The following is a 57,671-nucleotide window of genomic DNA, read 5'->3' as shown; positions in this document are numbered from 1 at the left end:
CATACCTGTAACAATAAACTCGATGCCCAACGCCATTAACAACAAGCCCATAATACGGGTAATCACGTTAATCCCGGTTTGTCCAAGCACCCGCACCATCAACGGTGCTGCGCGGAACAGCAGCCAACAGCAAAAGGCGAAAATGGCAATCGCGATACTAAAACCAATTAAGTTCTGCCAGCTGTGATAACGCGTACTCCAGACAATGGTTGAACTAATTGCACCGGGACCAGCCATTAACGGTAACGCTAGCGGTACCACGCCAATGCTTTCGCGAATAGCGCTCTCTGACTTCTCCTGCTTGTTCTGCTTATCCTCACCCAGTTTTCCGCTGATCATCGACATCGCGATAGTGACCACCAGAATACCGCCAGCAATACGGAATGAATCTATCGAAATGCCAAACAGATGCAGGATGCCATCGCCAAGAAACAGTGACGTCCAGAGGATGATGGCCACGGCCAGGTTGGCGGTAAGATTGGTTTTATTACGTTCAACCACCGCCTGATAGCTGGTCATGCTGATAAAGACCGGGATGATACCTACCGGATTTACCAGGGCAAACAAACCGACAAAAAACTTAATGTAGCCGGAAAGATCGAGTAGCACGGGATTCAAAGTAGGCTCCGGTAAAGTCTGAGTAGAAAAGCGCGCTTAATGTAGTGCATAAGCCGGGCGAAAAACCAGAGGTGGCGGCAGAAATTTATGCTATCCGTCTGGCTTTGAGCCAGTTTTTTCAACTGCTGTTAACCGTTGGTTATTGCGATGCAGCCGATGCGTGCAGAATATGTGGCACATCGCGCTAACTTTATTTGCGAAAGTTAGTGCTGAAAGGTGTCAGCTTAGATCCGGATTGATCTGCATCAAAATTTACCTACCTCATCAGGGGTAATCTTACCCCGTCGAAACAACTTCCTGACGCTTAAGTATCTTGACCAGGAAACCCTTTTAGTAAGCAACGGCAAAACAGACGCCAACCTGCCCAATATATAAGCATAGCGTGACTATACTTCTGGATTCAGGCTTGTTTACTAAAAGAGTTTAACTTCCTTCAGGAGAGCACTATGGCCGTTACTAATGTTGCCGAACTTAATGCACTGGTTGAACGTGTAAAAAAGGCACAGCGTGAGTACGCTAATTTTAGTCAGGAACAAGTTGATGCAATCTTCCGCGCTGCCGCCCTCGCCGCTGCAGACGCACGAATTCCACTGGCCAAGCTGGCCGTTGCCGAATCAGGTATGGGTATTGTTGAAGATAAAGTCATCAAGAACCACTTTGCTTCTGAATACATCTATAACGCTTATAAAGATGAAAAAACCTGCGGTATTCTCGCCACTGATGACACCTTCGGCACGATTACTATTGCTGAACCGATTGGCCTGATCTGCGGCATCGTTCCTACCACCAACCCAACTTCTACGGCGATTTTCAAAGCACTGATCAGCCTGAAAACCCGTAACGGCATTATCTTCTCTCCGCATCCACGTGCGAAAGATGCCACTAACAAAGCCGCTGACATTGTGCTGCAGGCAGCGATTGCGGCGGGTGCGCCAAAAGATATCATCGGCTGGATCGACACCCCATCCGTCGAACTTTCTAATCAGTTAATGCATCACCCTGATATCAACCTGATCCTTGCAACCGGCGGTCCGGGCATGGTCAAAGCCGCTTACAGTTCCGGTAAGCCCGCAATTGGTGTTGGTGCCGGTAACACGCCAGTCGTAATTGATGAAACAGCGGATATCAAACGCGCTGTCGCATCCATCCTGATGTCGAAGACCTTCGATAACGGTGTGATTTGTGCGTCTGAGCAATCCGTAATTGTGGTTGATTCGGCTTATGATGCGGTACGTGAGCGTTTTGCCAGCCACGGCGGCTATCTGCTGCAAGGTAAAGAGCTTAAAGCGATTCAGGATATCATTCTGAAGAATGGCGCGTTGAATGCGGCGATTGTCGGCCAGCCAGCGACGAAGATTGCCGAATTGGCGGGAATTAGCGTGCCGGCAACCACCAAGATTCTGATTGGTGAAGTGAAACTGGTTGATGAATCAGAGCCTTTCGCGCATGAAAAACTCTCGCCAACCTTAGCGATGTACCGGGCGAAGGATTACCACGACGCGGTCGATAAAGCTGAAAAACTGGTAACCATGGGCGGTATTGGCCACACCTCATGTCTGTATACCGATCAGGATAATCAGATCGAGCGTGTGCATTACTTCGGCGACAAAATGAAGACCGCGCGTATTCTGATTAACACGCCGGCGTCACAAGGTGGTATCGGTGACCTGTACAACTTCAAATTGGCTCCATCACTGACGTTGGGCTGTGGTTCATGGGGCGGTAACTCCATTTCTGAGAACGTGGGACCAAAACATCTCATCAACAAGAAAACCGTGGCCAAGCGAGCTGAGAATATGTTGTGGCATAAACTTCCGAAGTCTATTTACTTCCGTCGCGGCTCACTGCCGATTGCTCTGGAAGAAGTGGCAACTGATGGTGCCAAACGCGCCTTTATCGTTACCGACCGCTTCCTGTTCAATAATGGCTATGCCGATCAGGTGACTCGCGTACTGAAATCTCACGGTATTGAAACCGAAGTCTTCTTCGAAGTAGAAGCTGACCCAACGCTGAGCATCGTCCGTAAAGGTGCAGAGCAGATGAACAGCTTTAAACCTGATGTGATTATCGCACTCGGCGGTGGTTCACCGATGGATGCAGCAAAAATCATGTGGGTGATGTACGAACATCCTGAGACGCATTTCGAAGAACTGGCACTGCGCTTTATGGACATCCGTAAACGCATCTATAAGTTCCCGAAAATGGGTGTTAAAGCGCGTATGGTGGCCATCACTACCACTTCCGGTACGGGTTCTGAAGTAACGCCGTTTGCCGTGGTGACGGACGATGCGACCGGCCAGAAATATCCATTAGCGGATTATGCGCTGACGCCAGATATGGCCATAGTTGATGCCAACCTGGTGATGGATATGCCGCGTTCACTTTGCGCCTTCGGTGGCCTCGATGCGGTAACGCACTCACTCGAAGCCTATGTCTCCGTATTAGCGAATGAGTATTCTGATGGCCAGGCCTTGCAAGCACTGAAACTGCTGAAAGAGAACCTGCCAGCCAGTTATCGCGATGGCGCAAAAAATCCGGTAGCACGTGAACGCGTTCACAATGCGGCAACTATCGCGGGGATTGCGTTCGCAAACGCCTTCCTGGGTGTGTGTCACTCAATGGCGCATAAACTGGGCTCTGAGTTCCACATTCCACACGGTCTGGCAAACGCCCTGCTGATTTCAAACGTCATTCGCTATAACGCCAATGACAACCCGACTAAGCAAACGGCTTTCAGCCAGTACGACCGCCCACAAGCACGTCGTCGTTATGCTGAGATTGCTGACCATCTGGGACTCTCCGCCGCTGGCGACCGCACCGCGCAGAAAATTGAAAAACTGCTCGCCTGGCTTGAAGAGATGAAAACGCAGTTGGGCATCCCAACCTCAATCCGCGAAGCGGGCGTGCAGGAAGCTGATTTCCTCGCGAAAGTGGACAAACTGGCTGAGGATGCATTCGATGACCAATGTACCGGTGCGAACCCACGCTATCCGCTGATTGCTGAGTTAAAACAAATCATGCTGGATACCTTCTACGGTCGTGAATTCTCTGAGTCATTGAGTGAGAATGCTCAAGAAGTTAAAGCCGAAGTGAAAATTGACAAGAAAACGAAAAAAGCCTAAACCGCTTTAAACAAAAAACCCGCTACGGCGGGTTTTTTTATGGCTTGCTGATGAGTTAAACCTGCGGCGATTGTGAGCCATATATCGCCTGAAGTGAACCCTCATCGATTGCCTGCTTATAGTGTTTACGACAGACCGATATATAACGCTCATTGCCACCAATCACCACCTGCTCACCTTCGCTGAAAGGTTTACCCTTAGCATCAAGACGAAGCACCATGCTGGCTTTTCTGCCACAGTGGCAGATGGTTTTAAGCTCAACCAGCTTATCCGCCCATGCCAGTAAATATTGGCTGCCAACAAACAGCTCTCCACGGAAATCGGTGCGCAGGCCATAGCAAAGCACCGGAATATCCAGATTGTCGACAACATCAGATAATGCTTTGACCTGTTCGCGCGTAAGGAACTGGCTTTCATCGACTAACACGCAATGCACGGGTTGCTTCGCATGTTCTGCAGCTATTTCCTCATCGAGCTTTGTCTCATCGTTATATAAAAATGCAGGAGACGAAAGCCCGATACGTGAACTGACTTTGCCTGCACCAAAGCGGTTGTCGATCTCGGCGGTATAAACCAACGATCGCATACCACGTTCATGATAATTATAAGAAGACTGTAGCAAAGCCGTTGATTTACCCGCATTCATCGCAGAGTAATAAAAATAAAGTTGAGCCATTAGAAAATCTCATCGCAGCCTATATCTGTTGCGGCGCAGTTTACCATAAACCTGTATAGCTGTAGCGATGCATTATTTTTATCATCTGTTCAAAATAACATCACCATTAAGATGGATATCACAGTCACTATAGAAAGAAAGCACGTTTTGACAAAATAGCGATTACGTCGATATTTTATTCATTTAAATTAAAGCCGAAGCGTCAGGTTTAGCGTTCAGCCTGGTCAGCAAGTTAGAAAAGATTACCAAATAAGTAAATATATTCTGAAGAGCGTTATCAATCTGCCCTTCTTTTTTATTTTTACGTTTTGCTTTTAAATCTGGCTATTGCAGTTATTTTTTTGCACCATTATTATGAGTCGGCAGAACAACTCCCATTTATTATATTTTGAGATTAGGACAATGAGCGAAGCACTTAAAATTCTTAATAATATCCGTACATTGCGCGCACAAGCTCGGGAATGCTCTCTGGAAACATTGGAAGAGATGCTAGAAAAACTCGAAGTTGTGGTCAATGAGCGTCGTGAAGATGATACTCATGCACAAGCGGAAAATGCAGAACGCACACGCAAACTCGAACAATACCGCGAGATGCTAATTGCCGATGGTATTGACCCAAATGATCTGTTACAGGCATTATCTGAAACGAAAGTTCCGGGCAAAGCTAAGCGCGCTGCGCGTCCAGCTAAATATTCTTACGTTGATGAAAACGGTGAAAACCGCACCTGGACTGGCCAGGGCCGCACTCCTGCTGTGATTAAAAAAGCAATTGAAGAACAAGGTAAACAACTGGACGATTTCCTACTGTAATCATTCCAGCGCTCAGCATTGTAATTAGTTCATCGCTAATTCACTTTGACCAGGTAAGAAAAAGGAAGCCAATGGCTTCCTTTTTTCATGCTTAATTATTGTTGATAGAAGCGGCGATACCAATCAACAAAATGCTGCACACCTTGCTCTACGCTAGTTTGAGGACGGAAATTGATCGCGTCGTACAAAGGTTGCGTGTCAGCGCTGGTGCCCAGTACGTCGCCAGGTTGCATGGGCAGCATATTTTTCTTCGCTTCAATGCCCAATGCTTTTTCCAGCGACTCAATATACGTCATTAAGCTGGTCGGCTGGCTATTACCAATGTTGTAAACGCGATAAGGAGCCGAGCTGCTGGCGGGAGAACCTGCTTCCACCGTCCACTTTTCATCCGGTTGAGGAATCACATCCTGCAAGCGCACGATTGCTTCAGCAATATCATCGATATACGTAAAGTCACGCGTCATTTGTCCGTTGTTATAGACGTCAATTTGCTCACCCGCTAACATCGCGCGTGTAAATTTGAATAATGCCATATCCGGACGGCCCCATGGGCCATACACGGTGAAGAAACGTAATCCCGTAGTGGGCAATTGATAAAGGTGTGAATAGGTATGCGACATCAATTCGTTGGCTTTTTTTGTGGCCGCATAAAGTGAAACCGGATGGTCAACGGAATCGTCCGTTGAAAAAGGCATTTTGCGATTCAGGCCATAAACTGAACTGGATGAGGCATACAAAAGGTGGCCGATTTTATGATGACGGCAACCTTCAAGAATATTGAGGTGGCCGATTAGATTTGCTTCGGCATAAGCATGGGGATTTTCGATTGAATAACGCACGCCGGCTTGAGCGCCCAAATGAATAACGCGTTCAAACGCATGCTCAGCGAATAAAGAGGAAATGGCCTGGCGATCCGCCAGGTCCATTTTTACGAAAATAAAATCAGGATGTTGGGTGTTCTGGTCTAAACGAGCCTGTTTAAGGCTGACATCATAATAGTCATTCAGGTTATCGATACCGACAACCTGGTGACCAGCGGCCAGCAAACGCTGACTGACGTGAAATCCAATAAAACCTGCCGCGCCGGTGACCAGAAACTTCATACATCCCTCATTATTCTACGATTTTAATTGACGCTCCGCGGCCGATTGCATAGTACGTGAAACCGCGCTTGCTGATACGCTCAGGATCATACAGGTTACGACCATCAAAAATCACGGGTTCTTTTAACGCACTTTTAATAACGTCAAAGTCTGGCGCACGGAAGTTTTGCCACTCAGTACAGATCACTAAGCCATCCGCACCCTGCAGCGCGGCTTCCTTAGTACCCATCAACTTCAGATCGTTACGATGTCCGTAAATGCGTTGCGCTTCGTCCATCGCTTCTGGGTCGAACGCCTGAACCGTTGCCCCGGCTTCCCACAGCGTCTCCATCAGAACGCGGCTGGAGGCTTCACGCATATCGTCAGTGTTCGGTTTGAACGCCAGTCCCCACAGAGCAAAGGTTTTGCCGCGCAAATCGTCGCCAAAATGGCGTTTGATAAATGTAGGCAGCTTGTTCTTCTGCGAGTCGTTAACGTCTTCAACCGCCTGCAGTAGACGCGGAGTGTAACCAATTGACTCAGCAGTACGAATCAGCGCCTGCACGTCTTTCGGGAAACAAGAACCGCCATAGCCGCAGCCAGGATAGATGAAGTGATAACCAATACGTGAATCTGAACCAATACCCTGGCGAACTTTCTCAACGTCGGCTCCCAGACGTTCTGCCAGGTTTGAGATCTCGTTCATGAAGCTAATTTTGGTTGCCAGCATGCAGTTAGCCGCATATTTGGTCAGCTCTGCACTACGAATGTCCATCAAAATCATACGATCATGATTACGGTTGAACGGCTCGTACAGCTCGCGTAGCAGCTCAACCACTTCATCATTATCGGTACCGACAACGATACGTTCAGGACGCATGCAGTCATTGACTGCCGCACCTTCTTTGAGGAATTCCGGGTTTGATACCACGTCAAAAGCGATGTTTGCATCACGCTTTTGCAGGGTTTCCGTCATTACCGCTCGCACGCGATCTGCGGTACCCACTGGTACAGTAGATTTGTCGATAACAACTTTGTGATCGTTCATGTGCTGCGCAATCGTGCGAGCAACGGCAGTCACATACTTCAGATCGGCAGAACCGTCTTCATCCGGTGGCGTACCCACGGCGATAAATTGCATCACGCCATGATTAACGCCTTCTTCCGCATTCGTACTGAACTTCAGGCGACCCGACTCGTAATTAGACATAACAAGCGGCGTCAGGCCTGGTTCAAAGATCGGAATATTGCCTTTCTTTAAGTTCTCGACTTTCTTTTCGTCGACATCAATGCAGAGAACGTCATGTCCGACTTCGGCCAACACCGCAGCCTGAACCAGACCGACATAGCCGATACCAAATACAGTGACTTTCATTGAATTATCCTGTGTTTATTGAGTTACTTTTTGTTGCCTACCGCGCCTTCAAGCCACTGGGTGAAATCTTTACCCAGCACTGGATGGCGAACGCCGTACTCAACAAACGCTTGCATGTAACCCAGTTTGTTACCGCAGTCATGGCTGACACCGTTCAGGTGATAAGCTTCAACGGTCTCTTTTTCCATCAGCATCGCAATGGAGTCAGTCAGCTGAACTTCGCCACCTGCACCTGGAGGCGTTTTCGCCAGCAGCGGCCAGATTTCAGCAGACAACACGTAACGTCCTACAACGGCCAGGTTTGATGGGGCTTCTGAAGCTTTAGGCTTCTCAACCACGCCAACCATTGGCGCGCTCTGACCTGCAGAGAGTTCAGCACCCTGGCAATCAACTACACCGTAAGCGGTTACATCAGCAACCGGCTCGACCATGATCTGGCTGCGGCCGCTCTCTTCGTAACGAGCCAGCATCTCTGCCAGGTTGTCTTTGGTTGGATCAGATTCGTATTCGTCGATGATTACGTCTGGCAGGATTACGGCGAACGGCTCATCACCAATCAGCGGATGTGCGCACATTACTGCGTGGCCCAGGCCTTTCGCGATCCCCTGACGAACCTGCATGATGGTGACGTGTGGAGGGCAGATTGACTGGATTTCGTCCAGCAGCTGACGCTTAACACGTTTTTCCAGCATAGATTCCAGCTCAAAACTGGTATCAAAGTGGTTTTCGATGGCGTTTTTAGAAGAGTGCGTAACCAGCACAATCTCGTTAATGCCTGCTGCAATGCACTCATTTACGACATACTGGATCAACGGCTTATCGACCAACGGTAACATCTCTTTTGGAATAGCTTTGGTCGCAGGCAGCATACGCGTGCCGAGGCCTGCAACTGGGATTACCGCTTTTTTAACTTTAGTCTTATAGGCAGACATCAAAAATACCTCTCTTAATAGGCCGTTCAAGTTAATACTTGATATGTCGGTTTAAAAACGAAATGAGTATATCAGTTACTATCAGGTGGAATTATCCTGGAAGAAGTTAATCCAAGGAATTTAGGACTATTACCCAAGTGTAAAGCTTGCTCCTGGTCCTGTCTTTAACCCACGGAAAAATTAAATCTAACCGGTTATTCTTCGGCTGAAAGCATCAAACGTAACCTGCCTCCGGCGCCCCAAATATGACACTGCCAGGCGTCGGCACGTTGGCTGATTTGATTAAGATGAGTGCTGCCCATAGTACCAAGCGGCACACCATTACTGAGTTGGATTTGATGAGTATTGACATGCAACGTCGCGTTGAGCCCTGCTGAAACCAGGATTAGGTTTTTTAACTGGCGATGATAATAGCCCACCAGCAACGGGAACTGCCCGCTTAGATTCGCCTGCCTTAACAGCATGTTGACCTGACGCAGCAGCCCATTTAACTCAGGCAGTCGCTGCTTCTGGCCGGAGAGCTGCTCCTGCAGCAAACCATTAAATAGTGCGCGCAGTAACAGCGCGGCTAACACGCCATTATCGCCAGCGCGCGTTACATCAAGGCAATAGAATGCCAAATCGTTATCTGACAGCGCCGCGATATCCAGTACTAAGCCCGGCTGTTCCGCCATGGTGAGCTGACGGTAATTGATACGACAATTGGCAATGGTTTGCTGCACCGGCGGCTGGAGCTGTTTGAGTAATTTAGATGCCGCCAGCGGATCGCTGACCAGCGCATCCCAATCCTGAAACAGTTGTTCATCCTCCTCGACTTTGGAGGTAAACATGGATGGATAGAGACACTCAAACACCGCTTCACGGAAACGTTCCATATTTTTGAGCGGTTTTAGCAATACGTCCTGCACGCCCAAACGCAACACATGCGCGATGTCCGCCATATTTTGTGTGGCGGAGATAATCAGAATGGGCACATTGTTGCCGCGCGTGCGAAGACGTTCAACGAACGGGATACCGCCCATACGCGGCATTTCAAGGTCGCAAATAACCAGATCCACTGACTGCGCCGACAACAAGGTTAAGCCATCAACACCATCACCTGCCTCAAGCGTTGTTGCACCTAAGCTGGTTAATAAATTGTCTATCAATGAACGGAAAACGACCTCATCTTCGACAATGAGTATCTTTTTGCCGATTAGCGGTTTTTCCATTCTCTCCCCCTGCGTACCAGATAATTCAATAGTGGTTCATAAAATGCCGTTGCGCCTTTCAGAATTGGCTGAAGTCGCAACACCTGTGAATGAACAACCTGACTATCTGCCACGGACCAGCGGTAATAGTTCATCCATTTTTTTCTCAACGGCGGCCTTGCCAGCCGCAATGGCTTCTTCTGCACGATGGAAGTCCAGTGTGGAAATTTGTGGACAAAACGGCTGAATCAGCACATCCGGCGGATCGCCCGCCATGCGGTTACGTTTCAGGCGATTTTCCAGAACCTGGATTGATGTCGACATAATCTCCATCGCACCCGGCGTTTGATTAGCACGGCGATGCGTCAGGCCAATCAGGCGTTGACGCAGTTTCTTTCCCCAGCTCAGCGCTTCTACTGCCGCCGCTTCTTCACCGCTCTGCGGCGTAACTGACAATAAATCCTGTTGCATCAGATGTGCGTCATGCTGTAAATCCACGGCGATAACGATGTCAGCACCCAATGCGCGGGTTAATGAGATCGGCACGGGATTCACCACCGCGCCATCCACCAACCAGTATCCATTGTAAGCAATGGGTGGCAATAAGCCTGGCATACTACAGGACGCACGCACAGCTTGATGCAAATCGCCTTCGGTCAACCACACTTCTCGTCCGGTACTGAGATTGGTCGCGACGACGCCAAATGGCTTATCGCACTCATCGATGAGGTCGTTGGGAATCAGCTGGCGGATGTGGCTAAACACCCGGTCGCCGCGCAATAAACCACCGCGCTGCCACGACAGGTCCATTAATCGAATGACATCCCAATAACGGAATGCACTCACCCACTTCTCCATCACGCCCAGCCGTCCATTCACGTAAGCCGAACCGACCAACGCGCCAACAGAACATCCGGCCACCACATCGATTTCAATCCCTGCGCGTTCCAGCGCATTGATCACGCCGATGTGGGACCAACCTTTGGCAGCACCTGAACCCAGTGCCAGCCCAATCCTGACCTTTCTCATCTCACCTCATGATTGGCATGGTACGTAGCATCACGCCTGACAGTCGGCTACCATAGCGCACGCTTAAATTTACTTTAATCACTTCCAGGAGATGACGTGTCTGAAAAGTGCCCTTGCTGCAGCGGAAAGGAGTATAGCGTATGTTGCCAACCCTTTCTGAATGGCCAAGCGAACCCGTCCAGCGCGGAACAATTAATGCGCTCACGTTACACCGCTTACGTCGTGAAAGATGCCGCGTGGCTGGCGAAAACCTGGCACTCCAGTAAACGCGTGGCCGACCTTGAGACGTTATTATCCGAAAGTTTTGCCGGTACTGAATGGCTGGGCTTGAATGTAACTCGTTGTAATCATGGAAGCCACGAGAATGAAGCCTTCGTGACGTTTTTTGCGCGTTACCTCGAAAAAGGCCGCACTTCAGCCATCTATGAATGTTCGCGCTTTCTTCGCGAGGATCAACGCTGGTACTATGTCGACGGAACAACGCCTGAGTTGGGACGTAACGATCGCTGTCCTTGTGGCGCCGATAAAAAATACAAAAAATGTTGTGGGTAATCTGGACAGATACACAACGGCTTTACCATTCATCGCTTTGACAGGACTCTGATCGAGATGCAAGCGCAAACCATCCAACGAAAAGTTTTACGAACCATTTGCCCTGATGCGAAAGGTTTGATCGCCAAGATCACCAACATTTGCTACAAGCACGAACTCAACATTGTGCAGAACAATGAGTTTGTCGATCACCGCACCGGACGCTTTTTCATGCGCACCGAGCTGGAAGGCATTTTCAACGACAATACCTTGCTGGCCGATCTCGATAGCGCGCTACCCGTCGGTTCAGTGCGTGAACTGCAAAGTGCCGGTCGTCGCCGTGTCGTGATTCTGGTGACCAAAGAGGCGCATTGCCTGGGCGATCTGCTAATGAAAAGCGCTTTTGGCGGTCTGGATATGGAGATTGCTGCAGTCATCGGTAACCACGAAACGCTGCGTTCACTGGTTGAACGTTTCGATATTCCGTTTGTGATGGTGAGCCACGAAGGCCACACGCGTGAAGAGCACGACAACCGCATGGCGGATGAAATTGACCGTTATCAGCCTGATTACGTGGTGCTGGCAAAATATATGCGCGTGTTGACGCCCGCCTTTGTGCAACGTTATCCAAACCAGATCATCAATATTCACCACTCCTTCTTGCCGGCGTTCATTGGCGCGCGTCCGTATCATCAGGCTTATGAGCGCGGCGTGAAAATCATCGGCGCTACCGCGCACTACGTGAACGATAACCTCGATGAAGGTCCAATTATCATGCAGGACGTGATCAACGTCGATCATAGCTACACCGCAGAAGAGATGATGCGTGCAGGACGAGATGTTGAGAAGAATGTGCTGAGCCGCGCGCTGTATAAAGTGTTAGGCCAGCGCGTGTTCGTTTACGGCAACCGCACGATCATTCTTTAACCACTTCGGCGCTGAACTGCACAACTCTTCAGCGCCACGCATAAAAAGTGGGCAAACAGTTTTTATTTTCAGTGACGGCGCTTTACAGGCTGAGCGCATTTGTTATGATGCGCCCCGCTTAAGACGCAATGATTCAGGCCAGTGGTGGGATTCCCGAGCGGCCAAAGGGAGCAGACTGTAAATCTGCCGTCACAGACTTCGAAGGTTCGAATCCTTCTCCCACCACCATCTGAATCGTCTCTGCCTGAAGCCACAATATGTCATATCCCCGGTGGGATTCCCGAGCGGCCAAAGGGAGCAGACTGTAAATCTGCCGTCACAGACTTCGAAGGTTCGAATCCTTCTCCCACCACCATCAATACCATTCTCCTGTTTTTCCCACTTGTTTTAATCGTTGTAACCTCCTGTTTCACACCATGACTTTTGCCCAAAAACTCGTTACCATCGCGCCATACTTTTGCGGATAAAAATGGCAGCGAAATGAAATTTGTCTCTTTCAACATCAACGGCTTGCGTGCGCGTCCTCATCAATTAGCCGCGCTGGTTGAACAGCATCAACCCGATGTCATCGGCTTGCAGGAAACCAAAGTGCATGACGATATGTTTCCGCTCGAAGACGTCAGCAAACTGGGTTATCACGTGTTTTATCATGGACAGAAAGGTCATTACGGCGTCGCGCTGCTGACCAAAGCTGAGCCTGTCAACGTCTACCGTGGTTTCCCTGGCGATGAGGAAGATGCACAGCGTCGTTTGATCATGGCGGAAATCCCGAGTCCGATTGGTGATATCACGGTGATCAACGGTTATTTTCCGCAGGGTGAAAGCCGCGACCATCCCACCAAGTTCCCGGCGAAAGAGAAGTTTTATCGCGATCTGCAAAGCTATCTTGAGCAACAGCTAGCCGTGGATAAACCGGTATTGATCATGGGCGACATGAACATCAGCAGCACCGATTTTGACATCGGCATTGGTGAAGACAATCGTAAACGCTGGCTGCGTACCGGAAAATGCTCGTTCCTGCCTGAGGAGCGCGAGTGGATGGATCGCTTGCTAAAGTGGGGTTTAGTAGATACCTGGCGCGCTAAGTTCCCGGAAACCAACGATCGTTTCTCATGGTTTGACTACCGTTCGAAAGGCTTTGACGACAACCGTGGTCTGCGCATTGATCTGCTGCTGGCAAGCCAACCGCTTGCCTCGCGCTGCATTGAGAGTGGCATCGATTACGATATCCGCAGCATGGAAAAACCGTCGGATCACGCCCCGGTTTGGTCGACATTTAAGCTGTGATGAAGCAGCGTGGCGTCTGGCGCCACGCGCTTTTATTTGATGATTTTCCAGATAAGCGGATTAGTGCCTAATACCTTCTCATCCCTGCCGCACTGCAATAACACGCCTTCTGCTTTGACCACCGCACCTTCAGAATAACTGCGGTTCTCATAGGTACAGCACTGCATGCAATTGCTCTGACGATTGTTTTGCCCTTGTGTCCAAGCTTCTGGCGGCAGATCCACCACCACATCGGTATTGCCCATACGATTGTTTTCCGGCTGGCGGTTGGCCAGCGCCGAGGTGCTGCATAACAGCAATCCGCCCAGCAACATCATTGCATAACGCATCACTCTGTCTCCTTGGTTTTGCGACGAGCCGTTTTCGGTTTGGCTTTCTTTTTGGCCCCAGGCGCTGTCAATCCGCGAAAGGCCTGTAACGACGGTCGCTGGCGTGCTTCACCAATCAGCCCAATCAAGGTGCTGACCAGCGGCTGCATAAACTCATCATAGCGACAAGACTTCTCGCTAATCCGGGTAAGCGTCGATTCCCATTGCGCCGTCATATCGGGCCGGGCGGCCATTTCTGGCAGTGCATGGATCAACGCCCTGCCCGCATCCGTTGAATGAATATAACGGCCTTTTTTCACCAGGAAAGTGCGGCGAAACAGCAATTCGATAATGCCCGCACGCGTCGCTTCCGTACCTAAACCATCGGTTGCACGCAGCACTTTCTTTAATTCTTTATCCTGCACAAAGCGGGCGATGCCGGTCATCGCAGACAACAGCGTCGCATCGGTAAACGGACGCGGCGGTTGCGTCTGCTTCGCCAGCACTTCGCCGCGCTCGCACAGCAGCTCATCACCCTTAGCGACGACCGGCAGCGGCGTGCCATCGTTCTCCTCGTCACGCTCTTTGCTGCCGAGCAGCGCACGCCAGCCGGCTTCGGCCAGAAAACGCGCTTTGGCGATAAATTTTCCGCCGCCGATATCAAGATCAATAACGCATTTGCGGAACACCGCATCCGGGCAAAACTGCATTAAATACTGGCGGGCGATCAATCCGTAAATATTGGCCTCATTTTCGGTCAGACTAACCTTACTGGCGCGCGCAGTGGGAATGATGGCATGGTGCGCATCGACCTTTTTGTCGTCCCAGCAGCGGTTCTTCTGATCGGGATTGAAATCCGCTGGCGGTGACAGATTGGGCTGATGCGCCTGAATGGCGTTCAGCACCGCATGGCGTCCGGCAAAGTGCTCATCGGGCAGATAGCGGCTATCGGAACGCGGGTAGGTGATCAACTTATGGGTTTCATACAGCCGCTGACAGCAATCCAGTACGTTCTGCGCGCTGAGGCCAAAGCGCTTACCGGCTTCGATCTGCAGTCCAGAAAGCGAAAATGGCAGCGGTGCGGTATCGGATTCACGTTTGTCGTTATATCCGGTGACCAGCGCCGGCTTACCATTAATGCGCTCAAGCACGTGATCCGCCAGCGGACGATGCAGCAAACGCCCCTCTTCATCCTGCCACGGCTCGCAAGCATCGCTTGGCACCCATGTTGCGACAAAACGCTCGTCTTTTGGCGTGACGATGTGCGCTTTAACTTCGAAATAGTCCTTAGGGATAAAGTTTTCGATCTCTTCATCGCGGCGCACCACTAAACCCAGCACCGGCGTCTGCACGCGGCCAACCGACAGCACGCCGTCGTAACCGGCGTTACGGCCCAGCAAGGTAAAGGCGCGCGTCATGTTGATGCCGTACAGCCAGTCGGCGCGCGCACGCGCTAACGCAGACACACACAGCGGAATGAATTCGCGGTTCTCACGTAAGCGCCCAACCGCACGTTCAACCGCCGAAGGATTAAGATCGTTAATCAGGCAGCGCTGCACCGCTTTACGTTTCTCTGGTGCGAGCTGCAGGTAATCCAGCACTTCATCCACCAGCAGTTGACCTTCACGATCGGGGTCACCCGCATGCACCACCATGCTGGCTTGTTGCAGCAGGCCTTCAATCACTTTCAACTGCTTCGCTACGGATGGACGTGGCTGCAAGCGCCATTTTTCCGGAATAATCGGTAAATCAGCCAGATTCCAGCGCGCATAGCGGCTGTCATAAATGTCGGGCTGCGCCTGCTCCAGCAGGTGCCCAACACACCAGGTCACAACCTGGTCATTCCCGCAGGCAATATAGCCGTCTCCGCGTCGATGCGGTTTTGGCAACACGTCGGCAATCGCACGCGCTAAGCTGGGTTTTTCGGCAATAAACAAACGCATGGATGGCGTCGTTCCTTAACGTCAGGTAACTACGGTAATCAGTGGACGATCGGCTCTAGCGGCAAACAGTTCGCCAATCGACGTTGCTTGCACGCCTGCTGCAGAGGCGCAGCGCTGGAATGCCTCAATGGCGCTGGGTTGAACCGCCACCAGCAGACCACCGGAGGTTTGTGGATCGCACAGCAACGCGCGGGTGGCATCATCTAAGGGTGAAACCTGCTCGCCATAGCTGGCGAAGTTGCGGCTGGTGCCACCGGGCACCGCTCCCGCAGCGATATAGTCATCGACGCCCGCCAGGCGCGGTACCTGCGCTGCAATCACTTCGGCACGCAATCCTGAACCCTGGCAGATTTCACTTAAATGGCCGAGCAAGCCAAAACCGGTGACATCGGTCATCGCGCTGATGCCCGCCAGTTTGGCGAACTCCGCTCCGGCTTTATTCAGCTGGCACATCACATCGGCAGCCAGCGAACGGTGTTCAGGCCGCAGCAGGCCTTTTTTCTCCGCGGTAGTGAGAATGCCAATGCCTAATGGTTTGGTGAGGAAAAGCTGACAACCGGCCTGCGCCGCGCTGTTCTTTTTCACCCGCGCCACATCGACGATACCGGTTACGGCCAGGCCGAAGATCGGCTCTGGCGCATCAATCGAATGGCCGCCCGCCAGGGCGATTCCCGCCGCCTGACAAGCGGCACGCCCGCCCTCGACCACCTGCTGCGCCACTTCCGGACTCAGTAGATTCACCGGCCAGCCTAATATAGCGATCGCCATGATGGGTTTCCCGCCCATGGCGTAGATATCGCTGATGGCGTTAGTGGCGGCGATACGACCAAAGGTAAAAGGATCGTCGACGATCGGCATAAAGAAGTCGGTGGTGCTTACCACCGCAGTACCGTTGCCGAGATCGTAGACTGCAGCATCATCACGCGTTTCATTGCCAACCAGCAGTTGCGGATCGTGAAACGGGCTGAGCTCACTGCGCAGAATGGTTTCCAACACCTGCGGCGAAATCTTGCACCCACAACCCGCACCGTGGCTGTATTGCGTTAAACGAACAGGTTCACTCATGGCGACTTCCTTATGCGATGAACAGAAGGCGCTATGTTAGCCTGGCTGTCAGTTGGGAGTAAGTGTTGCACGACCTAACCTCGATCTTTCGCACAGGCTCTGTGCAATCTTTGCAACGGCGCCTAACCTGCCGCAAAAGTCCAGCATTGTCTGTCAGAAATAACTGACAAACTGCGCGGTGTCCGGCGCAACCACGGTGGTGTTGGCTTTCAACTGCGGCGTGCCGAGATAGAGGAAACCGACAATCGCATCTTGCTCGCGGCAGCCAAAGGCTTCGCGCACGGACGGATGATCGGTCCACGGACCGCTGCGCCAGATGCCATTAAAACCTTGCGCCACGGCGGCCATCTGCATCGCCATCACTGCACAGCTGGCAGACGCCAGTTGCTCCCACTGCGGCACTTTGGCGTTCTCTTCACAATGCGCCACCACGGTGATGATCATCGGCGCGCGATAAGGCGCGGAGGCTGCTTTGTCAATCGCCTTCTGCTCAAGATTGCTGTCACGCGCGGCCTGTTCCAGCAAGTTAGCAAAGCGCTCGCGCCCCTCATTTTCGACAATAATGAAACGCCATGGCTGCAGCGTACCGTGATCGGGGGCGCGCATCGCGGCGTGCAGAATATTTTGCAACGCTTCACCTGCCGGAGCCGGTTCTGCCAGACGAGACGCCGAGCGGCGATTAACTAATAAATCCAATGCATCCATTATTCTTCTCCCGTGAATAAAAAGCGTGGGCTAATCCTGGCACAGCACGATCTTTTGTAACAGTCTGGCGCGATTTCCTGCTGACTTTTCGCACGCCGCTCTTTAGGATGAACCCGACATCGGGGCAGACCGCGTGCTGGCTGCCCTGCTACGTGAATATGGAGAGTTTATGCGCACTTTGTGGCGAATTATTTCCGGTCTGTTCCGCTGGACCTGGCGGGTACTGAATTTTATTCGGGAATTTATTCTTAATTTATTTCTTATTGTTTTGATCCTGGCGGGCGTCGGGATTTGGCTGCAGGTTTCCAGTTCCAACAACAGTGAGCCTGTACAGCAAGGCGCATTGAAAATCGATCTGAGTGGAGTGCTGGTCGATAAACCTTCCGTCAGCAATCGTCTAAGTCGTATCAGCCGTCAACTGTTAGGCGCAAATAGCGATCGCCTGCAGGAGAATTCCCTGTTCGATGTCGTCGATGCGATCCGCCAGGCAAAAACCGATAAAAACATCACTGGCATCGTGCTGGAGCTGCGTGACTTTGCCGGTGGCGATCAACCTTCGCTGCAATATGTGGGTAAAGCACTGCGCGAATTCCGTGACGCCGGCAAACCTATTTATGCAGTCGGCGACAGTTACAGCCAGGCGCAATACTACATCGCCAGTTACGCCAACAAGGTGTATCTCTCACCTCAGGGCACGGTTGATCTACACGGTTTCGCCACCAACGGCCTGTACTACAAGACTTTGCTGGAAAAGCTGAAAGTTAATTCGCATGTATTCCGTGTAGGCACTTATAAGTCTGCGGTTGAGCCGTTCCTGCGTGACGATATGTCACCGGAAGCGCGCGACGCTGATGGGCGCTGGATTGGCCAGCTGTGGCAGAATTACCTGAATACTGTGGCAGCCAATCGTCAAATTACACCAGAACAGCTGTTCCCAGGTGCAGCCGGCATCATTAGCGGCTTGCAAGCGGTGCAAGGTGATACCGCGAAATATGCGCTGAATAATAAATTGGTGGATGTACTGGATACGCGTGCAGCCGCCGATCAGGAACTGGTGAAAACCTTCGGCTGGGATAAGGCGAATAACGATTACCGTAGCGTGAGTATCTACGATTACACCGTTAAACAGCCGCCGCAGAGCCAGGATGGCAATATCGCCGTGATCCTCGCCAGCGGTGCGATTATGGACGGTGAAGAGAGTGCCGGAAACGTCGGCGGTGATACCACGGCGTCGCAAATCCGCGATGCGCGCCTGGATGCTAAAATCAAAGCCATTGTGTTGCGTGTCAACAGCCCTGGCGGCAGCGTCACGGCATCGGAAGCGATTCGTGAAGAGCTGGCGGCAGCCCACGATGCGGGTAAACCGGTGGTCGTCTCAATGGGTGGCATGGCGGCTTCCGGCGGTTACTGGATTTCAACGCCTGCCGATTACATCGTGGCGGCACCCAGCACGCTGACCGGTTCCATCGGTATCTTTGGCGTGATTAACACCGTTGAAAACAGCCTGAGTTCGGTGGGTGTGCATACTGACGGCGTTGCCACATCACCGCTGGCGGACGTCGCCACCACCAAAGCACTGCCAACTGAAGTGCAGCAGCTGATGCAGCTGACCATTGAGAACGGCTATCGTAATTTCGTTGGCCTGGTGGCGGCCTCGCGTCACAAAACGCCTGAGGAGATCAATGCGATTGCGCAGGGTCACGTCTGGACCGGTAGCGATGCGAAAGCCAATGGTTTGGTCGATGCGTTGGGAGACTTTGATGATGCCGTGGCGAAAGCTGCTGAGCTGGCGAAAGTCGCTAAGCCGGAGTTGAGCTGGTATCAGGACGATCCGGGCATGATCGATCTGCTGCTGAATCAGATGAACGCGTCGGTTCAGTCGGTGTTGCCGGCTGCGCTGAAAGTCTGGCTGCCTGCGCCAATGCTGGACGTAATGAGCGCAATGAAACAGCAACCTGGCTTACTGAATAACCTCAACGATCCGCAAAATCGCTACGCTTTCTGCCTGAACTGCGGCAACGTACGCTAATCTTTACAGCCCGGCCGCTGGTCGGGCTGCTTTTCGTTCGCAATCCCCTTATACTGCGCGTTTTACGGCAAGTCTGAGTTCCTTCATGCAAAAGAAAAATATCTACGTAGCCTACACCGGCGGCACCATCGGGATGCAGCGCTCTGCGCAGGGCTACATTCCGGTATCGGGTCATCTGCAACAGCAGCTGGCAAACATGCCCGAATTCCATCGGCCTGAAATGCCGGATTTCACCATCCATGAATATCAGCCGCTGATGGACTCCTCGGACATGACGCCGCAGGATTGGCAATCGATTGCGAACGATATTAAGCAAAACTACGATCGCTACGATGGCTTTGTGATTTTGCATGGTACCGACACCATGGCTTTCACCGCTTCGGCGCTCTCCTTTATGCTGGAGAACCTCGCTAAGCCGGTGATTGTCACCGGCTCGCAAATTCCCCTGGCAGAATTGCGTTCTGATGGGCAGCAAAACCTGCTGAACTCGCTGTATGTGGCGGCCAATTATCCGATCAGTGAAGTTGCCCTGTTTTTCAACAACACGCTATTCCGCGGCAACCGTACCACTAAGGCACATGCTGACGGCTTTAATGCCTTCGCATCGCCAAACCTTGCGCCTTTGCTGGAAGCGGGTATTCATATCCGCCGGTTAAATACCCCGCCCGCACCGCAAGGTCATGGCGAGCTGATTGTGCATCCGATTACGCCACAGCCGATTGGCGTGGTGACGATTTATCCGGGTATTTCTGCCGACGTGGTGGGTAATTTCCTGCGTCAGCCGGTGAAAGCCTTGATCCTGCGCTCTTACGGCGTTGGCAACGCGCCGCAAAATGCCGAGTTCCTTTCGGAACTGCAACAGGCCAGCGATCGCGGCATCGTGGTGGTGAATCTGACACAGTGTATGTCCGGCAAAGTGAATATGGGCGGCTATGCCACCGGCAATGCGCTTGAGCATGCGGGCGTGATCAGCGGCTTTGATCTCACCGTTGAGGCCACATTAACCAAACTGCATTTTTTATTGAGTCAGAACCTTACCAGCGCGGAAATTCGTGCCAAAATGCAGCAGAATTTACGCGGCGAACTGACCGAAGATTGATACGGAGCGAAACCAATGAAGCGGGCATTGATAATCATCGATATTCAGAACGATTTTTGCCCCGGCGGCCCAATGGCGGTGCGTGAGGGTGACCAAACGGTTGCCGTCGCCAATCGATTTGCGCGTGAGTTTCACGATCGGGGTGAATGTGTGGTGGCATTGCAAGACTGGCATCCAGCCAATCACGGCAGCTTCGCCTCGATCTCCGGCGAGCCGGTCTACACGCTCGGCGAATTAAACGGTTTAGCGCAGATCTGGTGGCCCGATCACGGTATTGAGAATTCTGTCGGGGCGGATTTTCATCCCGATCTCGATCGCTCTCTGATTGATGCCGTGTTTCATAAAGGGGGCGATGTTGAGGTGGATAGCTACAGCGCCTTCTTCGATAACGGCCATCGACGCAAGACAGAACTCGACAGTTGGCTGCGCGAGCGCGGCATTAGCGATTTAGTGATGCTGGGTATTGCGACCGATTACTGCGTCAAATACAGCGTGCTGGATGCGCTGGAGTTAGGTTACAACGTGGAGGTGGTTAAAGAGGGCTGCCGCGGTGTGAACCTGAATCCGGATGACAGTGAAATTGCTTTCGCTCAGATGGAAGCACAAGGTGCGGTATTAATCTGAAAATAAGGGGCTGGTGAGAACCAGCCCTTTTGATTTTTAGTGCAGGTTGATGCGCGTGACGTCGGGCTCAATGCCAAACTCTTCTTTCAGCTGTTTCTTCGATTTCATCACCATATCCCCACCTTTGCTAATGGTCATATGTTGCGGATCGTCATTGTGGCGAGCCTGCCACAACATCACCAGCTGCAGACAATTCTCTTTCTGCTCTGGCGTCAGCGCGACGCCATCTGGCCATTTGCCGATTTCAACCGCCGTGGAGAGCCGCTCGTACACTTCCGGCGTCATCGCCTCCAGCATCGCTTCCAGTTCCTGTTTCATGCTTAGCCCTCTTGCTGATTGCCCTGCTCATCAGTGAAGTTTAGCGAGGCGGAGTTCACGCAGTAGCGCTCGCCGCTCGGTTGTGGGCCATCCGGGAACACATGTCCCAAATGCGCATCACAGTTGCCACAGCGAATCTCAACCCGTTGCATGCCGTGTGAATCATCTTCCAGATAGCGGATAGCGTCGTCACTGAAGGGCTGATAGAAACTTGGCCAGCCACAGCCTGAATCGTATTTGGTTTCGGAGAGAAACAGCGGCGAATTACAAACTAAGCAGTGGTAAATCCCTTCCTGCTTGTTGTGCAGCAAGGCGCCCGAGAAAGGGGGCTCCGTTCCACGATGCTGAGTGACATAGCGCTGCATTTCGGAAAGCTGCGCAATTTTTGCGTCGGGTGCGGTGTCTTTAGCCATTTTGAGTTCCGGAGTGTCATTCTGAAAAAATCGACTAGTATTCTAACAAACGTACAACATCTATCGGGTCTTTTTTCGTGCTAACGCCTCCGACATCTGTTCCACAGCACGATTTTGTGATGGCGATCACCCTTTGCAAAAGTCATCCCTTTTCAGCCCGCATTCGGCGTAACATAGGCGCGCAATAAGGGTGCTGCGTAAGCGATTGCGCAACGAATTATTCCTGGTGTTGGAATTGACCTGTCGCAACAATTGACACGATTCCGCTTGACGCCTGGTAAGGTTTTTGTAATTTTACAGCCAACCTTTTATTCACTAACAAATAGCTGGTGGAATATATGACTATCAAAGTAGGTATTAACGGTTTTGGCCGTATCGGTCGCATCGTTTTCCGTGCTGCGCAGCAGCGTTCTGACATCGAAATCGTCGCGATCAACGATCTGCTCGACGCCGATTACATGGCATACATGCTGAAGTATGACTCTACTCACGGTCGTTTTGACGGCACTGTAGAAGTGAAAGACGGTGCACTGATTGTTAACGGTAAGAAAATCCGTGTTACCGCTGAGAAAGACCCGGCTAACCTGAAGTGGGACGAAGTGGGTGTTGACGTTGTTGCTGAAGCGACCGGTATCTTCCTGACCGACGAAACTGCACGTAAACACATCACTGCTGGCGCGAAGAAAGTGGTTCTGACTGGTCCATCTAAAGACAGCACCCCGATGTTCGTACGTGGCGCTAACTTTGACAAATATGCTGGCCAGGACATCGTTTCTAACGCGTCTTGCACCACTAACTGCCTGGCTCCACTGGCTAAAGTTATCAACGACAACTTCGGTATCGTTGAAGGTCTGATGACCACCGTTCACGCAACCACCGCGACGCAGAAAACCGTTGATGGCCCGTCTCACAAAGACTGGCGCGGCGGCCGTGGCGCAGCGCAGAACATCATCCCATCTTCTACCGGTGCAGCTAAAGCAGTTGGCGTTGTTCTGCCAGAGCTGAACGGCAAACTGACCGGTATGGCGTTCCGCGTTCCTACTCCAAACGTGTCTGTTGTTGACCTGACTGTTCGCCTGGAAAAACCAGCGACCTACAAAGAAATTTGTGCAGTGATTAAAGCTGAGTCAGAAGGCAAAATGAAAGGCGTTCTGGGCTACATTGAAGACGACGTGGTTTCTACCGACTTCAACGGCGAAACCCTGACTTCAGTATTCGATGCTAAAGCAGGTATCGCTCTGAATGACAACTTCGTGAAACTGGTTTCCTGGTATGATAACGAAACTGGCTACTCACATAAAGTTCTCGATCTGATTGCACTGGTTGCTTCTAAGTAAGCTAACCGGCTAAACGGACAAGGGGTGACTTCGGTCGCCCCTTTTTTTCGACTGGATAAAAGAGAAGGTCTGACCATGCAAGATACGCTTTATACCCTTCCGGTAGTGAATCAAATCACCCCTTATCTGTCACAGCGTCAGCAGAGTGATTTGCCGATTGTGGTAATCAGCCATCCTAAAGTGCGTGCGGCGATTGCCCTGCAAGGTGCGCATCTGCTTTCGTGGCAGCCTAGCGGCCAAAAACCGGTGATTTGGCTCAGTGAAAAGACCCCATTTACTACAGGTAAAGCAATCCGCGGGGGCGTACCTATTTGCTGGCCGTGGTTTGGTCCGGCAGGTGAACCGGCGCACGGTTTTGCACGCAATATGCCGTGGACGCTGACCGCCCATGACGAAAACGAAGATGCGGTAATGCTGACTTTTACGCTGGAAAGCAACGCACAAACCAAAAAGCTCTGGCCGCACGATTTCACCCTGCTTGCTCGCTTCCGGATTGCTGAGCATTGTGAAATTGAGCTGGAAGCTTACGGCGACTATGAAGCCACCGCAGCGCTGCACAGCTACTTCCAGATTGCGGATATCTCTCAGGTCGAAGTGAGCGGATTAGGTAACAGTTTTATCGATAAGGTTAACGATAATGCTGTTGGCGCATCCGACGGCAAGCAGACCTATCCCAACCGCGTGGATCGTATTCACACCGCAGCGGATGACTGCAGCGTGATTCACGATAAAGCGGGCAAACGCCAGATTGAAGTCTATCACCACTATCAGAGTGACGTTGTCACGTGGAATCCAGGTCCGGAGTTATCATGCAGTATGGGGGACATGCCAAATGAAGGCTATAAAACTATGGTGTGCGTGGAAACGGCGCGCATTAGCAAGCCGTTAAAAAGCGCGGGTGAATCCCCTGCGCGTTTGGGCACCACGATTCGTATCGTTAATAAGTAATAAGATGCGGCGCCGTTGCGCCGCTAAACCACATCTAACGCAGTTTTAGATTGAGGCGCAGGAAACGCCCGATCAATGATGCTCAGCTCTTCATTAGTCAGATTGATGCTTAGCGCGGCCGCGTTTTGCTGCACATGTGAAACGCTGCTGGCTTTAGGAATGGCCAAAACGCCTTGCTGACGGATCACCCAGGCCAATAGCACTTGCGCCACGCTGATGCCCTTCTGTTGTGCAATCTGTTTAAGATGCGCATCGTTAAACAGCGCCTGTCGCAGTCGTCCAGCCTGCGCTAACGGGCAATAGGCCATAATCGGCATCTCGCGCTGCTGACACTGTGGCAACAAATCGTACTCGATCCCGCGGGACGCTAAGTGGTACAGCACCTGATTGGTTAAACAGGATTTGCCGCCGGGCTCTTGCCACAGTTCCAGCATATCGTCATGGTCAAAGTTCGAGACGCCCCAATAGCGGATTTTGCCTTGCTGCTGCAAGGATCCCATCGCACGAATGGTTTCTTCTAAAGGGACATTGCCGCGCCAGTGCAGCAGGTAGAGATCGAGGTAATCGGTTTGCAGACGGCGCAGACTGCGCTCGCAGGCCTCGATAGCATCGACTTCACCGGCATTCCAGGGATACACCTTCGATACCAGCCAGGCTTGATCGCGACGGCCGCGTAACGCTTCGCCGACCACCTCTTCGGCAGCGCCTTCCGCATACATTTCCGCCGTGTCGATAACCTTAAGTCCAAGATCTAAACCCGCCTGCAGTGCGCCCACTTCCTGGCTGCGCAGCGCTGCATTCTCACCCATATACCAGGTTCCCTGGCCAATAGCGGGTAAAGCTGATTCACCGTGAAATTGGATAGTCTTCATCACTCCTCCTGTTGCGCTGATATGGGGCTCTGAATTGGTGCAATGTAAGAAAAACGCCTCATTACGAGGCGTTTATTTAATCGTTAGAAGCTGTAACTGATGCCGGTCCAGAGTGTGAACTGGCCACTCTTATCGACCATCGGGCTGTCTTTAATTTCGCTGTCGAAGCGCGTGTAGCGACCTGACAAGCTGGCGTTCCAGCTTTCGCTGATTTGGTAGCTGGCATTCATCTCGACATACGGCGACCAGCTGTCGTCTGGATGATACTCAGCGATGCCGGTTCGCGCACTTTCATGGGATGAAACACCGTAGTAATAACGGTTTTGATTGGCGCTGTTCCACATGGCACCAATGCCCGGCGTCAGGCTGAATGCGCCGAAATCAAAGCGATATAGATAGGTGAGATCCCAGATTAACCCATTGCTGTTATTGAGCACATCACCCAGCAGAGCGGTGCGCACGATACCCCAATCGGCAACGTGGCGATAGTTGGCGCCAGCCATCAGCGTCATACGGCGCTTATCCAGCGCTTTCATGTCACCCAAATCGTTGTCTTTCGGATCGTACTGCTGCGGCGATCCCAGCACCGTCAGCGACAGCTGATTCTGCGGGTCTTTCCACAGGTAATAGCCGCCTTGCAGGCTACGGAACCAGAAGTTTTCACCTTCATAATTAATCACCGGAATCGGCAGATAGCGGTCTTGTCCGCCCCGATAAGGTGACTGCGCATAAATCACCGAAGCGCCAAGAGATAAGGGTTCTGCATGAGTGCCGAACGCCGCAAAATAACAAGGAATAGCCAGAGTAAGCGCTTTAAGTTTGAATTGGTTCACAATTTATTCAGTCCATTAATATAACAATCACACGCAGAGTCTAACCAAAATTTTGCTATCGGTTAACGTTTAATGATGCTCTCTAACCAGCATAGCGAAATATTCTCAATGGCTTCATCGCTCTCACGGCTTAGGTTGATTGCCTCAGTGCTTATGAGACTTTGTTATTGATATATCGCCGAATAAGGAGAAAAGTGGCTGCAGGTTTTCTGAATGCCTTCTACAGTTAAATGTAAGACGAGACTTTTTTGTACGAGCAGAGTAACCATAAGAATTGTGTATCCCGATAAAAAAACGTCAGGTTGGCATAAGGGTTGCTGTACTCAATAAAGAATATCTTCCGGGAGCTGCTACAAACTTTTATTACGCTCCTTTACCTGTGCTAAAAACGAAAGGACGGGCATCGCTATGAATATATTCGATCACTATCGTCAGCGTTATGAAGCTGCCAAGGACGAAGAGTTCTCATTGCAGGAATTCCTCGCCATCTGTAAACAGGATCGCAGTGCATACGCCAACGCTGCCGAGCGACTATTAATGGCCATCGGTGAGCCGGTGATGGTTGACACTGCGCAAGAGCCTCGCCTTTCCCGAATCTTTTCCAACCGCGTCATGGGACGCTACCCGGCCTTCGAAGAGTTTTACGGTATGGAGGAAGCGATTGAGCAAATCGTCTCCTACCTGAAACACGCCGCGCAGGGTTTGGAAGAGAAGAAACAGATCCTTTACTTACTGGGCCCGGTGGGTGGCGGTAAATCCTCATTGGCCGAGCGCCTGAAAGCGCTGATGCAGCGTGTGCCGATCTATGTGCTGAGCGCCGACGGCGAGCGCAGCCCGGTAAACGATCATCCGCTCTGCCTGTTTAACCCGCAGGAAGACGCCAATATTCTGGAAAAAGAGTATGGCGTGCCACGGCGTTATCTGGGCACCATCATGTCGCCCTGGGCGGCGAAACGCCTGCATGAGTTTGGCGGCGATATCACCCGCTTCAAAGTGGTGAAAGTGTGGCCGTCGATTCTGGAGCAGGTAGCGATTGCCAAAACAGAACCGGGCGATGAGAACAACCAGGATATTTCTGCGTTGGTCGGTAAAGTGGATATCCGCAAGCTGGAAAATCACGCGCAAAATGATCCTGATGCTTACGGCTATTCAGGTGCACTTTGCCGCGCGAATCAGGGCGTGATGGAATTCGTGGAGATGTTTAAAGCACCGATTAAAGTGCTACATCCACTGCTGACCGCCACGCAGGAAGGTAACTACAACGGTACCGAAGGGATCTCTGCCCTGCCGTTCAACGGCATCATTCTGGCGCACTCCAACGAATCAGAATGGGTCACCTTCCGTAATAACAAAAACAATGAGGCATTCCTTGACCGTGTTTACATCGTCAAAGTGCCTTACTGCCTACGCGTTTCCGAAGAGATTAAGATCTATAACAAACTGTTGGATCACAGTGAGTTGACCACGGCGCCATGCGCGCCGGGCACGCTGGAAACCCTGGCCCGCTTCTCGATCCTATCGCGTTTGAAAGAGCCGGAAAACTCCAGCATCTACTCGAAAATGCGCGTTTATGATGGCGAAAGTCTGAAAGATACCGATCCAAAAGCCAAATCCTGGCAGGAGTATCACGATTACGCGGGCGTTGATGAGGGCATGAACGGTCTTTCAACCCGCTTCGCGTTTAAAATCCTGTCGCGCGTGTTCAACTTTGACCATGCTGAAGTGGCGGCCAACCCGGTGCATCTGTTCTACGTGCTGGAGCAGCAAATTGAGCGCGAGCAGTTCCCTCAGGATCAAGCCGAGAAGTATCTGGAGCACCTGAAAGGCTATTTGATTCCAAAATACGCCGAATTTATCGGTAAAGAGATTCAGACCGCGTATCTGGAGTCCTACTCTGAATACGGTCAAAACATCTTTGATCGCTACGTTACCTACGCTGATTTCTGGATTCAGGATCAAGAGTACCGCGATCCTGACACCGGACAGCTGTTTGACCGCGAATCGCTGAACGCCGAGCTGGAAAAGATCGAGAAACCTGCCGGGATCAGTAACCCGAAAGATTTCCGTAACGAGATTGTCAACTTTGTGCTGCGTGCCCGTGCGCAGAATAGCGGACGCAATCCGAACTGGACCAGCTACGAAAAACTGCGCACGGTCATCGAGAAGAAAATGTTCTCGAACACCGAAGAGTTGCTGCCGGTGATTTCGTTCAATACCAAAACCTCAACGGACGAGCAGAAAAAACACGATGATTTTGTCGATCGCATGATGGAAAAAGGCTATACCCGCAAGCAAGTACGCCTGCTGTGCGAGTGGTATCTGCGCGTGCGTAAATCTTCATAATCGTTATCTGTAAGCGTCGCGGTGCTTCGGTGCTGCAACAGGAGGCCGGGTTTTCCCGGCCTAAGCTTGCAATGCAGTTTGGGGGATTTTTATGGCCTATTTTATCGATCGGCGTCTCAACGGTAAGAACAAAAGCGCCGTCAATCGGCAGCGCTTTCTGCGCCGTTATAAGTCGCAAATCAAGCAATCGATCTCCGAGGCCATCAACAAGCGTTCGGTGACCGATGTCGAGAGCGGTGAATCGGTCTCGATTCCAATTGACGATATCAACGAACCGAGCTTCCATCAGGGCCGCGGCGGCAGTCGCCATCGCGTGCATCCTGGGAATGACCATTTCGTGCAAAACGATCGCATTGAACGTCCGCAAGGTGGCGGCGGCAGCGGCGGTAGCGGCCAGGGCAACGCCAGTCAGGATGGTGAAGGCCAGGACGAATTCAGCTTCCAGATATCTAAAGATGAATATCTCGATCTTCTGTTCGAAGATTTGGCGTTGCCGAACCTGCGCAAGAATCAGCATCGGCAGTTAAACGAGTACAAAACCCATCGCGCGGGCTACACCTCAAACGGTACGCCGGCTAATATCAGCGTGGTGCGCTCGCTGCAGAACTCGCTGGCTCGTCGTACGGCGATGACGGCGGGTAAACGGCGCATGTTAAACGAACTGGAAGCTACGCTATCCGAAGTGGAAACCAGCGAACCGGCGCAGTTACTGGAAGAGGAGCGTTTACGTAAAGAGATCGCTGAGTTGCGCGCGCGCATCGACCGCGTGCCGTTTATCGATACCTTTGACCTGCGCTACAAAAACTTCGAGAAGCGACCAGAACCTTCAAGCCAGGCCGTGATGTTCTGCCTGATGGACGTGTCTGGTTCGATGGATCAAGCCACCAAAGATATGGCGAAGCGTTTCTACATTCTGCTGTATCTGTTCCTGAGCCGTACCTACAAGAACGTCGACGTGGTGTACATCCGGCATCACACTCAGGCGAAAGAGGTCGACGAACAGGAGTTCTTCTACTCGCAGGAAACGGGCGGCACCATTGTTTCCAGTGCACTGAAGTTAATGGATGAGGTGGTTAAAGAGCGTTATGACCCGTCACAGTGGAACATCTATGCGGCGCAAGCGTCGGATGGGGATAACTGGGCCGATGATTCACCACTCTGCCACGAGATCTTAGCCAAACATATTCTGCCGGTTGTGCGTTATTACAGCTATATCGAGATCACGCGTCGCGCGCACCAGACCTTATGGCGCGAGTATGAACATCTGCAGGCAATGTTTGATAACTTCGCAATCCAACATATTCGCGAGCCAGAAGACATCTATCCGGTATTTAGAGAACTTTTCCACAAACAGGCTGCAGAAGCCTAAGTTTATAAGCCGGTCACTGACCGGCTTTTTCTTTGCAGCAGCCCCGCTCACTTCGCGCCATTTCCTGTTGTTTTTTCATACAAATTTAGCTGTATATGGGATGCGGCCCCACAGAATGAAAAAATGTGCAATTAAGCGCTGACAAGCTATTGATAAGGCATTATCTTTCCACCTTGTCTGTGTGAATCGCCCGCAGTTTGTCTTTTTTGCCCCACCGCAGGAGAACGCCGTTGAATACCAGCATGATTTACAGTTTGTTCATTATTGGGTCCGTGCTGGTAGCAGCAAGTATTTTGCTCAGTTCCTTTTCATCACGCCTTGGCATTCCGATTCTGGTGATCTTCCTCGCTCTCGGCATGTTGGCCGGGATTGATGGTATCGGTGGCATCGCCTTTGACAACTATCCCGTCGCCTATCTGGTCTCCAACCTCGCTTTAGCCATCATCTTGCTTGATGGCGGGATGCGCACCAAAGCGTCTTCGCTAAAGGTGGCGCTCGGCCCGGCATTATCGCTGGCGACGGTTGGCGTGATGATCACCGCAGGGTTAACCGGCGTTGCCGCTGCCTGGCTGTTTAAGCTCGATCTGATGCAGGGCTTTCTGATTGGCGCGATTATCGGTTCTACCGATGCCGCCGCCGTATTTTCGCTGCTGGGTGATAAAGGCCTCAATGAACGTGTCAGCTCCACGCTGGAGATTGAATCCGGCAGCAACGATCCGATGGCGGTGTTTCTCACCATCACGCTGATCGACATGATTCAGCAAGGCCAGTCCCGCCTGAGCTGGATGTTTGTGGTGCATCTGGTGCAGCAGTTTGGTCTTGGCATCGTATTGGGCCTGGGCGGCGGCTGGGCGCTGCAGCAGTTGATTAACCGTATTAATCTGGCGCAGGGTTTATATCCGCTGCTGGCGGTGAGTGGCGGCATCATCGTGTTTGCGCTCACCACCGTGATGGAAGGCAGCGGCATTCTGGCGGTTTATCTTTGCGGCTTCCTGCTGGGCAACAGCCCGATTCGCAACCGCCACGGTATTTTGCAAACTTTTGATGGTATGGCATGGCTGAGCCAAATCGGCATGTTCATTGTGCTGGGCTTGCTGGTGACACCCTCCGATTTGTGGCACATCGCGGTGCCGGCGATGATTCTGTCGCTGTGGTTGATTCTGGTAGCGCGCCCGCTGTCGATTCTGGTTGGTCTGTTACCTTTCAAAGGCTTCACCGGACGCGAACGTATCTTCATCAGTTGGGTGGGCTTACGTGGCGCAGTGCCGATCATCCTCGCCGTATTTCCGATGATGGCCGGACTGGAGAACGCCAAGCTCTACTTCAACATCGCTTTCTTTGTAGTGTTGGTGTCGTTGATGCTGCAAGGTACCTCGCTGGGCTATGCCGCCAAACGCGCCAAAGTGGTGGTGCCACCAACCGCCTCGCCGATTAGCCGGGTTGGGCTGGATATCCATCCGGAGAATCCGTGGGAACAATTTATTTATCAGCTGAGCGCCGACAAATGGTGCGTCGGCGCAGCGCTGCGTGATTTGCAGATGCCGCGCGAAACCCGCATCGCCGCCCTGTTCCGCGATAACGCGTTAATGCATCCCAACGGCAATACGCGCCTGAAAGAAGGCGATGTGCTGTGTGTGATTGGCCGTGAACGTGATCTCCCCGCCTTGGGTAAAATGTTCAGCCAATCGCCGCCGGTATCGCTGGATCAACGCTTCTTCGGCGACTTTATTCTGGATGCCGAGGCGCGCCTGCGCGACGTGGCGCAAATTTACGGCCTGGAGTTAGATGAACAGACCAACGATCAGCAGTCGCTAGGACAGCTGGTAATGAGTTTGCTCGGCAGCACGCCAGTGGTGGGCGATCAGGTCGAATGGAAGCAGTTAACCTGGACGGTGGCAGAGAAAGAAGATAACCAGATTGTGAAGGTCGGTGTGCGCGTCAGCGAAGACAAGGATTAATCCGAGGCTTTATCGCTCGTAAACTGCGTGTGAACGACTATGCTCACTATTCAACCCAGCAAATACGGGAGAATGTAATGGGACGCGTGGTGAAGATTGGTCAATATGAAATCGTTGATGCAGAGTTCAATAGTGACAATGGCGACACTGTCAGTATTCCCTGCCATACCAATCCCGGCCTGAGTGACCAACTCGACGGCTGGGATGTGGATACCAGTGTACCGGCATGGATTGATGAAGAGGCTGTCGATCTGCAAATCGGACACTATGACAAGCAGCAGGACCTGTGGGTATTAAAAAAACCCGCCTGATTGGCTGGCTCCGCCATTGATGTGAATGGCGGTCATTCCGAAAAGCTGTCTTAAAATGAAGCGTAATATGCGCGACTAATTAACCTTTAACCATACATTTCAATTAAATAGCCAATTATTTCTTTAGTCATTTATTTCCTTTTCAGACTATTTCCATATTAACTCTGTCAAATAACTCCTGCATACTCTTAAACGTTGCTGCAGCTTTTCGTGACGTGCATCACGTCTCAAACGGTCCTTTCCTTGCAGCGCTTATGGCAGCACTGACTTATATCTCGCTGAAAGAATTATTCTTTCCATTTTTCAGCGGACCACTCCTGAGCGCGTACTTGATTCTGGTCAGGCCATCTTTTACTTAAGAAAAGAGAGCAGGTTTTATGGCAAGTACTTTGATAATGAATGATGCAACCCGCTCGTGGAGCGGACTGCGCAAAAACCTCATCGCAAAAGTCGCACTTAGTTTCTCGGATTTAATTGCATTAAATCTGGCATTGTTTTTATCTGCCGCCACCGTTCAAGGTATTTGGGGCGAACTGGATACCTTTATTCCGCCCCAGCAGATTGAATACCGGTTTATTGCCCAATTTAGCCTTTCTATTCTTTGCACCGCCTGGTTCTGGGTGCGTATGCGTCACTACACTTATCGCAAGCCGTTTTGGTTTGAACTGAAAGAAGTGATTAAAACCCTGTTCGTCTTCTCTCTGCTTGATCTGGCGTTGATTGCCTTTTCAAAATGGGACTTCTCGCGCATGGTTTGGGTATTTAGCTGGACTTACGCTCTGCTGCTGCTGCCGCTGATGCGTGCCGTGGTAAAACGCGCCATCAACCGCGCAGGTCAGTGGCAGAAGGAAACCATCATCATTGGTTCCGGTAAAAATGCCATGGAAGCTTATGCGGCGCTGCAGAGCGAGGAGATCCTCGGTTATAACGTGCAGGCGTTTATCTCGCTGGATGATGACCAACAGCATGAGAAGGTTAATGGCGTTCCGGTGATCACCTGGAAAGACATCAACTGGCAAACCATGGACCGTGACAACACGCAATTTATCGTCGCCACCGAATTTGAGCAGCAAGTGGTGCGCGATAAATGGCTGAAGTTCCTGTCCAAAATGAAGTGCCGTTCAATCTCCGTGATCCCAACGCTGCGCGGCGTGCCGCTGTATGGCACCGATATGTCATTCATCTTCAGCCATGAAGTGATGATTTTGCGCGTCAGCAACAACCTGGCGAAACGCTCTTCGCGCTTCCTGAAACGCACCTTCGATATCGTGGTGGCATCCATGCTGCTGCTGTTCCTCGGACCGGTATTTGGACTGCTGTGTGCGATGGTGAAACGTGACGGCGGCAATGCGATTTATGGTCATGAACGCGTTGGGCAAGATGGCGTGAAGTTTAAGTGCCTGAAGTTCCGCTCAATGGTGACCAACTCGCAGGAAGTGCTGCAAAATTTGCTGGCGACCAGCGAGGAAGCGCGTGCCGAATGGGACCGTGATTTCAAACTGAAAAACGATCCGCGTGTGACCAAAATTGGTAACTTCCTGCGCAAAACCAGCCTTGATGAGCTGCCACAGTTGTGGAATGTCATTCGTGGCGAAATGAGTCTGGTCGGTCCGCGTCCGGTGATTGAAGCAGAACTGGAGCGTTATGCCGGTGATGTGGATTACTACCTGATGGCGAAACCGGGCATGACCGGCTTGTGGCAGGTCAGCGGACGTAACGACATCGACTACGATACGCGCGTCTACTTCGATTCCTGGTACGTGAAAAACTGGGCGTTATGGACTGACATTGCAATTCTGTTCAAAACCGCTGGCGTAGTGGTTCGTCGCGACGGCGCTTACTAATACCCTCGAGGCGGTGCCTGTGCACTTCGGCAGGCATCGCTTTTATTATCCCTTTCTTTTTCCCCTAAGAGTCATTACCCTTCCGGATTGTTTAACAGGTCGTCCGGTTCGTAATGCAAAAATTCACCTTAATACTTCTTAGCCTGGTGCTGCTGGCGCCGCTTGGCATTGATCTTTACCTCCCGACATTGCCGCAAATCGCCGAAGGTCTTAACAGCCCGGTGAGCCTCATCCAAATCACGATTCCTCTGTTTTTATTGGTGATGGGCATTGGCCAATTGATCACCGGTCCGCTGGTGGATAATTTTGGTCGTAAGCCGCTCGCGTTAATTGGTCTTGCGCTTTACATCATTGGCAGCGCGATTGCCGCCACGAGCACGCTGTGGCCGGTGTTCTTTCTCGCCCGCATCATTCAGGGTTGCGCGGTGTGCTGCACGGCGGTGGTGGCCTTCAGCGGCGTGCGTGACCGTCTCAGTGGCGAGGATGCCGCACGCGCTTACGGCTTTCTCAATGGTGCGCTGAATATCGTTCCCGCGCTGGCGCCACTGCTGGGTGGGATCCTCGCCGAAGCCTACGGCTGGCGGATGCCGTTCTGGTTCCTGTGCGGCTATGCGGTGGTGATCGGCTTGATCGTCCTGCTGTGGCTGCCCGAAACGCGCCCGGCGGACACCTTACGCGTTAAAGGTTTACCGCTGGCGCAGTATGCTGCCATCGCCCGTGAACCGCGCTTTCTCGCCTTTGCCTTTGCCAATGCCGGCGCGCTGGGCATGGTGCTGACCTATGTGTCTCTGGCGCCACACGTGCTGATGACCGAAGGCGGCCTGACGCCGTTGCAATTCTCTTTCGCCTTTGGCGCCAACGGGTTTTGGATCATGCTGGTTAGCGCGTTCGTAAACAAAACCATTCGCAAAGCGGGACGCCCGTTCTGCCTGGCGATGGGTTTCGCCACCATGTTGATCGGCGCAATTCTTCTGATGATGGGCACCACGCTGTTACCGGCGGCGTGGCAAAACCATTGGGCGCTGTACATGATTCCCGTGGCGGTTTCCGTTGCTGGCCTGGCGTTCACGGTCGGTCCCGCCACCAGCTACGCGCTGGAGCCATATCAGCAGCAAGCGGGCGTGGCCTCAGCACTGCAGGGATTTATTCAGATGGCGTGTGGTGCGGGCGGCAGCATGGCAATCGTGGCATTGCCCGTTGCGGAGAAGTCGTCACTGGCATTGATGATGCTGCTGGGTGCAGCGCTGGCACTGACCGCCTGGCGCTGCAGTAAGAAAATGCACGGTCGCGTGACCGCGCTTAAATAACCTCAACCGGAACGCGTGGCGCGAGCGCACACATCAGCTCGTAGCCCACCGTTCCGGCGGCTTTTGCCACCTCATCGATCTTCACCTGATTGCCCCACAGCTCCACCTTTGAACCGATGCCGGCCTGCGGGCAAGGTTCTAAATCGATCATCATCATGTCCATGGAGATGGCGCCCAGCGTTTGCGTGCGTATGCCATCCACGCTGACTGGCGTGCCGGTGGGCGCATGACGCGGATAACCGTCGGCGTAACCACAGGCGACAATGCCGATACGCTGGGTGCCGCTGGCGTGATAGCGATAACCGTAACCCACGCCGTCACCGGCATTCAGCTGCTGCACGCCAATGATTTCGCTGGTGAGCGTCATCACCGGCTGCAATCCGGTGCTGGCGATATCCTGCCAGTCGCCGCTCGGTGACGCGCCATAGAGAATAATGCCGGGACGCACCCAGTCAAAATGCGCTTCAGGATGCCACAGCGTAGCCGCAGAGTTAGACAGGGAACGCGGACAATCGAGCCCTTCCGCCGCCAGTTCGACGCGCTTCATCGGCTCAACAACTCCTTGCGGATTTTCTGCATCAGCGAAGTGCGCCATCAGCGTCATTGCACCGACGTTCGGCAGAGCGCGCAGTTTTTGCCACGCCGCATGAGCCTGCTCAGGACGGAAACCAAGCCGGTTCATGCCGCTGTTGATTTTGAGGTACACATCGACCGGTGCCGACAGCTGCGCTTTTGCCAGCGCCTGAATCTGCCAGTTGCTGTGCACGCTGGTGGTGAGGCGGTAACGATCGATTAGCGCTAAATCCTCGGCATGAAAGAAACCTTCCAGCAGCAGGATCGGTTTTTTCCAGCCCTGCTCACGCAGCAGGATCGCCTCTTCCATATTCAGCAGCGCGAAACCATCGGTTTCTGCCAGGCTTTGCCACACGCGAGCCACACCGTGACCATACGCATTGGCTTTTACCACCGACCAGACGCGTGATTGCGGGGCCGCCCGGCGAACAACGGCCAGATTATGACGCAGTGCCTGTTGATTGATGGTGGCACCGGTTGGACGTGACATGCTTTTACTCTCCCTGAGGTCTCAGCGCGCCGCGCTGGCGTTACGCAGTGGCGAAGAATGTGGCTCAAAACCTGGCAGGTAGCGCAGCACTGACAAATCATCTGCGGCAATCGCCGGTTTCTGACCGGAAATTAAATCAGCCAGAAGCTGACCGGAACCACAAGCCATCGTCCATCCCAGCGTACCGTGACCGGTATTGAGATAGAGATTGGAGAGCGGCGTGCGCCCGACAATCGGCGTACCGTCTGGCGTCATTGGACGCAGTCCGGTCCAGAACGTGGCCTGTTCGACAAAACCGCCTTCAGGATAGAGATCGCGGACCACCATCTCCAGCGTTTCGCGTCGTGCCGGCAACAGTTTGGTGTTAAAACCAACAATTTCTGCCATGCCGCCCACGCGAATGCGATCGTCAAAGCGCGTTACCGCCACTTTGTAGGTTTCATCGAGGATGGTGGAAACCGGTGCGGCGTCGGCATTCTTGATTGGAATCGTCAGCGAATAGCCTTTCAACGGGTAAACCGGGATGGCGAGAATGTCTTTCAGCAGCGCGGTTGAATAGGAACCGAATGCCACCACGTAAGCATCGGCTTTGATCACTTCATCGCCACACTTCACGCCATAAATGCGATTGCCCTCACGCAACAACTGATCAACCGAGGTGTTGTAGCGGAAGGTTACGCCCGCCGCTGCTGCCATCGCAGCCAGACGTTGGGTGAACAGTTGGCAGTCGCCGGTTTCGTCGTTAGGAAGACGCAAACCGCCGGTGAGTTTATGCGCCGTTGCCGCCAGCGCAGGTTCGACATTTTTGAGCTGATGCGCTTCCAGCAACTCATAGGGCACGCCCGCATCGCGCAGCACGGCGATATCTTTGCTGGCACTTTCGAACTGTTGCTGAGTGCGGAACAGCTGCAGCGTGCCGCCCTGCCGACCTTCATAGGCAATGCCGGTGCTGGCGCGCAGCGTTTTCAGGCAGTCGCGGCTGTACTCCGCGATGCGCACCATGCGGCTCTTATTCTCTTGATAGTGCTGCATGTCGCAGTTTCGCAGCATATTCCACATCCATTCCAGCTGGAATTTGCTGCCATCAAGACGTACCGCCAGCGGCGCGTGACGCTGGAACATCCATTTGACCGCTTTCAGCGGAACGCCCGGCGCCGCCCAGGGCGCAGCATAGCCCGGTGAAATCTGTCCCGCATTACCGGCGCTGGTCTCCAGCGCGGCGGCAGGTTGACGATCGATAACCGTGACCTCATGTCCGGCCTGCGCCAGATACCATGCGCTCGCTACCCCAACCACACCACTACCAAGAATCACTACGCGCATAAGCCCCTCGTCGCAGCAAAAGAATAATTAACTATTAACCCAGCCCAACACAGCATAACCCGACCGCTATTGAAATCTTACATTCGACCGACTTATTTCACATGTTTTTTACCTGACTGCACACTGAAATCATGCAACAGCGGCAAAATCAGGATTTTTTATGCCTTAAATCCCTTAATCAGCAATTTATTATGCGGAGGGCAGCGGTTTTGACTTTTTTCAGGAGAAAGCGCCGCAGTCATACAATCCACTTATAAACAGAGCATTATTCTGCTAAATGAATAATAGCCAACATTTGCCATCAGTATTGGCTTAACTAACGCTTTTTGAATGATTTTCTGCCAAAAGAATTCGATTGAGATTCAGTTTCGGATAGGCGACAGTGGACTATCATTGAAGTGTTCGCTCAGTTTTTTGGGCCATCTTTACTCAGGATGAGGCCTTAAACGATCGTGACAGGTAACTCCTGCCGCTTGCAAAACAGAGGTGCGCTATGACGACAATCTTTGACGAGCCAACCCGCAACAGTAAACGACTCAGTGATGGTCCCGACTGGACCTTCGAACTGCTGGATGATTATCTGGCGGAAATTGACCGCGTAGCCAAAAGTTACGGACTGGAAACCTATCCGCACCAAATTGAAGTGATCACCTCCGAGCAGATGATGGATGCCTACTCCAGCGTGGGTATGCCGATCAACTATGCGCACTGGTCGTTCGGCAAGAAATTCATCGAAACGGAACAGCGCTACAAGCATGGTCAGCAAGGCCTGGCGTATGAGATCGTCATCAACTCCAATCCGTGTATCGCCTATTTGATGGAAGAGAACACCATGACCATGCAGGCGCTGGTAATGGCGCACGCCTGTTACGGTCACAACTCTTTCTTTAAAAATAACTATCTGTTCCGCAGCTGGACCGATGCCAGTTCGATTGTGGATTACCTGCTGTTTGCGCGAAATTACATTACCGACTGCGAAGAGCGCTATGGCGTGGAGGAAGTTGAGCGGCTGCTCGATTCCTGCCATGCGTTGATGAACTACGGTGTGGATCGCTATAAGCGTCCGCAGAAAATTTCGCTGCAGGAAGAGAAGGCGCGCCAGCAGAGCCGCGAAGAGTATTTGCAGAGTCAGGTGAATACGCTGTGGCGCACCCTGCCGCGTAAAGAGAAAGAGTCGGTGCACGTTGAGGCATCGTGCTACCCTTCTGAACCGCAGGAAAACCTGCTCTATTTTATGGAAAAAAATGCGCCGCTGCTGGAATCCTGGCAACGTGAAGTGCTGCGCATTGTTCGCAAAGTTAGCCAGTATTTTTATCCGCAGAAACAGACGCAGGTGATGAACGAAGGCTGGGCCACTTTCTGGCACTACACCATCCTTAATCATCTGTATGACGAAGGCAAAGTGTCGGAACGCTTTATGATGGAGTTCTTGCACAGCCATACCAACGTGGTGTATCAGCCACCGTATAACAGCCAGTGGTATAACGGCATCAACCCGTATGCGCTGGGCTTCGCGATGTTCCAGGACATTAAACGCATCTGTCAGACACCGACCGAAGAAGATCGCTACTGGTTCCCGGACATTGCCGGTTCCGACTGGCTGAAAACCCTGCATTTCGCCATGCGTGAATTCAAGGACGAAAGCTTTATCAGCCAATTCTTGTCACCAAAAGTGATGCGTGATTTCCGCTTGTTCACGGTGATGGATGATGACCGCAACAATTTCCTCGAAATTGCGGCGATCCATGATGAAGCGGGTTATCGCGCCATTCGTCAGCAGCTGTCGGCGCAGTACAATCTGAGCAATCTGGAACCTAACATTCAGGTCTATAACGTGGATTTGCGTGGCGATCGCTCACTGACGCTGCGTTATGTGCCGCAACAGCGTGCGCCGCTCGATAAGAGCCGCAAAGAAGTGTTGAAGCATGTGCACCGTTTGTGGGGCTTTGATGTGATTCTGGAACAGCAGAATGAAGACGGCAGCGTCGAGTTGCTGGATCGTTCGCCCACGCGCGGCCCAACGTTGTAAGGCAAAAAAAACCGGACTGTCGAAGTCCGGTTTTTCTTTTATCGCTTGCTGGCTAAATCGTCCGGCATGCTTTTCTGCATCTTGTGCCAAATCTCACCGCTGCGGCGTCCGTATTCACGCACGCTATCGACAATCTGCTCCTGCGAAGGATTAGCCACGCACAGGTCAGCCAGCTGGCGATAGAAGTTACGCGCCAGTTCACGCGCTTCCAGACTGGAGAAGTAGTGACGACCAACGCGGGTATACAACCCTTTCAGGCCATTCAAAATCAGACCATAAATCGGGTTACCTGATGCAAACGCCAGGCCGCGGAACACGCGATAATCCAGCTCGGTATAGGCTTCGGCTTTGTCTTCCTCGATCAGCGCATTTTCCAGCACTTCGCGCGCTTTATCTGGATGATGACGCAGCGCACGGCTGATAAAAATCGAGGAGATGTTAGTCCGCACCGACAGCAAATTATCAATCAACTGTGGGACACTATCGTGATCGAGTCGGGCTAGGGTTTCGAGGATGTTTAAACCGGAGGTTTCCCAAAAATCGTTAACGCGCGTCGGTTTACCATGTTGAATGGTCAACCAGCCATCGCGCGCCAGACGCTGCAATACTTCACGCAACGTGGTGCGGGTCACGCCAATCAGTTCAGAAAGCTCACGTTCGGCAGGTAGAATGGATCCCGGCGGAAAACGACTGTTCCAGATGCTTTCAATAATATACTCTTCCGCAAATCCCGCGGGGCTCTGCGCCTTAATCACCATAGCATTTATTTCTCGTTGCTTTCTTTATCGTAATGCGACTCATCATACCAGAGCGGCTATAGCGGAAATAGCCTGCCAACCGATTAAAAGCGCGCGCTGTCGCAAAATTCAGCCGTGAATTCAGATGAAACAACGCTGGCAAGCACACGTTTGCGCTGCGCCCGTGGCTTGTACTTATCGGATGAAGCGCATGGCCGGATCTTTTTTGGCCTCAACGCGACTTAAGTCATTTTTGTACATGATTTTTTCCCTTTACCTGGCTGGCACGGCTGCGCTTTTGGTTTACACTGCGAAACAATAACGGTTACAGGAAAAGCAATATGTTGCGATATTTGAATCAATGCTCGCGTGGACGCGGTGCCTGGCTTCTGCTGGCCCTAACGGCGCTAGCGTTTGAATTGACGGCGTTGTATTTTCAGCATGTCATGGGGCTGCAACCCTGCGTAATGTGTATTTATGAGCGTTGCGCGCTGTTTGGCGTGATGGGCGCGGGCATCGTGGGTGCGATTGCACCGAAAACCCCGCTGCGCTGGGCGGCGATCCTCATCTGGATTTATAGCGCGATTGAAGGCACTCGTCTCTCTTACGATCACACCATGATTCAGCTGCATCCCAATCCGTTTGTCACCTGCGACTTTGCCGCACGTTTCCCAGCCTGGTTGCCACTGGATAAATGGTTGCCCTCGGTGTTTGTGGCCAGCGGTGACTGCGCCGAGCGCGGCTGGACTTTCCTGACCTGGAGCATGCCGCAGTGGATGATCGTGATTTTCGGCGCTTATCTGCTGGTGGCGCTGCTGGTGTTGATTGCACAACCGTTCAAACCGAAACGCCGCGATCTGTTCGGACGTTAAACACAAAAAAACAGGCAGCCTTGGCTGCCTGTTTTATCTTTAACCGTTGCGATCCGGTCGATCGATTATATGCTCTTCCCAATCCCGCACTTCACTCTCACGCACCGCAATAAAACGCACTGAAATGCGCTGCGCATGCATCGCCTTTTTAGAACCGGCGATCAGCGGATGCCAGGCCGGCAAGGTTTTGCCTTCCCCTAACACGCGATAGGCGCAGGTACGCGGCAGCCATTCAAAACTGGTGAGGTTTTCACGCGTCAACTTGATGCAATTCTCTTCTAACTCAAAACGATGCTCGTAGTTACGGCATTGGCAGGTTTTGATATTCAGCTGATTGCAAGCCACATTAGTGAAGTAGATTTCGTCGGTATCCGCATCCTGCAACTTATTCAAGCAACATTGGCCGCAGCCGTCGCACAGGGATTCCCACTCTGCGTCGTTCATTTGGTCAAGGCGTTTAGTCTGCCAGAAAGGTTGTTCAGTCATGATGGCGGTCCGGGTTAGCTAAGAGACCGCACCTTATAAAGGTTCAGGTGCGGTGATGCAAGTTTTACAGAACGCGCGTCGAAATACCGTGACCCGCCAGCGATACTTCCAGCTTGTCGCCAGAACGCATCGGGCCAACGCCTTCAGGCGTACCGGTCAGCACCACATCGCCCGCACGCAGGGTGAAATACTGGCTCATGTAGGCAATTAACGGCAGAATTTTGTGAATCATATCGGCGGTCGTCCCGTGCTGACGCACTTCGCCGTTAACCATGAGCTTCAGTTCGGTGTTCTGGGGATCGCCGCTGAACTCAGCAACCGGAATAAAACCTGACAGCGGACACGAATTATCGAAACCTTTGGACTTTTCCCACGGTTGGCCCGCTTTCTTCAACCCGGCCTGCACGTCACGTAAGGTCAAATCCAGCGCGACGCCATAACCGGCAATCGCCTTCGCCACATGCTCTTCGCTCGCCTGCTTCAGCGTCGAGCCAATCAGCACAGCCAGCTCCACCTCATGATGCACTTCACCAAAATTTGCCGGGATTGACAGCGGCTGGCGCAGATCACATACCGCGGTTTCCGGTTTGATAAACACTACCGGTTCGGTTGGCGTGGCACTTCCCATTTCCTTTATGTGCTTCGCATAGTTGCTGCCGACGCAAACCACTTTGCTGACCGGATAATCCAACAGAGCGCCCTGCCAGTTACGATGCTGATACATGCTATTCCCCTGCTTTGGTTGTGTTTGCCGCCAGTGCATCTGGCGATGAAGTCTGGCTCAGAGCCGGAACGCGGCACGCTGAGGTGGAATATATTAGCGGGTTTATGGCGGCAGGCGTGGCGGAAATTGTCAAAAGTCATTAATCGTGTACAACAAAATCAGCTAAACGCCCGGATAATTGCCCGCAATAAAAGGTTAAAGCGGGCAGTTAATTAACGCAAATAGCACTGATTATTTCTACAGGATATATTTACAGAGGAATCTGAATTAATCTTTTTTACCCTGACCGAGATGAATGTTGAGCAGACTTTCAACCGGCGGTGGAATTTGCAAATAAAAGCCGTGGTCGCTTAAACCTTGCTTAACTTTATTGATATCCGCGTTAGCCAGCTTGTCACGCTTATCCAGTGACAGCACCATGGCCAGCTGGGGTTTGCCGAAGCCACGCAGCAGTTCTTCCGGCACCCGTGAGAAATCGTCTTTTTTTTCAACATACAGATAAGTCTGTTCACGTTGCGGGCTTCTGTAGATCACACAAAACATATTTTTTACTCGAATTAACCGATGGCGTCACTTGCCTGAATATAGCAGTAACTATAACATGCTTGCAGAACTTCGAATATTGACCGTTTGATGTTATTGCCGATTTTATCGGCGAACATTTAAGGGTCGTAAAACAGGACTGAGTCAGCACAGATGTCGCAAACGCCAATCGAATTCAAGGGAAGCAGTTTTACCCTGTCAGTCGTTCATCTGCATCATTCGCAACCCGAGGTGATTCGTCAGGCGCTACAGGACAAAATCGATCAGGCACCGGCCTTTTTGCTGAATGCGCCGGTGGTGCTGAATGTATCAGCGTTAACCGGCGACATTGACTGGAAACAGATGCAACAAGCGGTGATGGCGACCGGTCTGCGTATCGTTGGTGTCAGCGGATGCAAAGATGAAGCCCTGAAAAAAATGATTGCCCGCGCGGGCTTGCCGGTGCTCTCTGAAGGTAAAGAGAGCCGCAAACAAGTCGCGGCGCCGGTCGCTGAAGCCGCGCCAGTTGTTCCGGCGGTGGTGGCGGATGCCGCCAGTAAAACCCGCATCATTAATACGCCGGTGCGTTCGGGCCAGCAAATTTATGCGCGCAATGCCGATCTCATCGTCACCAGTAGCGTCAGCGCCGGGGCCGAACTGGTCGCCGACGGTAACATCCATATTTACGGCATGATGCGCGGTCGCGCGTTAGCTGGCGTCGGCGGACAACGCGACAGCCAGATTTTTTGCACCAACCTCGCCGCAGAGTTGGTCTCTATTGCCGGAGAATATTGGATGATCGATCAAATCCCGGCGGAATTCTTTGGTAAAGCGGCGCGCCTCAGCCTGATAGAGGGCGCGCTTACCATTCAGACACTTAATTAAGCCCCTTTTCTTTCGTTAAGGAAATCAACATTTATGGCACGCATTATTGTAGTTACATCGGGTAAAGGGGGCGTTGGCAAGACCACGTCAAGCGCGGCCATCGCTACCGGGTTAGCGCAGAAAGGCAAAAAAACCGTCGTCATCGATTTCGATATCGGTCTGCGTAACCTGGATTTGATCATGGGCTGTGAACGCCGCGTGGTGTATGACTTTGTAAACGTCATTCAGGGCGATGCAACGCTGAATCAAGCGCTGATTCGCGACAAGCGCACAGAGCAACTCTACATTTTGCCGGCTTCACAGACGCGCGATAAAGATGCACTGACGCGTGAAGGCGTTGAAAAAGTGCTGAACGATCTGGCGGCGATGGAGTTCGACTTTATCGTCTGTGACTCACCAGCAGGTATTGAAACCGGCGCGCTGATGGCATTGTACTTCGCCGATGAAGCCATCATCACCACCAACCCGGAAGTCTCTTCAGTACGTGACTCCGACCGTATTCTCGGCATCATCTCTTCGAAATCCCGTCGTGCAGAGAACAGCCAGGATCCGGTGAAAGAGCATCTGCTGCTGACCCGTTACAATCCTGGCCGCGTAACCCGTGGCGATATGCTGAGCATGGAAGATGTGCTGGAAATTCTGCGCATTCCTCTGGTTGGCGTCATCCCGGAAGATCAATCTGTCCTGCGCGCCTCTAACCAGGGTGAGCCGGTGATCCTCGACGCAAACGCTGACGCCGGTAAAGCCTATGCTGATACCGTAGATCGCCTGCTTGGCGAAGAACGCCCCTTCCGCTTTATCGAAGAAGAGAAGAAGGGTTTCCTTAAACGCCTGTTCGGGGGATAACCAATGGCATTACTTGATTTCTTTTTATCCCGTAAGAAGAACACAGCCAATATAGCCAAGGAAAGGCTGCAGATTATCGTAGCCGAACGCAGAAGGGGCGACAGTGAGCCCCACTATCTGCCGCAGCTGAAGCGCGATATTTTGGAAGTGATCTGTAAATACGTAAAAATTGACCCGGATATGGTGACCGTTCAGCTGGATCAGAAAGGGGATGATATCTCGATCCTCGAGCTCAACGTGACACTGCCGGAGCCGGAAGACGTTCCTAAATGATTAAAGCGGTTTCCTGATTTTCCCCTGCGGTGTTGCGCAGGGGAAAATGCTCGCATTAAAGTGCCTGCAGAATCTCGTTGATACCCGCTTTCAGCAAGTCGCCCCGCCAGCCTGTCTGTAACTCAGGTGTGCGCGACGCGTTTTTCAATCCCCAATGCACACTCAGCACCTGATTAATCTGCCGACGTGATGCCAGCAGTTCCTGGCTGAAACCACTCTCTTCACTCACCTGTTGCACCAGCGCTTTAATGGCTTTGAACGCCTGTTTGTAGTGCGGATGATCGATCAGATTGGGCAGCGGCTGTGGCAAAGTCGCTTCATCCTGCGCCTGCGCTTCAGCCACCAGCGCCACCATCGCTTTACCGTGGAAGCGGATTTCGTGGCCGTTCAGCCCTAAATGATCCAGCTCGCCAAGGCTGCCCGGCATAAAGCGCGCCACTTTCCACAGATTCTCTTCGCGCACCACGAAGTTCACCGCCATATCTTTCTGACGCGCGAGGTTTAAACGCCACGCGGCCAGACGTTGCAACGCCGCAAGCTGACGCGGACGCAGTTGCCACGCATTGGTGATGTCGCGCCAGGCTTCTTCCGGTTGCAGCACATCCAGGCGGCGCTGGCACAGCATCTTGCATTCGCTTAGCGCCGCCGCCATGTTGCCAGCTTCTTCAGTTTGCGCCACCAGCTGATGGGCAATCGGCAGCAGATAGGCGACATCGGCGGCGGCATATTCACATTGACGTTCGGTCAACGGACGCGCCAGCCAATCGGTACGCGATTCGCTTTTATCCAGCTCGATTTGGTTGAAATGCATCACCATCGAGGCAAAGCCCCACGACAACGCCTGGCCGGTAAATGCCGCCAGAATTTGCGTATCAATCATGGGATCGGGCAGGCATTTAAAGCGATGCAGGAAAACTTCCAGATCTTCGCCGCCGGCGTGCAGGAATTTGGTGACCTGCTTGTCCTGCAACAGCGCCACAAACGGCGTCCAGTCACTGATATTAAGCGGATCGATCAGGATCAGCTGGTCGCCATCAAACAGCTGAATCAGGCCGAGCTGCGGATAGTAAGTGCGGGTGCGCACGAATTCAGTATCCAGCGCCACGGCGGCGTGCTGGCGTGCTTTCTCGCACACGGCGGCCAGTTGGTCATTTTGGTCGATCAGGGTGTAATTCACGTTGTCTTTCTCGCTGCGGCAAACTACGCGCAGCGCTCCATGTTAAAAGCAATAAAAACGCCGGACTGTGCCGGCGTTAACCTGAGGAGAATGGCGCGTTACTGCCCTTCTCGCTTCGCCTCATCACGCAATTCGCGACGTAATATTTTGCCGACGTTGGTCTTCGGCAACTCGTCACGAAACTCGATAATCTTCGGCACTTTGTAGCCGGTGAGCTGGCGACGGCAATGATCCAGCACTTCTTCTTTCGTCAGTGACGGATCTTTCTTCACGATGCACACTTTTACCGCTTCGCCCGACAGATCGCTGGGAACGCCAATCGCCGCGGCTTCACGCACTTTCTCATGCTGCATCAGCACATCTTCGATCTCGTTAGGATACACGTTAAAGCCTGACACCAGAATCATGTCTTTCTTACGATCGACGATGCGAATAAAGCCTTCGCTATCAACGGTAACAATATCACCAGTATGCAGCCAGCCATTTTTCAGCACTTCATCGGTAGCGTCGGCGCGCTGCCAGTAGCCGGTCATCACCTGCGGACCGCGAATACACAGCTCGCCCGGTTCACCTGGCGCCACATCCTTGTCTTCATCATCGACGATGCGCACATCGGTGGACGGCACCGGCAAACCGATGCTGCCGGTATGACAGGTTATGTCATACGGATTCACTGACACCAGCGGCGAACACTCGGTCAGACCGTAACCTTCCAGCAGATAGTGTCCGGTGAGTTTTTCCCAGCGCTCGGCAACCGCTTTTTGCACCGCCATGCCGCCGCCGGCTGACAGGCGCAGCGTGGAGAAATCGAGCTTATTGAAGTTGGCATCATTCAGCAGCGCATTGAATAAGGTATTCACGCCGGTAATGGCGGTAAACGGGAACTTGCTGAGCTCTTTAACAAAGCCGGGAATATCGCGCGGATTAGTGATCAGCAGGTTGGTGCCGCCAAGGTCAAGGAACAATAGCCCGTTCACCGTCAGCGCGAAGATGTGATAGAGCGGCAGCGCGGTCACCACTTGCTCTTTGCCCGGACGCAGCAGCTTGCCGTAAGTAGCTTTAGTCTGTTCCAGATTGGCCTGCATATTGCGGTGCGTCAGCATCGCGCCTTTGGCCACGCCGGTGGTACCGCCGGTATATTGCAGGAAAGCGAGATCGTCGTTGGTCACGGTTGGGCGTTGATAGGTCATCTGTTCGCCCTGCGACAAGGCGCTGCGGAACGGGACCGCGCCCGGCAGATGGTATTTTGGCACCAGCTTTTTCACGTATTTAACGACGAAGTTCACCAGCGTGGCTTTCACTGGCGCCAGCTGATCGCCCATACGCGTTAACATCACATGTTTGATCGGCGTTTCGGCCACCACTTTTTCCAGCGTATGGGCAAAGTTCGAGACGATCACAATGGCGCTGGCGCCGCTATCAACAAGCTGATGCTTGAGTTCACGCGGCGTATAGAGCGGATTGACGTTGACCACCACCATGCCAGCGCGCAGTACGCCAAACAGCGCGACGGGATATTGCAGCAGATTGGGCATCATTAGCGCCACGCGATCGCCTTGCTTTAATCCTAAACCTTGCTGCAGCCAGGCGGCAAAGGCGCGGCTTTGCTTTTCCAGCTGCCGATAGGTCATCGGCTGGCCCATATTGATGAAAGCCACCTGATCGGCGTATTGCTCTGTTGCGTGCTCGAAAAGATCGACCAGAGAAGCGTAACGATCCGCATTAATTTCCGCAGGGACATCTGCCGGATAGCGTTTGAGCCAAACCTTATTCAAAGAATCACCCCGATAATCCTGTTGCGTAGCCATCGCCGCCTCGACAATCAATGTTGTTAACAATATTTTAACTGATTGTACCAGTTTGCCTGTTTCGGCATTTTCAGGTTGCGAAGCGCATCACTAAATTTCGCGCATCGGTTGCGCGCCCAATAAAAAGGCCCGTTCGCACGCTCCGCGACCGGGCCGTAAATAACGCCATTAATAGCTTATTCGGTGAGGATAGTTTGTACCTGCGCCGGTTGGCCGAGGTTCATACCCCAATACGGATTGGGTCCCCAATATCCCGGACGATGGCGCGTTGGGCCATACCAGATGTAGGGATCAATCGGCTGCGGCGGCGTCATCACCTGTTGCGTCAGATGCCAACGCTGATAGCCGCGCACATCGATCACCACAAAGTTGTAACTGGCCTTACCGATATCGCCTTTCTCGGTGCCTTTGATGTTGCCCAGCACCGTAATGTATTGGTTATTCAAATCGACCGGATCGACAAAGCCGCGGATGTCAGCAAAGATGCGGCCAACCGAAGCTGCGCCTAAGCGCGGACGCGCGCTCTCATCCAGCGGCTGGGTCGCAATTTCCACGCGCGTTAAGCCGTTGAGATTGGTGACCTTCACCACTTTCCCGCCGAAGCGTGATTCCTGACCGACAAACAGTTGCGGCGCGTTCATCACGCGCAGTAAATCTTGCTGTGGAAGCTCAGAACTTCCTTTAATTGAATCTGGCACCGAAACACAGCCGCTGATCAGCATTGCGCAGGCTAACAGAGCGCCAGACATCCCTTTACGACTTATTGGCATAGCACTTCTCCTGTTATTTCTCTGATTAGACTGAGTACGCGAAGATAAGTTGCGCGCGGCCTAGCGTCCCGGCAACTTTTTCCATGCCACTTCATTGCGCAGATAAACCGGCTCGGCATTCTCCACCGCAACTGCTTCATCACGCTGCCAGGCGCTGAGCGCCAGCGGCAGCATATCTTCCGCCGCCGGTAACAATACCTCTGAGGCAATAAGCTGCGCGCCTGGCGAGGTGAGCAGATGCGGATAGGCTTGCCAGCCGGTGCCAACAGCCGTCCATTCGCCACCTAATGCGGCAATACGTTGCTGCGCCACGTCGGGTTTGATCACCGCTTCGGTTTCCGCACCCTGCCATTCACCGTTTTCGTCACGCTGATATTCAGCCCAATAGAGTTCGCCCATGCGCGCATCGATTGCAGCCAGCACGTGCGTCGCGCCGGTCAAACGCCACGCGCCCTGCGCCATGGTCGCTAACGAGGAGACGCCAATCATCGGCAGATTCGCGCCAAGCGCCAGCCCTTGAGCAATGCCAATGCCGATACGCACACCGGTAAAACTGCCCGGTCCACGGCCAAACGCCAGCACGTCAAGCGCGGCCAGCTCCAGCTGCTGCGCCTGCAACAGCTCCTGCACCAGCGGCAGAATACGTTGGGTGTGATCGCGCGGGGCGATTTCAAAGCGGGCATCAATCTGCTGCAGATTTTGCAGCGCGGCAGAACAGGCTTCTGTCGCCGTGTCCAGGGCTAAAATTCGGGCGGACATAACAACCTCAGAGAGTCAAAATGGCGCGCATCTTATCACAGCCTGGCACAATTAGTGATCCACTGGCTGACGGACAAATTCGATGGCGCGCGCAATATCGCGGGTGCGCGGCGTGGGTGGCAAACTGTTCAGGAACAGGCCGCCGTAGGGGCGAGAAACCAGGCGCTGATCGCAAATCACCAGTACGCCGCGATCTTCGGTATCACGAATCAAACGCCCCACGCCTTGTTTCAGGGTGATTACCGCATCGGGCAGCTGCACATCATTAAAGGGATCGCCGCCGCGCAGGCGACAATCTTCCATGCGGGCTTTGAGCAGCGGATCTTCCGGCGAGGTAAATGGCAGCTTGTCGATGATCACCAACGACAGCGCATCGCCGCGTACGTCAACACCTTCCCAGAAGCTGCTGGTGGCGACCAACAGCGCGTTACCGGCTTCCAGGAACTGCTTTAGCAGCTGTCCTTTACTGGTTTCACCTTGCAGCAGTACCGGCAACGTCATGGAAGCACGGAATTCGATGGCTAACTCGCGCATCATCTTGTGCGAGGTGCAGAGGAAGAAGCAGCGGCCTTTGTTGGCATCAATCAGCGGCTTCATCATGCGCGCCAGCTGGCGCGCGCCGCCGGGATGATTGGGTTCCGGCATGTTGCGCGGCACGCACAACAGCGCTTGCTGGGTGTAATCGAACGGGCTATCGAGGATCATCGTAGTAGCGTTATCCACGCCAAGGCGGCTGGAGAAATGGCTCATCTGCTCATTCACCGCCAGCGTGGCAGACGTGAAAATCCACGCGGCTTTGCGGTTATCCATCACTTCCCGGAAGCGTTCCGCCACCGACAGCGGCGTCAGCGCCAGCGTGAAATGGCGGCTGTTGCACTCATACCAATAGCTGAAGCCGGGCTCGTCAATGGCGCGCAGCCGTTTCAGGCGCGTGCGATACAACGCCGCGCGCTCAAAGGCGGCGTCCAGCAGCGCAGAGCGCCCCAGCGACAGTTTGATCACGTCGTAACAGAGTTCGAGCGCATCATCCAGCAAGGTAAACATGCGCATGATGTTGTTATCGCTCAGCAGATCGCGCAGGTTGCCGCGAAAACCCGGTTCGCCGAGCATCAAACGAAAATCCTGCGCGCACTGCGCCAGACGATCGGCAGATTTCTGTAGCTGCTGCACATCCCGCACTTCGGTGCGATAGGCGATGATGATGTCTTTGGCGAGGTCCTGCAGTTGACGGCTCGACAGCTGCTGACCGAAATACTGGCTGGCGATATCGGGGAGCTGATGCGCTTCATCGAAGATCATCACATCGGCCTCCGGAATCAGTTCGCCAAAGCCGCCCTCTTTCACCACCAGATCGGCAAGAAACAGATGATGGTTCACCACCACCACATCGGCGTCCATGGCTTTTTTGCGCGCTTTGACCACGAAGCAATCTTTATACAGCGGGCAATCGCTGCCGAGGCAGTTATCGTTGGTGCTGGTGACAAACGGCCAGATCGGGCTGTCTTCGGCCACGCCGTTGCAGTTGCTGACGTCGCCATCGGTGGTTTCTGACGACCAGCCGCGCACGCTGATCAAATCGCCTAGCGCCTGAACGCTGAGATCGCCGCCGGTTTGATTCTGCTGCTCAAGACGTTCGAGGCATAAATAGTTGGAGCGCCCTTTCAGCAGCGCAGTTTTGCCGCTGAACTTCAGGGCACGCGCGATGGTAGGCAGATCGCGATTATAGAGCTGATCCTGCAACGCTTTGGATCCGGTGGAAACAATGACTTTTTTCTTTGCCCGCAATGCCGGCGCCAGATAGGCATAGGTTTTACCGGTTCCGGTGCCCGCTTCTACTACCAGCTCGCCGCCTGTTTTCACCGCCTCGGTTACCGCTTTGGCCATTTGGCGCTGTGCTTCACGCGGTTTAAAGCCCGGAATTGCCTGCGCCAGTGCGCCATCAGCTGCAAAATCGTCTGCCACACTTCCTCACATCAAAAATTAAAACCACTGTAATTATGTCAGGATTCCCGGCGGGCAACCACAACAGATGACATGCGCCCCTGGGATATGGCAGGCTAGCGCAGCAAAATTAAAGGAGAACAGCATGACCATTACGCGTATTGATCCAGAGCACCGTATGTCGGAAGCCGTGGTGCATAACCAAACCGTCTATTACACCAGCGTACCGGAAAACCTGGATGAAGATGCGGAAGCGCAAACCGCCAATGCGTTGGCGGTGATTGACGCCATTCTGACGCGCGTGGGATCGGATAAGAGCAAGATCCTCGACGCCACCATTTTTCTGGTGGAGAAAAGCGATTTTCCGGCGATGAATCGCGCCTGGGATGCGTGGGTTTCGCCAGGCAATGCGCCGGTGCGTTGCACCGTGCAGGCCGGTTTGATGAACCCGAAGTATAAAGTCGAAATTAAAATCATCGCCGCGCTGTAAAATACGTTCGGGCGTTATTCGTTGTCGTCTTCTTCATCCTCGTCGTCTTCGAACATCGCCCGAATGGCTTCACCTTTATAGGTTTGACGAATCTCCTGCGCCACTTGCGCAATCGCCTGTCCGCTCGACATACCGCCCGCCATTAATTCCTGGATGCGTTCAACCGCTTGCTGCTGTTGCTCATGGGATAACGCTGGAAGACCTGTAAACATAATTCACTCCTGGTGCATGGGGGACGCATTATTACCACGTGGAACAAACGGGTGCCAGCAACAAAAAAATATGTCAGGCTAGCGACCTGCTTGCTGAAGTGATTTGTCCCATGATGGTAAAAAGCCTCGTTCTGAAGTATACGCCCGAAACGCTGTTAGACCTTTTTGCTCCGCTAGCCCACCAACGCTGGGCGATGTTGCTGACCTCCGGCCAAGCCGATCACGCGGATAACCGCTTTGATATTCTTACCGCCGATCCGCGCGCGACGCTGACTACACGCGGTGCCAGCACCGAAATTATCTGCGGTGATGACGTCATTCACTCCGCCGCCGATCCGCTGCTGCTGGTGCAACAGCAATGTGCCGCGCTAGGTGTCACGCCGGCTTTTGATGCCGGATTACCGTTTCAGGGCGGCGCCCTCGGCCTGTTCGGTTACGATTTAGGACGACGCTTTGAAGACCTGCCGCAGCGCGCGCAGCAGGATCTCACCACGCCGGATATGGCGGTGGGCATTTATGACTGGGCGCTGATCGCCGATCACCATCTGCAAAAACTGACGCTGATTTCGCTCAGCGATGCCGGGCAGCGCTGGCACTGGCTGCAAGCACAAACCGCGCCGCCCGCCGAGCCTTTCGCCTTGACCAGCGAGTGGCAATCCAACCTCAGTTATGACCAGTATGCGCAGCGGTTCCACGCGGTGCAGGCCTATATTCAAGCCGGTGATTGCTATCAGGTGAATCTGGCACAGCGTTTTCAGGCGGGCTATCGCGGTGATGAGTGGCAGGCATTTTTGCGTCTGACGCAGGCGAATCGCGCGCCGTTCAGCGCCTTCCTGCGTTTGCCAGACAGCGCCCTGCTGAGTTTATCGCCTGAGCGCTTCCTCTCTCTACAGCAGCAGGAAATTGAAACGCGTCCGATTAAAGGTACTTTGCCGCGTCTTGCTGATTCTGAGGCCGACCGTTTGCAGGCAGAGAAGCTCGCTAACTCGGAGAAAGATCGCGCGGAGAACCTGATGATTGTCGATCTGCTGCGCAATGATATTGGCCGCGTGGCCGTGCCCGGCAGCGTCAGCGTACCGGAACTGTTCGTGGTTGAACCTTTCCCGGCGGTGCATCATCTGGTCAGCACCGTACGTGCACGTTTGCCTGAGACGCTGAGCGCAACCGATTTGCTGCGTGCTTGCTTCCCCGGTGGTTCCATCACCGGCGCACCGAAGATCCGCGCGATGGAGATCATCGAAGAGTTAGAGCCGCATCGCCGCAATGCGTGGTGTGGCAGCATCGGCTACATCAGCCTGTGTGGCCGTATGGATACCAGCATCACCATTCGCACGCTGATTGCGGAAAACCACCAGCTTTACTGCGCCGCCGGTGGCGGATTGGTGGCGGACAGCGACGTTGATGCCGAATATCAGGAAACCTTCCATAAGGTGAACCGTATTTTGCCCAGCCTGCGTGATGGGACCTGAAATGAATTTAACCCTTGAGCAGTTCCTCAGCCGCTTTGTCCTGCAACCGCCGCTGCATGCGCCGAAAAGTGCCATCAGCGGACGCCGTGCGGCGGTACTGGTGCCGGTGATCGACGGCGCAGAACCTGGCTTGCTGCTCACGCGGCGCTCATCGCACCTGCGTAAACACGCCGGGCAAGTCGCCTTTCCCGGCGGCATGCAGGACGCCACTGACACCTCGCTGATCCACACCGCACTGCGTGAAGCGCAGGAAGAAGTGGGAATTCAGCCGGAACAGGTGCAGATCATCGGCGTTCTGCCGCCGGTGACCAGCAGCACCGGTTTCGCTGTGACGCCGGTAGTGGGCATTATTCCGGCTGATTTTGCTTTGCAGCTCAATCCGGACGAAGTGGAAAGCGCCTTTGCCATGCCGCTGTCGGAAGCATTGCGTTTGAGCCGCTACAGCGATCTCACCTTGCGCCGTGGTCATCGCCAACATCAGGTTTGGTTATCCTGGTACGAGGATTATTTTATCTGGGGCATGACCGCCGGGATTATTCGTGCGCTCGGTCAACAAATCGCCCTGCCGTAAATCGCCTAATGCTTGCCAGTTAAAATATCTTTTTGCTTTAGATCTGATGCGAGCTCTGGCAAAGGTGCCCTTTTCAGCAGCACACACTGAAGCTTCGGAGCAGGCCGGGGCCACTTTTGGGCCGGCAATCCGCAGCGCTGAACGTTAGCCTTTCGCCGGGAAAACCGATCCGCTTCACAACTGTACAAACGGATAACTATTTCTGGGGTTTATAATTAGTTTATTTCATGCGAAAAGCTGCTCGTTATACGGCATGGGCGATTACTATTAGCCGCATAAACGGCTTATGCCGTGCAGAATAAGATTTGTGAGGAGTGTCACCGGTGATTAGTGTTTTTGACATGTTTAAAGTGGGCATCGGCCCATCCAGTTCACATACCGTCGGCCCGATGAAAGCGGGCAAGCAGTTTGTTGATCTGCTGGCCGAACAAGGCAAATTGCAGGACGTGACGCGCGTGGCGGTTGACGTCTATGGTTCGCTGTCGCTCACGGGCAAAGGTCACCACACTGATATCGCGATTATCATGGGACTGGCGGGCTTCGAACCGGCCACCGTCGATATTGATGGCATTCCTGCGTTCATTAAAGACGTGGAGCAGCGCGAACGCTTGCTGTTAGCCAACGGCGCGCGTGAAGTGGATTTCCCACGGGAAGGCGGCATGGTGTTCCGCAGCGAAAACCTGTCGCTGCATGAAAACGGCATGACGGTATTTGCTTTCGCGGGCGATCTGCTGATTCTGAGTAAAACCTACTACTCCATCGGCGGCGGTTTCATCGTAGATGAAGAGCATTTCGGCCAACCGGTGTTGAACGAAGTTTCCGTGCCGTGGCCTTTCCACTCTGCTAAAGAGCTGCTCAGCCACTGTCGCGAAAGCGGGCTGTCGCTGTCCGGTTTGGTGATGAAAAACGAACTGGCGCTGCATACTCGCGACGAGATTTATGCCTATTTTGGCAACGTGTGGCAAACCATGCAGGCCTGTATTGATCGTGGTCTGAATACCGAAGGCGTGCTGCCGGGTCCGTTGCGCGTACCTCGTCGTGCGGCTTCACTGCGCCGTCTGCTGGTGTCATCCTCAAAGCACTCGAAAGATCCGATGGATGTGATCGACTGGGTGAATATGTTTGCGCTGGCAGTGAATGAAGAGAACGCGGCCGGCGGTCGTGTGGTGACGGCACCTACTAACGGTGCCTGCGGCATCGTGCCAGCGGTGTTGGCCTATTACGATCACTTTATCGAACCCGTTACGCCCGATATCTTCATCCGCTACTTCCTCTCTTCTGGTGCGATTGGCGTGCTGTATAAAATGAACGCCTCTATTTCGGGTGCCGAAGTGGGTTGTCAGGGCGAGGTAGGCGTGGCGTGTTCCATGGCAGCCGCCGGTCTGGCGGAACTGCTGGGCGGCAGCCCGGAACAGGTGTGCGTGGCGGCGGAAATCGGCATGGAACACAATCTGGGATTAACCTGCGATCCAGTCGCCGGCCAGGTTCAGGTGCCGTGCATTGAGCGTAACGCCATCGCTTCCGTAAAGGCCATTAACTCCGCGCGCATGGCGCTGCGCCGTACCAGTGAACCACGTGTGTCGCTGGATAAAGTGATTGAGACCATGTACGAAACCGGTAAGGACATGAACGCTAAATACCGTGAAACCTCTCGCGGCGGATTAGCGATTAAGGTCCAGTGCGATTAACGCTTCGCTGGTGATTTAAACAACAGTTGGCTATTTTTATTCATCTGTAGCTACCTCCAACTGAGTAAAACAGATACATTGATTTCGAGCGCGGCCCTTTGTGGCCGCGCTTTTTTTAGTGCCGTATTTTTTATTCAGCCGCGCTAAACCTGGCCGCCTCAATGCCGATAACCTACACGTTAATTTGGCTTCAATCTTTGTTTTGCAAGGTGGTTACTGATGCTCATTCCCCAGCAATTTGTGGGTCAATTTCGCCGTAAGCGACTGCTTATTGCGTTAGTGATCGCCTCGCTGGTTCTGGTCCTGACGCTAACTTTTCGTTATATCGAAGAGAAATCGCGCATTGAGCAGCAGTCGCTGAATTTCGCCACCCGCGCGATTGAACGCTTTGATCGTATGTTCTCGCCGCTGGATGTTTCCGCCAACAACACGCTCGGTTTGGTTGGCGTACCTTGTGCGCAAGTGCGTTATCCGCTGATTGAGAAAATTGCCGCGCTGCAAACCGTGCGCACCGTGCTGCTGGTTAAGGACGACGCGCTCTACTGCTCCAGCATTTTCGGCCCGCAAAACCTCTCCTTCAGCCAAACCTATCCTGAATTAGCTATCAATAATCAGCGCATGATGTTGGCCACGGACAGTGATCTGTTGAAAGGATCGCCGGTGCTGCTGCTGTGGACGCCAAAATCGCTGGATAATCGCGAAGGTCTGCTGCAAGTCATAAATATTGAATTGATGACCAATTATCTGCTGGAGCCGCAGTTGCCGTGGGTTGAGCGCGCCATTTTCAACGTGGGTGGTCAGAGCCTTGAATACGGTAATCCGCTGATTGAACAAACTGAACCGTCTGAAGATGAAGTGGCGTACGATCAGGCATCACTGCGCTATCCGTTTAGCATCACCTTGTACGGCCCTTCTCCCGCCCGGCTGGCGCTTAACACGCTACCTTCACAGCTGCCGCTGGCGCTGATGCTCAGCCTGCTGATGGGGTACATCGTCTGGTTGGCGACCGCCAATCGCATGAGCCTCAGTTGGCAGATCAGTTATGGCATCACCGCTAACGAATTTATGGTTTATTGCCAGCCGCTGATTAACGCTAAAAGCGGCGAGTGTGACGGCATGGAGCTGCTGCTGCGCTGGCATAACCAGCGTCAGGGCTGGATTGCGCCGGACGTGTTTATTCCGCTGGCCGAGCGGCAAAACCTGATCGCGCCGTTGACCCGCTTCGTGCTGGCGAAAGTCGTGGCTGAGCTGCCCAATCTGCCGCAATGTCCGTCGTTCCACATTGCGATTAACGTTGCCGCCAGCCATTTTCGCGATCGCGCCATTGTGGAAGATCTGCAAAATATCTGGTGGCCGGCCAATCCCATGCCAAAACTGGTGGTTGAGCTGACGGAGCGTGATGCCCTGCCAATCATCGATCAATCGGTGGTGTCGCAACTGCATGAAATTGGTGTGCGTCTGGCGATTGATGATTTCGGTACCGGCCACAGTTCGCTGGCTTATCTGAAAGACCTCCAACCGGATGTGCTTAAAATCGACAAGATTTTCACCGCCGCCATTGGCACCGATGCGATTAACGCGACCGTTACCGATATGGTGATCTCGCTGGCGCAGCGCCTGAATATTTCACTGGTGGCGGAAGGTGTGGAAACTGCCGAGCAGGCACACTATCTGCGTGAGCGCGGCGTCGACCATCTGCAAGGCTATTTCTACGCGCGCCCGATGCCGATTGAGGATTTCCCGCAATGGCTGGAGCAGCATCAGGCGCAGCTAAGCGCATAAAAAAACGGCCACTCCTTTTGGCGTGGCCGTTATTGTTTA

53 protein-coding genes and 2 tRNA genes (1 of these 55 only partly in view) are annotated in these 57,671 nt (G+C 52.9%); 28 read left to right on the top strand and 27 right to left on the bottom strand.

The genetic code is table 11. From position 1 onward, the window contains the following. Window positions 1-618, bottom strand: the 5' portion of a protein-coding gene (locus KVT28_RS01640) for a YchE family NAAT transporter (RefSeq protein ID WP_008106584.1). It extends 30 nt beyond the left edge of the window; 618 of the gene's 648 nt are visible here — the first part of the coding sequence; it begins with the start codon at window positions 616-618; the stop codon falls past the left edge of the window. Window positions 619-1,064: 446 nt separating this feature from the next. On the opposite strand from KVT28_RS01640, the gene adhE reads away from it, so the two are divergent. Then, a complete protein-coding gene (gene adhE, locus KVT28_RS01635; protein ID WP_101764245.1) occupies window positions 1,065-3,740 on the top strand; it encodes a bifunctional acetaldehyde-CoA/alcohol dehydrogenase in 2,676 nt (891 codons plus the stop codon). 55 nt (window positions 3,741-3,795) lie between these two features. On the opposite strand, the gene tdk is transcribed toward adhE, so the two are convergent. Continuing rightward, window positions 3,796-4,416, bottom strand: a complete 621-nt coding sequence (gene tdk / locus KVT28_RS01630) for a thymidine kinase (protein ID WP_101764244.1) — start codon at window positions 4,414-4,416, stop codon at window positions 3,796-3,798. Window positions 4,417-4,818: 402 nt separating this feature from the next. Between tdk and hns the strand changes: the two genes are divergently transcribed. Then, on the top strand, window positions 4,819-5,226 hold the full coding sequence (gene hns / locus KVT28_RS01625; RefSeq protein ID WP_101764243.1) for a histone-like nucleoid-structuring protein H-NS: 408 nt from the start codon (window positions 4,819-4,821) through the stop codon (window positions 5,224-5,226). A gap of 95 nt (window positions 5,227-5,321) precedes the next feature. On the opposite strand, the gene KVT28_RS01620 is transcribed toward hns, so the two are convergent. The 5 genes from KVT28_RS01620 to rssA all read right to left on the bottom strand — a co-directional run bounded on the left by KVT28_RS01620 (window position 5,322) and on the right by rssA (window position 10,834). Continuing rightward, window positions 5,322-6,329, bottom strand: a complete 1,008-nt coding sequence (locus KVT28_RS01620; RefSeq protein ID WP_101764242.1) for an NAD-dependent epimerase — start codon at window positions 6,327-6,329, stop codon at window positions 5,322-5,324. 10 nt (window positions 6,330-6,339) lie between these two features. Continuing rightward, window positions 6,340-7,683, bottom strand: coding sequence for a UDP-glucose/GDP-mannose dehydrogenase family protein (locus KVT28_RS01615; protein WP_137385896.1), 1,344 nt, complete (start codon window positions 7,681-7,683; stop codon window positions 6,340-6,342). A 23-nt stretch (window positions 7,684-7,706) separates the two neighbouring features. Then, the gene (galU, locus tag KVT28_RS01610) at window positions 7,707-8,615 is read right to left on the bottom strand and encodes a UTP--glucose-1-phosphate uridylyltransferase GalU (protein WP_101764240.1); all 909 of its coding nucleotides are present in this window, start codon (window positions 8,613-8,615) and stop codon (window positions 7,707-7,709) included. A 194-nt stretch (window positions 8,616-8,809) separates the two neighbouring features. Next, window positions 8,810-9,826 (bottom strand): two-component system response regulator RssB, encoded by a 1,017-nt coding sequence (rssB, locus tag KVT28_RS01605; RefSeq protein ID WP_101764239.1) that lies wholly within the window; start codon window positions 9,824-9,826, stop codon window positions 8,810-8,812. Between the two features lie 102 nt (window positions 9,827-9,928). Further along, on the bottom strand, window positions 9,929-10,834 hold the full coding sequence (rssA, locus tag KVT28_RS01600; protein ID WP_101764238.1) for a patatin-like phospholipase RssA: 906 nt from the start codon (window positions 10,832-10,834) through the stop codon (window positions 9,929-9,931). A 96-nt stretch (window positions 10,835-10,930) separates the two neighbouring features. Here rssA and KVT28_RS01595 point away from each other — a divergent pair, with 96 nt between their 5' ends. The 5 genes from KVT28_RS01595 to xthA all read left to right on the top strand — a co-directional run bounded on the left by KVT28_RS01595 (window position 10,931) and on the right by xthA (window position 13,579). Beyond that, complete coding sequence (locus KVT28_RS01595; RefSeq protein WP_101764237.1) at window positions 10,931-11,386, top strand: YchJ family metal-binding protein; 456 nt, start codon at window positions 10,931-10,933, stop codon at window positions 11,384-11,386. A gap of 57 nt (window positions 11,387-11,443) precedes the next feature. Then, the gene (purU, locus tag KVT28_RS01590) at window positions 11,444-12,292 is read left to right on the top strand and encodes a formyltetrahydrofolate deformylase (protein WP_101764236.1); all 849 of its coding nucleotides are present in this window, start codon (window positions 11,444-11,446) and stop codon (window positions 12,290-12,292) included. Between the two features lie 143 nt (window positions 12,293-12,435). Further along, a tRNA-Tyr gene (locus KVT28_RS01585) sits at window positions 12,436-12,520 on the top strand. Between the two features lie 42 nt (window positions 12,521-12,562). Further along, window positions 12,563-12,647: transfer RNA gene (locus KVT28_RS01580), tRNA-Tyr, on the top strand. A gap of 125 nt (window positions 12,648-12,772) precedes the next feature. Beyond that, window positions 12,773-13,579 carry an exodeoxyribonuclease III gene (xthA, locus tag KVT28_RS01575; RefSeq protein ID WP_110866265.1) on the top strand — a complete coding sequence of 269 codons (807 nt, stop codon included), beginning with the start codon at window positions 12,773-12,775 and terminating at the stop codon, window positions 13,577-13,579. A 32-nt stretch (window positions 13,580-13,611) separates the two neighbouring features. On the opposite strand, the gene KVT28_RS01570 is transcribed toward xthA, so the two are convergent. From KVT28_RS01570 to KVT28_RS01555, 4 genes are all read right to left on the bottom strand, one after another. Then, a complete protein-coding gene (locus tag KVT28_RS01570; RefSeq protein ID WP_137386880.1) occupies window positions 13,612-13,908 on the bottom strand; it encodes a YnjH family protein in 297 nt (98 codons plus the stop codon). Next, window positions 13,908-15,830, bottom strand: a complete 1,923-nt coding sequence (locus KVT28_RS01565) for a DNA topoisomerase III (protein WP_217546481.1) — start codon at window positions 15,828-15,830, stop codon at window positions 13,908-13,910. The genes KVT28_RS01570 and KVT28_RS01565 overlap by 1 nt, the downstream gene beginning before the upstream one ends. 21 nt (window positions 15,831-15,851) lie before the next feature. Beyond that, on the bottom strand, window positions 15,852-16,895 hold the full coding sequence (gene selD / locus KVT28_RS01560; RefSeq protein ID WP_217546479.1) for a selenide, water dikinase SelD: 1,044 nt from the start codon (window positions 16,893-16,895) through the stop codon (window positions 15,852-15,854). A gap of 153 nt (window positions 16,896-17,048) precedes the next feature. Further along, on the bottom strand, window positions 17,049-17,600 hold the full coding sequence (locus KVT28_RS01555) for an NAD(P)H nitroreductase (protein ID WP_110866269.1): 552 nt from the start codon (window positions 17,598-17,600) through the stop codon (window positions 17,049-17,051). 169 nt (window positions 17,601-17,769) lie between these two features. Here KVT28_RS01555 and sppA point away from each other — a divergent pair, with 169 nt between their 5' ends. From sppA to pncA, 3 genes are all read left to right on the top strand, one after another. Next, the gene (gene sppA, locus KVT28_RS01550; RefSeq protein WP_101764220.1) at window positions 17,770-19,629 is read left to right on the top strand and encodes a signal peptide peptidase SppA; all 1,860 of its coding nucleotides are present in this window, start codon (window positions 17,770-17,772) and stop codon (window positions 19,627-19,629) included. Between the two features lie 85 nt (window positions 19,630-19,714). Further along, the gene (ansA, locus tag KVT28_RS01545) at window positions 19,715-20,728 is read left to right on the top strand and encodes an asparaginase (RefSeq protein ID WP_101764219.1); all 1,014 of its coding nucleotides are present in this window, start codon (window positions 19,715-19,717) and stop codon (window positions 20,726-20,728) included. A 15-nt stretch (window positions 20,729-20,743) separates the two neighbouring features. Next, window positions 20,744-21,352 carry a bifunctional nicotinamidase/pyrazinamidase gene (pncA, locus tag KVT28_RS01540; protein WP_101764218.1) on the top strand — a complete coding sequence of 203 codons (609 nt, stop codon included), beginning with the start codon at window positions 20,744-20,746 and terminating at the stop codon, window positions 21,350-21,352. Window positions 21,353-21,388: 36 nt separating this feature from the next. Here pncA and KVT28_RS01535 read toward each other — a convergent pair whose 3' ends face one another. Then, a complete protein-coding gene (locus tag KVT28_RS01535; protein ID WP_101764217.1) occupies window positions 21,389-21,670 on the bottom strand; it encodes a YeaC family protein in 282 nt (93 codons plus the stop codon). Window positions 21,671-21,672: 2 nt separating this feature from the next. After that, window positions 21,673-22,083, bottom strand: coding sequence for a peptide-methionine (R)-S-oxide reductase MsrB (msrB, locus tag KVT28_RS01530; protein WP_101764216.1), 411 nt, complete (start codon window positions 22,081-22,083; stop codon window positions 21,673-21,675). Between the two features lie 338 nt (window positions 22,084-22,421). On the opposite strand from msrB, the gene gapA reads away from it, so the two are divergent. Then, window positions 22,422-23,420 carry a glyceraldehyde-3-phosphate dehydrogenase gene (gene gapA / locus KVT28_RS01525; RefSeq protein WP_007889697.1) on the top strand — a complete coding sequence of 333 codons (999 nt, stop codon included), beginning with the start codon at window positions 22,422-22,424 and terminating at the stop codon, window positions 23,418-23,420. Between the two features lie 75 nt (window positions 23,421-23,495). Next, window positions 23,496-24,368, top strand: a complete 873-nt coding sequence (locus tag KVT28_RS01520) for a D-hexose-6-phosphate mutarotase (protein WP_101764215.1) — start codon at window positions 23,496-23,498, stop codon at window positions 24,366-24,368. A 23-nt stretch (window positions 24,369-24,391) separates the two neighbouring features. On the opposite strand, the gene KVT28_RS01515 is transcribed toward KVT28_RS01520, so the two are convergent. Further along, window positions 24,392-25,243, bottom strand: a complete 852-nt coding sequence (locus KVT28_RS01515) for an aldo/keto reductase (RefSeq protein ID WP_276308742.1) — start codon at window positions 25,241-25,243, stop codon at window positions 24,392-24,394. A gap of 80 nt (window positions 25,244-25,323) precedes the next feature. Then, window positions 25,324-26,073, bottom strand: a complete 750-nt coding sequence (locus tag KVT28_RS01510) for a MipA/OmpV family protein (RefSeq protein ID WP_101764213.1) — start codon at window positions 26,071-26,073, stop codon at window positions 25,324-25,326. A gap of 408 nt (window positions 26,074-26,481) precedes the next feature. On the opposite strand from KVT28_RS01510, the gene yeaG reads away from it, so the two are divergent. The 6 genes from yeaG to KVT28_RS01480 all read left to right on the top strand — a co-directional run bounded on the left by yeaG (window position 26,482) and on the right by KVT28_RS01480 (window position 35,205). After that, on the top strand, window positions 26,482-28,416 hold the full coding sequence (gene yeaG / locus KVT28_RS01505) for a protein kinase YeaG (protein ID WP_008110364.1): 1,935 nt from the start codon (window positions 26,482-26,484) through the stop codon (window positions 28,414-28,416). A gap of 91 nt (window positions 28,417-28,507) precedes the next feature. Then, window positions 28,508-29,785 (top strand): YeaH/YhbH family protein, encoded by a 1,278-nt coding sequence (locus tag KVT28_RS01500; protein ID WP_137385905.1) that lies wholly within the window; start codon window positions 28,508-28,510, stop codon window positions 29,783-29,785. Window positions 29,786-30,015: 230 nt separating this feature from the next. Next, window positions 30,016-31,743, top strand: a complete 1,728-nt coding sequence (locus KVT28_RS01495) for a potassium/proton antiporter (protein ID WP_217546477.1) — start codon at window positions 30,016-30,018, stop codon at window positions 31,741-31,743. Window positions 31,744-31,820: 77 nt separating this feature from the next. Beyond that, a complete protein-coding gene (locus tag KVT28_RS01490) occupies window positions 31,821-32,054 on the top strand; it encodes a DUF1480 family protein (RefSeq protein ID WP_110866277.1) in 234 nt (77 codons plus the stop codon). Window positions 32,055-32,431: 377 nt separating this feature from the next. Then, entirely contained in the window at window positions 32,432-33,898 is a 1,467-nt protein-coding gene (wbaP, locus tag KVT28_RS01485) for an undecaprenyl-phosphate galactose phosphotransferase WbaP (RefSeq protein ID WP_008110368.1), read from the top strand. A 113-nt stretch (window positions 33,899-34,011) separates the two neighbouring features. Then, entirely contained in the window at window positions 34,012-35,205 is a 1,194-nt protein-coding gene (locus KVT28_RS01480; RefSeq protein WP_101764208.1) for a multidrug effflux MFS transporter, read from the top strand. Here KVT28_RS01480 and dadX read toward each other — a convergent pair. Both dadX and KVT28_RS01470 read right to left on the bottom strand, forming a co-directional pair. Then, window positions 35,198-36,268 (bottom strand): catabolic alanine racemase DadX, encoded by a 1,071-nt coding sequence (dadX, locus tag KVT28_RS01475; protein ID WP_192234048.1) that lies wholly within the window; start codon window positions 36,266-36,268, stop codon window positions 35,198-35,200. The genes KVT28_RS01480 and dadX overlap by 8 nt on opposite strands. 21 nt (window positions 36,269-36,289) lie before the next feature. Next, entirely contained in the window at window positions 36,290-37,591 is a 1,302-nt protein-coding gene (locus KVT28_RS01470) for a D-amino acid dehydrogenase (RefSeq protein ID WP_101764206.1), read from the bottom strand. Window positions 37,592-38,084: 493 nt separating this feature from the next. Between KVT28_RS01470 and KVT28_RS01465 the strand changes: the two genes are divergently transcribed. After that, window positions 38,085-39,620: a SpoVR family protein gene (locus KVT28_RS01465; protein ID WP_217546474.1), complete on the top strand. Its 1,536-nt coding sequence runs from the start codon at window positions 38,085-38,087 to the stop codon at window positions 39,618-39,620. Between the two features lie 38 nt (window positions 39,621-39,658). Here KVT28_RS01465 and fadR read toward each other — a convergent pair whose 3' ends face one another. Next, window positions 39,659-40,378, bottom strand: coding sequence for a fatty acid metabolism transcriptional regulator FadR (gene fadR, locus KVT28_RS01460; protein ID WP_101764204.1), 720 nt, complete (start codon window positions 40,376-40,378; stop codon window positions 39,659-39,661). A gap of 320 nt (window positions 40,379-40,698) precedes the next feature. Between fadR and dsbB the strand changes: the two genes are divergently transcribed. Beyond that, entirely contained in the window at window positions 40,699-41,229 is a 531-nt protein-coding gene (gene dsbB, locus KVT28_RS01455; protein WP_101764203.1) for a disulfide bond formation protein DsbB, read from the top strand. A 39-nt stretch (window positions 41,230-41,268) separates the two neighbouring features. On the opposite strand, the gene KVT28_RS01450 is transcribed toward dsbB, so the two are convergent. The 3 genes from KVT28_RS01450 to KVT28_RS01440 all read right to left on the bottom strand — a co-directional run bounded on the left by KVT28_RS01450 (window position 41,269) and on the right by KVT28_RS01440 (window position 42,982). Next, complete coding sequence (locus KVT28_RS01450; protein WP_008110381.1) at window positions 41,269-41,715, bottom strand: YcgN family cysteine cluster protein; 447 nt, start codon at window positions 41,713-41,715, stop codon at window positions 41,269-41,271. Window positions 41,716-41,779: 64 nt separating this feature from the next. Further along, window positions 41,780-42,439: a fumarylacetoacetate hydrolase family protein gene (locus KVT28_RS01445; RefSeq protein WP_101764202.1), complete on the bottom strand. Its 660-nt coding sequence runs from the start codon at window positions 42,437-42,439 to the stop codon at window positions 41,780-41,782. Between the two features lie 267 nt (window positions 42,440-42,706). Beyond that, window positions 42,707-42,982 (bottom strand): YcgL domain-containing protein, encoded by a 276-nt coding sequence (locus tag KVT28_RS01440; protein WP_101764201.1) that lies wholly within the window; start codon window positions 42,980-42,982, stop codon window positions 42,707-42,709. 153 nt (window positions 42,983-43,135) lie between these two features. Between KVT28_RS01440 and minC the strand changes: the two genes are divergently transcribed. Genes minC through minE form a run of 3 tightly spaced genes read left to right on the top strand, consistent with a single transcriptional unit; the run spans window position 43,136 to window position 44,965 of the window. Next, a complete protein-coding gene (minC, locus tag KVT28_RS01435; protein WP_101764200.1) occupies window positions 43,136-43,846 on the top strand; it encodes a septum site-determining protein MinC in 711 nt (236 codons plus the stop codon). Window positions 43,847-43,879: 33 nt separating this feature from the next. Beyond that, window positions 43,880-44,692: a septum site-determining protein MinD gene (gene minD, locus KVT28_RS01430; RefSeq protein ID WP_007889662.1), complete on the top strand. Its 813-nt coding sequence runs from the start codon at window positions 43,880-43,882 to the stop codon at window positions 44,690-44,692. Between the two features lie 3 nt (window positions 44,693-44,695). Next, on the top strand, window positions 44,696-44,965 hold the full coding sequence (minE, locus tag KVT28_RS01425) for a cell division topological specificity factor MinE (RefSeq protein WP_007889661.1): 270 nt from the start codon (window positions 44,696-44,698) through the stop codon (window positions 44,963-44,965). A gap of 55 nt (window positions 44,966-45,020) precedes the next feature. On the opposite strand, the gene rnd is transcribed toward minE, so the two are convergent. The 5 genes from rnd to KVT28_RS01400 form a co-directional block, all read right to left on the bottom strand. Next, entirely contained in the window at window positions 45,021-46,142 is a 1,122-nt protein-coding gene (gene rnd / locus KVT28_RS01420; RefSeq protein WP_101764199.1) for a ribonuclease D, read from the bottom strand. A gap of 98 nt (window positions 46,143-46,240) precedes the next feature. Further along, entirely contained in the window at window positions 46,241-47,917 is a 1,677-nt protein-coding gene (fadD, locus tag KVT28_RS01415; protein WP_146001316.1) for a long-chain-fatty-acid--CoA ligase FadD, read from the bottom strand. 209 nt (window positions 47,918-48,126) lie between these two features. After that, window positions 48,127-48,720 carry a Slp family lipoprotein gene (locus KVT28_RS01410; RefSeq protein WP_217546471.1) on the bottom strand — a complete coding sequence of 198 codons (594 nt, stop codon included), beginning with the start codon at window positions 48,718-48,720 and terminating at the stop codon, window positions 48,127-48,129. 60 nt (window positions 48,721-48,780) lie between these two features. Next, window positions 48,781-49,479, bottom strand: a complete 699-nt coding sequence (tsaB, locus tag KVT28_RS01405; RefSeq protein WP_217546469.1) for a tRNA (adenosine(37)-N6)-threonylcarbamoyltransferase complex dimerization subunit type 1 TsaB — start codon at window positions 49,477-49,479, stop codon at window positions 48,781-48,783. Window positions 49,480-49,530: 51 nt separating this feature from the next. Then, window positions 49,531-51,441, bottom strand: a complete 1,911-nt coding sequence (locus KVT28_RS01400; protein WP_217546467.1) for an ATP-dependent DNA helicase — start codon at window positions 51,439-51,441, stop codon at window positions 49,531-49,533. Between the two features lie 124 nt (window positions 51,442-51,565). On the opposite strand from KVT28_RS01400, the gene KVT28_RS01395 reads away from it, so the two are divergent. Further along, a complete protein-coding gene (locus KVT28_RS01395; protein WP_061718729.1) occupies window positions 51,566-51,910 on the top strand; it encodes a RidA family protein in 345 nt (114 codons plus the stop codon). A 14-nt stretch (window positions 51,911-51,924) separates the two neighbouring features. On the opposite strand, the gene KVT28_RS01390 is transcribed toward KVT28_RS01395, so the two are convergent. Then, window positions 51,925-52,122: a YoaH family protein gene (locus KVT28_RS01390; protein ID WP_008110398.1), complete on the bottom strand. Its 198-nt coding sequence runs from the start codon at window positions 52,120-52,122 to the stop codon at window positions 51,925-51,927. Window positions 52,123-52,232: 110 nt separating this feature from the next. Here KVT28_RS01390 and pabB point away from each other — a divergent pair, with 110 nt between their 5' ends. From pabB to KVT28_RS01370, 4 genes are all read left to right on the top strand, one after another. Further along, window positions 52,233-53,591, top strand: coding sequence for an aminodeoxychorismate synthase component 1 (pabB, locus tag KVT28_RS01385; RefSeq protein WP_217546464.1), 1,359 nt, complete (start codon window positions 52,233-52,235; stop codon window positions 53,589-53,591). A 1-nt stretch (window position 53,592) separates the two neighbouring features. Next, window positions 53,593-54,162, top strand: coding sequence for a CoA pyrophosphatase (locus KVT28_RS01380; RefSeq protein ID WP_101764192.1), 570 nt, complete (start codon window positions 53,593-53,595; stop codon window positions 54,160-54,162). Between the two features lie 323 nt (window positions 54,163-54,485). Then, window positions 54,486-55,850 (top strand): L-serine ammonia-lyase, encoded by a 1,365-nt coding sequence (locus tag KVT28_RS01375; protein WP_101764191.1) that lies wholly within the window; start codon window positions 54,486-54,488, stop codon window positions 55,848-55,850. Between the two features lie 219 nt (window positions 55,851-56,069). Further along, entirely contained in the window at window positions 56,070-57,632 is a 1,563-nt protein-coding gene (locus KVT28_RS01370) for an EAL domain-containing protein (protein WP_192234061.1), read from the top strand. The last annotated feature ends 39 nt before the right edge of the window (window positions 57,633-57,671 follow it).

The sequence above is a fragment of the Pantoea sp. GbtcB22 genome, from assembly GCF_019091025.1.
Lineage (GTDB): Bacteria > Pseudomonadota > Gammaproteobacteria > Enterobacterales > Enterobacteriaceae > Pantoea > Pantoea leporis.
The sequence above is the reverse complement of the archived record's forward strand: the minus strand, read 5'-3'. Positions and strand labels throughout refer to the sequence as shown.

Coding starts and splice junctions, on each gene's coding strand:
- dsbB (WP_101764203.1), top strand. CDS start 40,699: ATGTTGCGATATTTGAATCAATGCTCGCGTGGACGCGGTGCCTGGCTT.
- KVT28_RS01390 (WP_008110398.1), bottom strand. CDS start 52,122: ATGTTTACAGGTCTTCCAGCGTTATCCCATGAGCAACAGCAGCAAGCG.
- KVT28_RS01570 (WP_137386880.1), bottom strand. CDS start 13,908: ATGCGTTATGCAATGATGTTGCTGGGCGGATTGCTGTTATGCAGCACC.
- tdk (WP_101764244.1), bottom strand. CDS start 4,416: ATGGCTCAACTTTATTTTTATTACTCTGCGATGAATGCGGGTAAATCA.
- xthA (WP_110866265.1), top strand. CDS start 12,773: ATGAAATTTGTCTCTTTCAACATCAACGGCTTGCGTGCGCGTCCTCAT.
- KVT28_RS01445 (WP_101764202.1), bottom strand. CDS start 42,439: ATGTATCAGCATCGTAACTGGCAGGGCGCTCTGTTGGATTATCCGGTC.
- KVT28_RS01440 (WP_101764201.1), bottom strand. CDS start 42,982: ATGTTTTGTGTGATCTACAGAAGCCCGCAACGTGAACAGACTTATCTG.
- KVT28_RS01380 (WP_101764192.1), top strand. CDS start 53,593: ATGAATTTAACCCTTGAGCAGTTCCTCAGCCGCTTTGTCCTGCAACCG.
- tsaB (WP_217546469.1), bottom strand. CDS start 49,479: ATGTCCGCCCGAATTTTAGCCCTGGACACGGCGACAGAAGCCTGTTCT.
- KVT28_RS01410 (WP_217546471.1), bottom strand. CDS start 48,720: ATGCCAATAAGTCGTAAAGGGATGTCTGGCGCTCTGTTAGCCTGCGCA.
- KVT28_RS01535 (WP_101764217.1), bottom strand. CDS start 21,670: ATGAAACAGGAACTGGAAGCGATGCTGGAGGCGATGACGCCGGAAGTG.
- selD (WP_217546479.1), bottom strand. CDS start 16,895: ATGAGTGAACCTGTTCGTTTAACGCAATACAGCCACGGTGCGGGTTGT.
- pncA (WP_101764218.1), top strand. CDS start 20,744: ATGAAGCGGGCATTGATAATCATCGATATTCAGAACGATTTTTGCCCC.
- rssB (WP_101764239.1), bottom strand. CDS start 9,826: ATGGAAAAACCGCTAATCGGCAAAAAGATACTCATTGTCGAAGATGAG.
- yeaG (WP_008110364.1), top strand. CDS start 26,482: ATGAATATATTCGATCACTATCGTCAGCGTTATGAAGCTGCCAAGGAC.
- purU (WP_101764236.1), top strand. CDS start 11,444: ATGCAAGCGCAAACCATCCAACGAAAAGTTTTACGAACCATTTGCCCT.
- minC (WP_101764200.1), top strand. CDS start 43,136: ATGTCGCAAACGCCAATCGAATTCAAGGGAAGCAGTTTTACCCTGTCA.
- gapA (WP_007889697.1), top strand. CDS start 22,422: ATGACTATCAAAGTAGGTATTAACGGTTTTGGCCGTATCGGTCGCATC.
- rssA (WP_101764238.1), bottom strand. CDS start 10,834: ATGAGAAAGGTCAGGATTGGGCTGGCACTGGGTTCAGGTGCTGCCAAA.
- minE (WP_007889661.1), top strand. CDS start 44,696: ATGGCATTACTTGATTTCTTTTTATCCCGTAAGAAGAACACAGCCAAT.
- KVT28_RS01465 (WP_217546474.1), top strand. CDS start 38,085: ATGACGACAATCTTTGACGAGCCAACCCGCAACAGTAAACGACTCAGT.
- adhE (WP_101764245.1), top strand. CDS start 1,065: ATGGCCGTTACTAATGTTGCCGAACTTAATGCACTGGTTGAACGTGTA.
- galU (WP_101764240.1), bottom strand. CDS start 8,615: ATGTCTGCCTATAAGACTAAAGTTAAAAAAGCGGTAATCCCAGTTGCA.
- dadX (WP_192234048.1), bottom strand. CDS start 36,268: ATGTCACGTCCAACCGGTGCCACCATCAATCAACAGGCACTGCGTCAT.
- KVT28_RS01615 (WP_137385896.1), bottom strand. CDS start 7,683: ATGAAAGTCACTGTATTTGGTATCGGCTATGTCGGTCTGGTTCAGGCT.
- KVT28_RS01500 (WP_137385905.1), top strand. CDS start 28,508: ATGGCCTATTTTATCGATCGGCGTCTCAACGGTAAGAACAAAAGCGCC.
- wbaP (WP_008110368.1), top strand. CDS start 32,432: ATGGCAAGTACTTTGATAATGAATGATGCAACCCGCTCGTGGAGCGGA.
- pabB (WP_217546464.1), top strand. CDS start 52,233: ATGATGGTAAAAAGCCTCGTTCTGAAGTATACGCCCGAAACGCTGTTA.
- KVT28_RS01520 (WP_101764215.1), top strand. CDS start 23,496: ATGCAAGATACGCTTTATACCCTTCCGGTAGTGAATCAAATCACCCCT.
- KVT28_RS01620 (WP_101764242.1), bottom strand. CDS start 6,329: ATGAAGTTTCTGGTCACCGGCGCGGCAGGTTTTATTGGATTTCACGTC.
- hns (WP_101764243.1), top strand. CDS start 4,819: ATGAGCGAAGCACTTAAAATTCTTAATAATATCCGTACATTGCGCGCA.
- fadR (WP_101764204.1), bottom strand. CDS start 40,378: ATGGTGATTAAGGCGCAGAGCCCCGCGGGATTTGCGGAAGAGTATATT.
- KVT28_RS01395 (WP_061718729.1), top strand. CDS start 51,566: ATGACCATTACGCGTATTGATCCAGAGCACCGTATGTCGGAAGCCGTG.
- KVT28_RS01490 (WP_110866277.1), top strand. CDS start 31,821: ATGGGACGCGTGGTGAAGATTGGTCAATATGAAATCGTTGATGCAGAG.
- KVT28_RS01450 (WP_008110381.1), bottom strand. CDS start 41,715: ATGACTGAACAACCTTTCTGGCAGACTAAACGCCTTGACCAAATGAAC.
- KVT28_RS01565 (WP_217546481.1), bottom strand. CDS start 15,830: ATGCGTTTGTTTATTGCCGAAAAACCCAGCTTAGCGCGTGCGATTGCC.
- ansA (WP_101764219.1), top strand. CDS start 19,715: ATGCAAAAGAAAAATATCTACGTAGCCTACACCGGCGGCACCATCGGG.
- minD (WP_007889662.1), top strand. CDS start 43,880: ATGGCACGCATTATTGTAGTTACATCGGGTAAAGGGGGCGTTGGCAAG.
- msrB (WP_101764216.1), bottom strand. CDS start 22,083: ATGGCTAAAGACACCGCACCCGACGCAAAAATTGCGCAGCTTTCCGAA.
- sppA (WP_101764220.1), top strand. CDS start 17,770: ATGCGCACTTTGTGGCGAATTATTTCCGGTCTGTTCCGCTGGACCTGG.
- KVT28_RS01370 (WP_192234061.1), top strand. CDS start 56,070: ATGCTCATTCCCCAGCAATTTGTGGGTCAATTTCGCCGTAAGCGACTG.
- KVT28_RS01555 (WP_110866269.1), bottom strand. CDS start 17,600: ATGGATGCATTGGATTTATTAGTTAATCGCCGCTCGGCGTCTCGTCTG.
- KVT28_RS01480 (WP_101764208.1), top strand. CDS start 34,012: ATGCAAAAATTCACCTTAATACTTCTTAGCCTGGTGCTGCTGGCGCCG.
- KVT28_RS01470 (WP_101764206.1), bottom strand. CDS start 37,591: ATGCGCGTAGTGATTCTTGGTAGTGGTGTGGTTGGGGTAGCGAGCGCA.